This window comes from Phocaeicola fibrisolvens, assembly GCF_025567125.1.
In the GTDB taxonomy this organism is placed as follows: domain Bacteria; phylum Bacteroidota; class Bacteroidia; order Bacteroidales; family Bacteroidaceae; genus Phocaeicola; species Phocaeicola fibrisolvens.
The window spans coordinates 1-57,671 of record NZ_JAOQJI010000008.1; the positions used below are offsets into that span (position 1 = coordinate 1).

Consider the following 57,671-nt stretch of genomic DNA (forward strand, 5'->3'; position numbering starts at 1 on the left):
AGACGTGTACGTACGGTTCGGAGGCAGGCTGTCGGAAACCTACCACCGTAAGGTGGCATGGCGCCGACAGCCGAGCCTACGCGTTCTTCATGAAATATTTATCCTGGATGAAGACCTGATAAAATTTAGGTTTTCATTCAGGATATTTTGTATCATAATTTCCCTATCCTTTTTGTTTTTCCGCTATAAATTTTATCTTTGCCCCGTTAAATAAATATTGAATCCGAGCAAAATGGGGGATATAATATTAAGGGGGTGGAACTGGTGCCGCCGCTTCCGGCATCGTCATGGATATGGAGTACATTCTCCTTCCGATTTCTTTTTTATCACGTTCGTAGTGTACGAACGCTTGCCGTTCTATGCTTATGGACCATTGCATCACTTGCGCAGGGTGGTGGCTTTTTTGCCTCATTACCGGGAAAAGGTAGATAAGTTCCTGTTTCGGCTGGTCAACTATCTGCGGCCGTCCGTAATGTGGGAAATCGGTACAGGAAGCGGCATGAGTACCCGTTATATGGCCGAAGCCCATGCTGACATGCAGGTCTATACGTTTTCAGCAGAGCCGGAAGATGCCGTAAAACGAATTCTTTCAGGGAAATCTTCCATCGATTACCGGACTGGCGACTGCCGTACGGAGATGAAGAAGCTGGTTGCGGAAGGGGTGAAACCGGAAATTGTGCATATCGCCCATACCACTGCTTACAAAGAAGTGTATGAGCAACTGCTTCCACTGGTTGATAAGCATACGTGCTTCGTGATTGGTACACCCTATGCCACGCCGGACAAGAAAAAATGGTGGAAAGAAGTGATTGCAGATCCTCGTACGGGAGTGACATTCGATCTTTACGACGTAGGACTGGTGTTTTTCGATAAGGAACGTGTGAAAGAACACCGCATCGTAAATTTCCTTTGAATTTGCTAAAACCTTTGAATTTGAAGATATGAAACTGACCAAGATTTATACGAAGACGGGAGATAAAGGTACTACTTCCCTGGTGGGAGGAGTACGGGTGTCCAAATCAGACGTACGTCTGGAAGCGTATGGCACGGTGGATGAATTGAACTCTACCATCGGATTGCTGGTTTCCGTGATGGATGATCCAGAAAATGAGGAACTGCTTCGTCATGTGCAGCACAAGCTTTTTTCATTAGGGTCTTATCTGGCTACGGACATCGAAAAGATGGACCGTCCAGTAGAAAGTCATATCTCCGAGGAAAACGTGCATCGGTTGGAACAGGCCATCGACCGGATAAACAGCTCGCTGCCTTCCTTATCCGGTTTCATTCTGCCGGGGGGAAGTTATCCAGCTTCCGTCTGCCATGTCTGCCGCACGGTTTGTCGTCGTGCGGAGCGGCGGATTCAGGCACTGGAAGACACGCTTTCCTATGAATTGGATGAGCAGGTGAAGTGTTTTATCAATAGATTATCTGATTATTTGTTCGTTTTGTCAAGAAAGTTAAATAATTTAACAGAAGAAAGCGAAATTTATTGGGATAAGCGTTGCGAGTGAAAGAATTTGTTATACATTTGTGTTTCAATATAACGGAAGTAAAACTGTTTAAAATTATATACTATGTATTGGACATTGGAATTGGCCTCAAAGCTGGAAGATGCTCCTTGGCCAGCAACTAAAGACGAGTTAATTGACTATGCAATGCGTTCGGGGGCTCCTTTGGAAGTTATCGAAAACTTGCAGGAAATGGAAGATGAAGGTGAAATTTATGAAAGTATAGAAGATATCTGGCCTGATTATCCTAGCAAGGAAGATTTTTTCTTCAACGAGGAAGAATATTAAATAAAAGATAGCCAGAAAGAACTTTCTGTAAATCCAGACAATATCAGAGACACGTGGGAAGTCGGATATTGTCTGGATTTTTTTGTCTCAATAAACGTTATAAATGGATATCCTTCCTTATTTGTTTCATTCAAAATTTGTTCTTATTACAGAAGATGCTATTTTTGCACAGTGAGAACAGTATGTAACCAATAACCCTCATTATTTGTGTGATTTATGAAAAGAATATTGTTGATGCTTCTGACAGCTGCCTTGCTGACTCCGGCTTGTGGAAGTAATGCGGCGAAAGATAGTCAGGCAAAGGCGCAGAAGAGTACAGCGGAGCAGAGCAACGTGATGCACCTGACTAAAGCCGAGTTCCTGACCAAGGTGTATAATTACGAGAAAAATCCCAAGGAATGGAAATACGAAGGCAAGCTGCCGGCTATTGTGGATTTCTATGCCACTTGGTGCGGCCCTTGCAAAATGGTGGCTCCGATACTGGAGGAGTTGGCAGGAGAATACAAAGGCAAGATTGTGGTGTATAAGATAGACACAGACAAGGAGCCGGAGCTTTCGGCAGCCTTTGGAATCCGCAGTATTCCGACATTGCTGTTTATTCCGGCAGAAGGCACGCCGCAGGTATCTCAGGGTGCCATGCCGAAGGATGCCTTGAAGAAGGCCATCGACGAGTTCCTGTTGGGAAACAAGAAATAAATTCTCGGTGTGGGAAAAACGAAGTGTCCCCGAAGTCTGCATAAAGGCTTCGGGGACACTTCGTTTATAGATAGGGCTGTTATTCTCTGTCACTCTCTTCAATCAGTTCGCGGATGGTCTGGTTGAGTTCCTTTTCTTTGAGCAGTTCCTCCAGGGTGAGATGCATGCGCCAGCGCCAGTAATGCCGTGGATGGGCCGGAATGTTGATACGTTCGGCTTCCACATCCGGGTTGCGCAGGCGTTCGTCAATGCTCATCCAATCCTGCCAGGCTAGTATGCAAAGCAGGGACGGACTTTTCAGGTGATTGAATACGATGTCTTTGCAAAGCCATCCGGGAGCAGGTGACGGAATGGCTCCCATGTGATGCATTTCGTTGTGATAGAAGCGTTCGGTACGTGCCGGATTTTCTTCCCACCAGCCACGCAGGGTAGACATGTCGTGGGTGCCGATGGTGCATACCGACAGGAAGGGATAGTTTTCCGTGTGTCCGAATTCCTCGTTCATCTTTTTAGGCATGCGCTGTATTTCGAGCGAAAGAATCTGCAGCTGTTTCATGACCCAAGGCACACATCCGGGCACCATGCCGAGGTCTTCGCCGCAGACCAGCATCGGAGTGGACTGCGTGAGAACCGGCAGTTTCTTCATGGCTTCCTGATACCAGAATTCGTTGTGCCGTTGATAATAGTAGTGGTTGTACAGGTGATTGAAGGCCTCCTGTTCCTTGGAACTCAGCTGCTGGAACACGAAGTCAGGCTGCACGGCGATACGCGGATGGTATTTCTCCGGGTCGTGGTGGTCGGGGAGGAAGAGCACGTCACTGATGAGGGTGTAGAGACCTTCCTTCAGCTTCAGACTTTCTTCGTCGTGCTTGTCGCCGAACCAAGCTTCCACTTTCCGTTGGGTGTCAAATTCCGGACGCATGGCATAGCGCCCTTCTGCCACAGGCTCCAGGAAGGTGTTCCGCACCATGTCGCTTTGTGTGCCGAAGAGTTTCTCCAATACGCTATCATCAATGAACGGACGGGTCATGAAGTCGGGGTCGAAGTGGAGGCCGAAACTCTTGATTTCGTCTACACTGAGCGGAAGAGACGGCGAGAACTGGCCGAGCAGTCCGTGTACGGAATGGTCGGGAATCTCCCAGATGCGGAAGAAGCCCAGAATGTGGTCGATGCGGTAGGCCGTGAAATACTCGGCCATCTTGGAGAAGCGGCGGCGCCACCAGCGGTAGTTGTCCTTTTCCATGAGCTCCCAGTTGTAGGTGGGGAATCCCCAGTTCTGTCCGTTGACCGAGAAATCGTCGGGGGGAGCGCCGGCCTGTCCGTTGAGGTGGAAATAATGAGGTTCTACCCATGCTTCCACGCTGGTGCGGCTGATGCCGATGGGGATGTCCCCTTTCAGCAGGATGCCCTTCTGGCGCGCGTAGGTGCTCACTGCCAGCAGTTGAACGTGAAGCAGGTATTGCAGGTAGTAGTAGAAAGCTATCTGCGGATAAGCTTTGTGTCCGGAGGTACACAATTGCGCTATTTCGTCTGACTGATAGGTACGGTAGGCCGGCCACTGGTTGAAGTCGGGGGTGCCGTACAAGTCGCGCAGGTAACAGAAGGCAGCGTACGGACGCAGCCATTCTTCATTGCGGCGGAAGAAGTCCAGGAAATCTTCTGAGGCAAGAGTCTTCTTTCCTTCTTGTTTGTATATCTGGTGCAGGTAATTCAGTTTCAGCTGAGTAGACTGTTCATAATCCATCATGGAGAAAGAATTTACCTTGAGGCGTTCCTTTTCAAAGGCTTCGGCTGCTTTCTTGTTGTGGAGCGGTGGAAGCTGGCGAAGGTCGATGTACATCGGGTGGAACGCATAGATGGAGATGCTGTTGTAGGGATAAGAATCCGTCCCCTTCCCCGTCAGCGTGGTATCGTTGATGGGAAGAATCTGGATGGCTTTCTGCTTGGTTTCGTACGCCCAGTCCATCAGCATCTTCAGGTCGCCGAAGTCGCCCATGCCGCAGCTTCCTTCCGAGCGGAGGGAGAATACGGGGATGGCGCAGCCGGCAATCCGGTGGGGAGTGTCGTCAAAGAATACTTCCGTCTCCATGGGCAGATAAGTCTCTCCGCGCTGCAACGGCTGGAGAGGGAAAGTGCGGTTGGGACGTGTTTCCCATCGTTCCACGGCACCAGTCTCTTTCTGGATAGCCACGAATTTGTATTCAAAAGGAAACTGCAGGGTGGAGGCATCCAGTGTCAGGTGCCACACATTGGGCTGCACTTCCTTCATCCGCAGCGGGCGGCAATATTCCCAGTTGCCCAGGGCGGCACAGCTTCCGATGACTCCCAGTTGTTGTTTCCGGTTCCGCAGTCCCGGACAGAGCGCCCGGAAAGTGATGCAGCGCCCGGCATTGTCGGACAGTTTGGACGGCTGTTGCGGTATATATGCGTGGTTGAAGGCCGAAGTGTAGAGATACGCGTGCTGCGGCAGGTCTCTCCAGCAGTCTTCAATGAGATAATGCTGCTGTTGTACGTTGCCCGGGTAGAAAGAGTGGGGGATGGCTCCGAACTCTTTCCGCACCACCTTCCCGTGCAGACTGACGGCATAGCGGTAGGTGATGGGGGCAGAGGAAAGAAAGTCGAAGTTTGCTTCGCCCGTCCATTCTTCCCCGTTGCGGGTGGTCATCTCCACGGTATGTTGTATCTGTTGCTGATTGAGGAAGATGCAAAGGCTTTCTCCCCAGACCGTGCGGTATTGTATGCGAAAAGTAATTTTCATATCTTATGTATTAGTTGTGGCTTATTGTTCTGCTCAAAAATAATGAATCTCATGGAGTTGTGCAAATAAAAAACTCCGGATGTCCTTTCGGAATCCGGAGTTTCCCTCTGTAAGATGTGAGGATGGATTTAAAATAATGAATTAAGAAAAAATGGAATCATGCGTCGATATTTGCATACGTCGCATTCTTCTCAATAAATTCACGGCGCGGGCCTACATCGTCGCCCATCAGCATGGAGAAGATGTAGTCGGCTTCGGCCGCATTTTCAATGTTCACTTGTTTCAGAATACGGGTTTCCGGATTCATGGTGGTTTCCCACAGCTGTTCCGGGTTCATTTCACCCAAACCTTTGTAGCGCTGGGTATGGATGCCTTGTTCGCTTCCGTCTCCGTATTTCTGGATGAAGGCCTGACGGGCTTCGTCCGTATAGCAGTATTCACTGATTTTTCCTTTGCTGCATTTGTACAACGGTGGAGTGGCGATGTACAAGTGTCCGCCTTGGATGACTTCGGGCATGTAGCGGTAGAACAGTGTCATGATAAGGGTGTCGATGTGAGAACCATCGACATCGGCATCGGTCATGATGATGACCTTGTGGTAGCGCAGCTTGTCGATATTGGCTTTCTTGCTGTCTTCTTCTCCGTCCACTCCGAAGCGTACCCCCAGTGCCTGGATGATGTTGTTCACCTCGTCGCTTTCAAATGCCTTGTGCCACATGGCTTTTTCTACGTTCAGAATCTTACCGCGCAGCGGCAGGATGGCCTGGAACTGACGGCTTCGTCCCTGCTTGGCAGAACCGCCGGCCGAATCACCCTCGACGAGGAACAGCTCACATTCTTCTGCCACACGGCTGGAGCAGTCGGCCAGCTTGCCCGGCAGTCCGCCGCCGCCCATCGGGCTCTTGCGTTGAACCGATTCGCGGGCCTTGCGGGCAGCCACACGTGCGGTAGCAGCCAGCACCACTTTATCGACAATGATTTTGGCTTCTTTCGGATGTTCTTCCAGGTAGTTGGTCAGGGCTTCACCCACCGCCTGGTTCACGGCACCGCTCACTTCGTTGTTGCCAAGCTTCGTCTTGGTCTGACCTTCGAACTGCGGTTCGGCCACCTTGACCGAAATCACGGCAATCAGTCCTTCGCGGAAGTCTTCTCCGGAAATTTCCACTTTGGCTTTTTCGAGCGCCTTGCTCTCTTCGGCATATTTCTTCAGCACACGGGTCAGAGCCATGCGGAATCCGGCCTCGTGTGTACCTCCTTCGATGGTGTTGATGTTGTTCACATACGAATGCAGGTTTTCGCGGAATCCCGTGTTGTACATGATGGCACATTCGATGGGAATTCCCTGTTTTTCCGTGTTCAGGTAGATGACGTCGTCAATTAGCGGCGTATTGTTGGAGTTCAGGAAACGCACGAACTCTTTCACTCCTTCTTCAGAGTGGAACACTTCCTGCTTGTAGGAACCGTCTTCTTCCTTCACGCGCTTGTCGGTCAGCGTGATGGTGATACCCTTGTTCAGGTAGGCCAGTTCGCGCATGCGGGCCTGCAGGATGCTGTATTTATATTCGGTGACGGTGAAGATGCTGGTATCGGGCCAGAATGTCTGGCGGGTACCGGTGATGTCGGTTGTGCCGACTTCCTTCACGGGATACAGCGGCTTTCCACAGGCATATTCCTGCTGGTACACTTTCCCGTTGCGGAATACGCTGGTCGTCATGTGAGTGGACAGGGCGTTCACACACGAAACGCCGACTCCGTGCAAACCTCCGGATACCTTGTAAGAACCCTTGTCGAACTTACCTCCGGCATGGAGGACCGTCATTACGACTTCGAGGGCTGATTTTTTTTCTTTCTGGTGGAAATCGACCGGAATACCGCGACCGTTGTCCTGTACGGTAATCGAGTTGTCTTCGTTGATGGTTACTTCTATATGTGTACAATAACCGGCAAGGGCTTCGTCAATGGAGTTGTCCACTACCTCGTAGACCAGGTGATGCAAGCCTTTTTCGCTGATATCGCCGATATACATGGCGGGGCGTTTACGAACGGCCTCCAGTCCTTCCAGCACCTGGATACTGCTGGCCGAGTAGTTGCTTCCGCTGTTCTGTGTCAGTTCTTCACTCATGTTTTTTTCTTCGTTTTTTTGAGTTTTCAAAGATACTAAAAAAACTGTTACGAACCGATTTTCAGCACTCTAAAAATCGTGAAAAAGGCATGAGGAGGGTAGATACGACAAAAGGCTAGATGATGACATCCAGCCTTAATATCTTTCTTACGTCAAGTGTAAACTTAAGCCAGTTTGCTGATATGAGCAGCCAGTTTAGACTTCAAGTTAGCAGCCTTGTTCGCGTGGATAATGTTGCGCTTAGCCAGCTTATCCAACATTTTCTGTACACTAGGATACAATGCAACAGCTTCAGCTTTGTCTGTAGTTGCACGAAGTTTCTTCACTGCGTTACGCATTGTCTTCGCATAATATCTGTTGTGAAGTCTTCTTTTTTCTTCCTGTCTGATTCTCTTAATAGATGATTTGTGATTTGCCATCTCGACTAATCTTTAATATTGTTCGTGATTTCTGTTTATTATGTAGCCCGTGGGGGAATCGAACCCCCCTTTCAAGAATGAAAATCTTGCGTCCTAACCGATAGACGAACGGGCCATCCTTTCTCTCAGGAAGACCTCCTGATATTCAACGAGGATACTTATCTCTCGTTTGCGGATGCAAAGGTAGGAAGAATTTCGGAAACTCCAAAACATTCCTGCTTTTTTTTACGTTTTGGATGTGATTTTCCTTTCGGAACGAGGATATTCCTGTTCTGAAGTGCTTTGTAGAAGGGGTGAGGATGGGATGTAGGTACATTCTTTTGTGCTTCAAGGCCTATTTTTCTAGTTGAATCTGTATATTCTCTGTACGACTGTTTGGGATTTGTATTTCACAGTGTGGGATATATATTTCACACTGTGGTTTTTGTATCCCACACTGTGGTACAGAGAAATCTTTACTGATTTTGTTTGTTTAGTATAAGGACTTTTTCTATCTTTCGTCCCTAAAACTGATGTTATATTAAGGTAGATTGAGAAATGAAAGGCTATAAGTTGAAGTCTGTAGGCGTATATGACGGCAAAGTTTGTATGGCGGCCCTGGACGACAAAAGTGGGAAACCTGTTTCCATACAGGAACTTTCGACTTGCAAAGAATTGGTTTATATGCGTTTGCGTACATTGGAGGCAGTGGCCTCCTTCCGTTTTCTGGAGCATGCATTAGGAGTATTGTCGCGGTATGACATGCCGGTTTATGCCATGGCTTCTTCGGCCGGGAGTTTTTCCGTAGTGACAGGGGAAGGAAATGGCGGTTTGGAGAAGGTGTGCAGGGAACTTTCCTCGTTTGCCGAAGTCGTTCTGGAGCATGAAGTAGAGGTAATCTGTGTGCAGGAAGGTCCGGAAACGGACGAACGGGAAGCCGATAAGAACCTGGTGGCATTGTTGAAGGATATTCCTGTGTTGATGGTTTCTTCTGAGGAAGAGGCAGGAAACGTGGCACTGACCGTGCGTCGGAAAGACCGGGAAAAAGTGATTCGTTTGTTCCAGTCGATGGGCGGTCAATAACCGGGGCTTAATTCGGAGAAGATATGTTGCAAAGATTGGAAGGCGTCGTATTGCATGTGGTGAAATACAGTGACAAATCGAATATCGTGCATATTTATACTTGTCAGAACGGAAGCATGTCGTTTCTGATACCTGCGGTACGTTCACGTAAATCATTGGTCAATGGAGTCTTGTTTCGTCCGTTTTCTTTGGTAGAGGTGGAGGCCGATGTGCGTTCGAAAGCTGCACTTCCGTCTATCAAAGAAGCACGGTTGTCTTATCCGTTGGAGTCTCTGCCCTATAATCCCTATAAGTTGGGCATTGTAATGTTTTTGGCAGAATTCTTGTCGCATGCCTTGCGCGAGGAAGGAAAGAATGAGCCGCTCTTTGCTTACCTTTCTTCTTCAATCCGCTGGCTGGATGCTTGTGGAGAGGATTTTGCTAATTTTCATCTGGTATTTTTGATTCGTCTGTCACGTTTTCTTGGATTTTATCCCAATTTGGAAAACTATCGGGAAGGGGACTGGTTTGATATGCTGAATGCATGTTTTGTGGAAACCAAGCCTTTGCACGGTATGTCGCTTTCACCGGAAGAGGCATCGCACATTCGTCAGCTGGCAAGGATGAACTATGAAACCATGTTTCTCTTCGGCATGAATCGGCTGGAGCGTCAGCGTTGTCTGACGGTCATGATGGAATATTACCGTTTGCATCTTCCGGATTTTCCGGAACTGAAATCACTCGATGTGCTGAAGGAATTGTTTGGTTGAGGCTGGGGAAGGCTGCACAAAAAAACGGGATGCATTCTCTTTACTTGAAAATACATCCCGTAGAAAATCTTATGGGGAGGATTTTATCCCAGCAATTCTTTTACTTTGGCAGAAATGGCACGCCCTTCAGCCAGTCCGGCCAGTTCTTTGGAGGCTACGCCCATTACTTTTCCCATGTCTTTACCACTGGTAGCACCTACGCGGGCAATGATGTCCTTCAATTTGGCTTCCAGTTCTTCCGGAGAAAGCTGCTTCGGCAGATAAGTTTCGATGACACGAACCTGAGCCATTTCTTCTTCTGCCAGGTCGGCACGCCCTTGTCCCTCATATACGGCAGCCGAGTCTTTTCCTTGTTTCACCAGTTTCTGCATGATTTTCAAGGCTGCATCGTCTGTCAGGGTATCATTGGCTCCCGGAGCGGTCTTTGCTTCCAGGAAACATTTCTTGATGTTACGCAAGGTTTCCAGTCTTACTTTGTCTTTGGCCTTCATGGCCTCTTTGATATCGTTGCTGATTTGTTCGAATAAATCCATAGTCCTAAATGTTTAAATATTGTTTCTTTGTCGATTCTGTTAGAAAGTAATCGTCATGGAGCCGGTATTGCTGGTTGTTTCAGGTTCCGGTGCGATTTTCTCTTCCGTAGTAGCCTTGGAACGGATATTTTCCAGTTCCATCTTTGTACGTTTGTAGGTAGGAGTGGTTTCTACCATACTGATGATGTCATCGTTGGCCAAGTCTTCCTGACTGAAGATGTAGATGTTCGGGCGTTTTTTCCGGATGCTGCTTTTCAGGATGCTTTTCCCGTAGTAGTCGCTTCGGCGCTCGTCTTTTTTCTGCTCTTCTTCTTCCAAGTCATCCAGCCTTTTCTGTTCCTCGAGTGTACGCTGCTTGAGTACGTTGTCCATGCCTGGTACGTCCTTGATGCCGAATCCTGTAGCCAGGATAGTGAATTTCACTTTGTTTTCCAGTGTTTCATCGGTGTAAAGACCCCATTTGGTTTCTACGTCTTTCCCAAACTTGCTCATGAATTCGTGAATCTCATCCATTTCACCCATCATCAGTTCGCTGTTGGGGCTGTAAGTAATGACAAACAATACTTTCTTGGAATTGAAAATATCGTTGTTGTTCAGCAGCGGAGAGTGAAGTGCATCGGTGATGGCTTGTGTCACTCTTCCTTCTCCCTCGCCGTATCCGGTACTCATGATGGCTACTCCACCGTCTTTCAACACGGTTTTCACATCGTTGAAGTCCAAGTTGATGATACCTCGCAGAGTAATGATTTCGGCAATGCTCTTTGCGGCGATAGACAGTGTGTCGTCTGCTTTTCCGAAGGCATTCATGACGCTGATGTCGGAATACACGTCACGCAGACGTTCGTTGTTGATGACCAGCAAGGCATCTACGTGTTTGCTCATCTCTTCCACTCCGTCGAGTGCCTGGTCAATTTTCTTGTTGCCTTCGAACAAGAACGGAATGGTGACGATACCTACCGTCAGGATTTCCATGTCCTTGGCCGTTTTGGCAATGATAGGAGCGGCGCCGGTTCCGGTTCCTCCTCCCATACCTGCTGTGATGAATGCCATGCGGCATCCGTCGTTCAGCATATCTTTGATGTCTTCGATGCTTTCTTCCGCAGCGGCCCGAGCCTTTGCCGGGCGGTTGCCTGCTCCGAGTCCCTCGCTACCCAGCTGTAATTTCCGCAGGACAGGTGACTCTTCCAGTGCCTGGTTATCCGTGTTGCAGACCACAAATGTCACATCATGGATACCTTCTTTGTACATGTGGTTGACGGCATTTCCACCGCCACCTCCCACACCAATTACTTTTATTATATGTGGAGAATCTTTCGGAAAATCGAAAGGTACCATTGTTTCGTCTGACATAATTCTAATATATTTATGTGAATAATCAGTTATCTTTTAAAATCTCATCAGAGAGGTTTGTCACCTTCTTGGCGAAAATGTCGAACCAACTGTTCTCTTTCTTTTCTTTGTTGATTTTATGCTCCAGTTCATTCAGTTCTTCTTCCTTCTCTGCAAGATGCATCCGTCGTGCATTGTCTATTTCTTTCAGAGCTGCCTTGTACTTTTTCTTACTCAGCAACAGCCGGGCTTCTTCTACGTACGTGGTATATTCTTCTTGTCTTTTCCGGTTGCGTTCTTCCTCCTGCCGTTTTTTCTCTTCATTGATTCTACGAATCCGCTCAGCTTCTTCTTCGGCTTTCCGTTTGGCTTCTTCAGCTTGAATCCGTTCGGCTTCTTTGCGTTTGGCTTCAGCTTCTTTTTCCTTCAAATCATCTATGAAGTCGAATTGGTGGCCTTTGCGGGGGTCTACTTTGAGGCAGTTTTCCTTGCCTTCTGCCAGCAGCCCGATCAGTGTATTCTGTGTACCGTCTTTCGGAATTTGAATAGTACCTGTCAGTGCGATGTTACCGCCTTTTGCAATGCGGATTTTTTCGATTTTAGTGATTTGCTTGAAAGCTCCGTCAATGTTAGGCATGTTGCATGCACCTCCGGTAAGAATGAGTCCGGCGAGCAATTTGTCTCCATAATCGGACACCATGATTTGGTTCCACACATTGGAAATAATTTCATTGACACGGGCTTCAACGATGTATTCCAGTTTGTGGGCTGGTATCGTACATTTCCCTTCAATGCTGTATTCTTGTTCGTCCGTCTGTTCTTCCTCTTCGGCCGGTGGGGTGAGAGCGCATCCGTAGCGTAGTTTCAACTGTTCGGCATCCTCTTCTTCAATTTGCAGACTACAGATGTCTTTTGTGATGTTGTTGCTACCCAGTGGGATGACTGCCAGATGGCGTAATATGTTGTTTTTATATACGGATACGGTGGTTGTATCGGCTCCCAGGTCGACGAGAGCACATCCTGAACGTTTTTCACTGTCGGTCAGTACCACATTGGCCGTGGCCATCGGCGACAGGAAATAATCGGCAATTTCATATTTGGTCTGTTTGAAACACTGTTCAATCCGGGCTTTCAGGGTATGGTGTGCAATGATGTTCAGGTAACGTCCTTCAATGCGGTCGGCTGAAATACCCACCGGTTCCGTCAGAAGGTTATTCCCCACTTTGTATTCTTGCGGTTCCACATCCAGAATTTCCTGGTCAACCAGTGAGATTTCCCGGTTGTTTTCCATGAGTGATTCAATGAGTGCCTGTGATATCTTTGTTTCTTCCCCTAGTTGTTTGGTTACGTGGTTGCGCATGCTTCGTATGGACTGTCCGCCTATTCCTACATAGACTTTTTTGATGGAAGCCTGCAAGTCTTCTTCCAGTTTCTGGATGACAGAAACTAGAATTTGTGTAGTTTTATCCAGGTTAAAGATTGCGCCTTTCTTGATGCAATCTGACGAAGGGGCATTGGCATAGGCAAGAATCTGGATACTACCATCAGCATTCTTTTTGCCGGCAATCCCTGTGATGTTGGTCGAACCCAGTTCGATAGCTGCTATAAAATCTGTTACTGCCATATCTTACTCCTCTTTTTTTGTTCCGATAATTTGGTTGTTAAATTCGATGCTAATCCGTTCATATTTGTTCCATCCGATGCGGTTTAGCACTTTACTGTAAAACGTTTGCAATTTACTGAATTTTTCTTCAAAATCAGTCGCTTTTCCTAAAAAAAGAATATGGTCTCCCACGCGTGGAACGATTTCCAATTCTTTTCTGGGAGTTACGTTTATCTGCTCTACTTGCGCTTTCCAGAAAGGGTTTTGCTGGAGGTAAAGTCCGAGCTGATACAATTCGTTCTGTGCAAATTTCCGGTCGATGAATCCTGTAGCGACAGCTACATGTACTGATTTTCCGGCAGCAGACATGATTTTCCCCGATTGGTCAATGTAATAATTGTCTCCGTTACTGCTCATGATTCGGAGAATCGGAATGCGCTGATAGACCTCGATCCCGACTTTGCCTCCGGATGTAAGGTAGCATTCTGCCTTACTGATAAAGGGATGTCGGGAAAGAGTTTCTTCCAACAGGCGGACATTGATTGTGCCGATACGTTTTTTTTCCGGGTATAAGTTTTTCTGCTTCAGCAGGTTTTTTACCTCAGTTTCGGTGATAAAACCGTAATCAATACTGTCTTTGACAACCAATTCCATACCCTTGCAGACCTGATTTTCGGGCTTGCGATTAAATACGGTTACAGCCACTATCAAGTAGGCTGTAACAGCTAATAAAATGCAGAGTATGAGAATCCGTTTAATCATCTATCTTTCAGTAATTCATAAATTTGTGGAACGAAGTTGTCTATATCGCCGGCCCCGAGGGTTATCAGTACATCCAGTTTTTTGTTTTTCAGTACTTCCAGGAGCTGTTCCTTTGTACACATACTTTTTTCAATTCCCTGGCGCAGGTTGTCATAAATAAGCTGACTGGTGACTCCTGGTATCGGAGCTTCGCGGGCCGGATAGATGTCCAACAGAATCACCTCATCCAGCAGAGACAAACTGCGGGCAAAATCTTGGTAGAAGTCGCGGGTACGCGTGTAAAGATGCGGCTGGAATACGGCTGTGATTTTCCGGTTAGGATATAGTCTGCGGATGGAAGTCACACTTTGTCTGATTTCTTCCGGATGATGTGCATAATCACTCAGAAAGACGATGTGCGAATTCTTTATCTTGAAATCAAACCGACGGTCTACTCCTTTGAACTGAGGCATGGCTGCCTTGATTTCTTCCGGAGTTGCTCCTCCAATTTGTGCCAGTGCCATGGCTGCGATACCGTTCTCGATGTTGACATACACGGGTACACCCAACTGGATGTCGGTGATATTTCCGAGTGGTGAGACATAATCGAAATAGATTTCACCATCGCCTATGCGGATATTTTCCGCATGAAAATCACCTTTTTCAGCGGAGTAAGTATAAATGGTGACACCTGGTTGGACGTTTGGTTGCAATTCCAGACCTTCCTTCACAATCAAGTATCCGTCCGGACGGATAAGCGAAGTATATTTCCGGAAACTTTCAAGGTAAGCTTCATGAGTGCCGTAAATGTCCAGATGGTCGGAATCAGTTGCCGTAATGACAGTGGCATACGGTGTCAGCCAGTGGAAAGAACGGTCGAATTCATCGGCTTCAATCACCACGTAGTCGCTTTTGTCTGATAGCAATAAATTGGTCTGGTAGTTCTTTGAGATACCTCCCAGGAATGCATTGCATCCTACGTGTGAGTGGTCCAGCAAGAAAGCCGCCATGGTAGACGTGGTGGTTTTTCCATGAGTCCCTGCGACGCATAAGCCTTTTTCTGTCTGGGTCAACATACCCAGCACTTGGGCGCGTTTATGTATTTCGAAATGATGTTCCTGAAAATACATCAATTCTTTGTGGGTAGCTGGTATGGCAGGAGTATACACTATCAGAGTGGTTTCCGGATGCAGAAATGTTTCTGGAATCAGGGATACGTTTTCTTCGTAGTGAATGAGAGCACCTTCTTTGACCAGTTTTTCTGTCAGTTCGCTTGGAGTGCGGTCGTAACCACCCACTTTCTTTCCTTTGGACAGGAAATAGCGTACCAAGGCACTCATTCCGATGCCTCCGGCTCCGATGAAATAGACGGCTTGTATTGTATTAATGTTCATGACTTTCTTTGTATTTTAGGGCCAGCTTGCAGACCTCTTTTGCAATGATGTTTGCAGAGTCCTGAATGGCCAGCTTCTTGATGTTTTTGCTTAAACTATCCAATAAATCCGGCTGGCAGACCGTTTGGATGGCGGTGTCAACCAGTTTTTGCGTCGCTTCACTGTCTTTGACGTAAAGGGCTGCATTTTTGTTCACGAGAGCCAGTGCATTTTTGGTCTGGTGGTCTTCTGCCACATTGGGCGAAGGTACCAGGATAACTGGTTTCCCTAGCAGGCAAAACTCCGAAATAGATCCCGCTCCCGCACGACTGATGACCAGGTCGGCGGCACTATATGCAGCAGCCATATCTGAAATGAAATCAGAGGTATATAGCATGGGCAACTTTCCGTAAGCCTGTACGGCTTTGCGGGCTTCATCGATGTAGATTTTTCCTGTCTGCCAGATGAATTGTACTCCTGAATTCTTGATTTTATCAAATCCTTGCATGACGCAGTTGTTGATAGTGCGCGCTCCCAGACTACCTCCAATAATCAGAATGGTCTTTTTATGCGGATCCAGGCCGAAAGACCGGATGGCTTCCTCGCGTGAAATCTTTTCCTTTAGCAGTCCTTGTCTGACAGGGTTTCCGGTAAGGATGATTTTGTTTTTATCAAAGAAGCGCTCCATGCCTTCGTATGCTACACATATTTTCTCGGCTTTCTGGGCCAGCAATTTGTTGGTGACACCTGCGTAAGAATTCTGTTCTTGTATCAGTGTCGGAATGCCCATCATGCCGGCCACTTTTAGCGTCGGTCCGCTGGCATAGCCTCCTACACCTACGGCAGCATGAGGTTTGAAGTCTTTTATGATTTTTCGGGCCATCCACTGACTTCTGAACAGTTTGATGAGTACACCGATGTTTTTTAGTAAATGCTTCCGGTCGAATCCGGCTACCGGGAGTCCGATAATCTTGTATCCTGCGGCCGGTACGCGTTGCATTTCCATACGTCCTTCAGCTCCGATAAATAAGATTTCAGCTTCCGGATGCAATTCTTTAATGGCGTTGGCAATGGAAATGGCCGGGAAGATATGTCCTCCTGTACCGCCTCCACTCACTATGATGCGTAAATGTTCTTCCATATCTTTGTATTATTTGCCTGCAAAGTTAAAAATAAACTTTTAAACGGACTCTTCCTGCGATGTGATATTGGTCTCAGGGATAAACTCTTGTTTTTGTTCGGTTTGCTGTTCCAATGTCTGGGCTTCCTGTCGGCGCTTCAAATCGTTTACATACCGACTGATACTGAGAATCATGCCAATATAGACACAGTTGACCAGTGTAGAGGTTCCTCCTTTGCTGATAAGGGGAAGAGGCTGTCCGGTGACGGGCATGATGCCTACGGCTACCAGCATGTTGAATGTAGCCTGCAGGGCAAAAAGAATGCCGATTCCCGTAATGAGAAATACATAGTAGGATTTGTCACAGTTTCTGGCTATTTTACCTATTCTCATCAGTAAGAGGATGTAAAGAAGTGCCACAAAGGCTCCTCCTACCAGTCCGAGCTCTTCAATGATGATGGCATAGATAAAGTCGGAGAATGCCTGTGAAAGGAAATCCCGTTGTACGCTGTTGCCAGGTCCTTTGCCTAAAATGTTGCTGCTTGCAATGGCAATGTTGGCATGGGCAATCTGGGCATCGTTGTCGATGTCAAATTTAGCAGCCGGCACTTCAGCTTCATCAAAGTGATTGTTCAGACGACTTTGCCATGTGACCATACGATGGAGTCCGATATGGTCCCATGCTTCACTGGGAATATATTTGATGGTGGCTACTCCTAGAAGAATGCACGCAAAGCCGATACCTGCAAGCATTCCAAGCTGTTTGAATGGAATTCGTCCGACGAACATGAGCAGAAAGACACTTCCTGCCAGCAGAACTGCTGTGGAAAGATTCTCACTGACAATCAGTCCACAGGTGCAGGCGGTGATTCCACATATAAACTTGAAAGCTCTTTTGCTGGCTCCGTCTTCTTCCTGCATACGCGATAAAATGAAGGCCACTGTAATGATTGTAGCCATTTTTGCCACTTCAGACGGCTGAAACTGGATGAAACCTAAGTCAATCCATCGTTTGGCACCGTTGGTCAGTGCTCCAATGACATAAACGGCAATCAATAATGCCCAGGAGATAGGCAACAAGGCTATGAATGTCTTGAACCAGCGGCAGGGAATATTGTGTACAATCCAGACCGCAATGGTACCTACCATCAACAGTGTCAGATGATTGGTGATAGGTCCCCAATGATCTCCACTTTTGTAGGTCAGTGTACTGGATGCACTGAATACTTCTACGATGGATATCAGACAAAGGAAAAGGTAGATAATCCAAATCGCCTTGTCCCCCTTGAAAAAGTTTTTTAGCAAATCCATATTCTTGTTGTTTCTAACTCCTTGGTTGTATTATAAGTTTCTTACACATTCCTTGAACTGGTCACCACGGTCTTCGTAACTCTTGAACAAGTCAAAGCTGGCGCAGCAGGGACTGAGCAGGACTGTTTCTCCTTTTTTTGCCATTTTATAGGCCGCATCTACGGCGTCCTTCATGCTTTGCACGTCTGCAATCGGCAGGCCGAAGCCGTCGAAGAAAGCGTGCAGTTTCTCGTTGTGAAGTCCTAGGAAAATCAGGCCGCTGCATTTCTCTCTGACAAGATCTGCAATCTCGTTGTAGTCGTTGCCTTTATCCTTTCCACCCAAGATCAATACGGTTTTGGTTTTCATGCTTTGAAGGGCATACCAGCAGGAGTTTACATTGGTGGCTTTGGAGTCGTTGATGTAGTCTACTCCTTTCACTCGAGTTACTTTCTCCAGACGATGTTCTACACCCTTGAAGTCGCTCAAAGCTTCCCGGATACATTCTTTGCGGATGCCCGCAATGTTGGCAGATATGCCGGCAGCCATGGAATTGAACAGGTTGTGCGTACCTGTCAGAGCCAGTTCCTCTTGTTCCATATTGAATGCGATGGGTCGAGTGAAATAAACCTTGTTGGCTTCGGCGAATGCAGCCACTCCTTCTTCGTTCTTTCCGGCAAACGGGAAATAACGTCCGTGGATACCATATTTGTGAAGTTCTCTTTGTATAATCGGGTCGTCGTTCCAGAAAATGAATGCATCGTCATCTGTCTGGTTCTGGATAATCCGGAACTTGGCATCTACGTAATTCTGCATTTCGTATCCATAGCGGTCCAGGTGGTCGGGGGTGATGTTCATCAGCACGGCAATGTTTGCATGGAATTTATACATGTTGTCGAGCTGGAAACTGCTGAGTTCGATGACGTAATAGTCAAAGTTGCATTCCGCAACCTGATAAGCCAGGCTTTGACCAATGTTGCCTGCCAGTCCGACATTCAGTCCGGCTTTCTTGAATATGTGATAAATCAAGGACGTGGTAGTCGTTTTTCCGTTGCTTCCCGTAATGCAGATCATTTTCGCATTCGTATATCGGCCAGCGAACTCGATCTCAGAAATGATAGGAGTTCCCTGCGCTTTCAGTTTCAGAATGATAGGAGCATCGTTGGGAATTCCCGGGCTCTTTATCACTTCATCGGCATTCAGTATCAGTTCCTCGGTATGTCTGCCTTCCTCCCACTGGATGCCTCTTTCGTTCAACATTGTCTTATACTTGTCTTTGATGGTTGACATGTCTGAAACAAACGTGTCAAACCCTTTTTTCTGTGCCAGAACTGCGGCACCTGCTCCGCTTTCTCCGGCTCCTAAGATGACAATTCTTGCCATTGCTTTATCTGATTTTAAGTGTGATTATCGTAATTGCTGCTAATACAATGGTTACAATCCAAAATCGGACCGTAATCTTAGACTCATGGAATACGCTGTGAGGGCGTGTGATCAAATAGGTACAATTCGGGTCAAGCTGTGCCAGGGTTGTACGGAAATGATCGTGGATAGGCGAACGCTTGAAGATGCGTTGCTTGACTCCTCTTTTCTTTCCACGCTGGAAATACTTGACTTGCAAAATGACTGACAGATTTTCTATCAGGAATACACCGCATAAAATCGGTATCAGTAATTCTTTGTGTATGATAATGGCAAATACGGCTATAATACCTCCGATGGTGAGGCTGCCTGTATCGCCCATGAATACTTGTGCCGGAAACGCATTGTACCAAAGGAAACCAATCAAGGCTCCGATGAAGGCGCAGATAAAGATTACCAGTTCTTCGCTTCCGGGAATATACATGATGTTCAGGTATTCGGCATATTCTATGTGGCTGGATACATAAGCCAATATGCCGAGGGTTACCCCTATGATGGCTGAGTTACCTGCGGCCATACCGTCCATACCGTCGTTCAGGTTGGCTCCGTTTGAGACCGCTGTGACGACGAAGATGGTGACCAGTACGAATACAATCCATCCGGCTTCCTGTGCATGATCTCCCAGGAATCCTACAAAGTCGGCATAATCCAGGTTGTTGTTCTTGAAGAAGGGGATGGTGGTCTTGGTTGATTTTTCATTTACTGGTTTGTGAATTACATCAACCACTCGTCCGTCCTGCTGGATTTCTACGTTTTCGCGTATCACTACATCCGGACTCAAATAGAGAGCGACTCCCACAATAAAACCCAGACCTACCTGGCCGATAATTTTAAATTTCCCGTGAAGGCCTTCCTTGTCTTTCCGGAACACCTTGATATAGTCGTCCAGAAAGCCTAGTGTTCCTAGCCATAGCGTTGTGACAAGCATGAGTATCATATAGATATTATGCAGTTTGCCCAGCAGCAGACAAGGAATCAGAATCGCTACGATGATGATAATTCCTCCCATCGTAGGAACACCTACCTTCTTTACATTAAAGGGGTCGATGGAAGCATCACGTTGTGTTTCTGTAATCTGTTTCCTTTTGAGCAGGTTGATGAAGTACTCTCCGAAGATGGCTGAAATCAGCAATGATAGAATCACGGCCATCAGTGATCGGAATGACACGTAGCCAAACATACGTGCCCCCGGAAAGTTAAACTGCTCCAGGTATTGAAATAGATAATATAACATTGTCTTTTGTCAGTTTTTATTGTTCTCCTTTGAATATTTCGTCCAAAACTTCTTTGTCGTCAAAATGAGACTTGACTCCTTTGACATCTTGGTAAGTCTCATGTCCTTTTCCTGCAATCAGAATGACATCTTGAGGTTGTGCCAGCATGCAGGCCGTACGGATAGCTTCTTTCCGGTCTACGATACTGATGACTTTCTTCATGTCTTCCTTGCTAAGTCCGCTCAGCATGTCATTGATGATATCCTGTGGTTCCTCAAAGCGGGGATTATCGGAAGTAATGATTACTTTGTCACTGCGTTTCACGGACTCCTGTGCCATCAACGGACGTTTGCCTTTGTCCCGGTTTCCACCGGCACCTACTACTGTTATTACATGTCCTCTGCCTCTCAAGACCTCATGGATGGTTTCCAAGACGTTCACCAGTGCATCTGGGGTATGGGCATAATCTACGATGGCAGTATATCCTTTCGGAGAGCGTTTGGCATCGAAGCGTCCACAAACAGGGCGCAGCATGCTGAGTTTCAGTAATACCTCTTCCGGTTTCTTGCCTAGCAGACAAGCTGCACCGTAAACAGCCAGCAAGTTGGAGGCATTGAAACGTCCGATAAACTGCACGTTTACTTCGCGGTTATTGATGTCCAGCAGCATACCGTCAAAACTGTCTTCCAGCACTTTTCCCTTGAAATCGCACAATGAATGCAAAGAGTAGGTTGAAACTCGGGCTTTGGTGTTTTGTGTCATGACCAGTCCATTCTTGTCATCCGCATTGGTCAGCGCAAAAGCCTGTTTCGGGAGTCCGTCGAAGAATGCCTTTTTAGCTTTCAGGTAATTTTCAAATGTCTTGTGATAATCCAGGTGGTCACGGGTAATGTTGGTAAAAATACCTCCGGCAAAAGTCAATCCACTGATGCGTTTCTGCACTACAGAGTGTGAGCTGACTTCCATGAATGCATATTTGCATCCTTCGTCGGCCATGCGTCCCAGTAGCTGGTTCAGCGTGATGGGATCAGGAGTCGTATGTTCAGTTGGAATGGCTTCTCCGTCAATATAGTTGCATACGGTGGAAATCAGTCCGGCCTTGTATCCGAATGCGCGGAACATATTATATAATAAGGTAGCAATGGTTGTTTTCCCATTGGTACCGGTCACTCCAATCAAATCCAGTTTAGAAGTAGGATCTCCGTAGAATGTGGTAGCCAGTTTGCCTACAGCTTCTTCCGTGTCGTGTAGCTGAATATAGGTGACGTGTTCGTCTAGCTTTTCGGGCAACTGTTCACAGACCACTGCGGTAGCTCCATTTTCAATTGCTTTTGAAATATAATTGTGTCCGTCGGCTTGAGTTCCTTTTACAGCTACGAACATAAACCCTTTTTTCACCATGCGTGAATCCATGTGGATTCCTTCGATTTCTAAATCTGCATTACCTTTCAGATTAAGAACGTTGACAACTTTCAGAATATTTTCAAGTTTCATTTTATTCTAATCGTTTAGCGTTAATGTAATTGTTTGTCCTTTATGTAAATAAGAGCCTGCGTTGAGGCTTTGTTTGCTTACTTTTCCTACTCCCGACAAGCGGACATGCAGCCCTTTGCTTTCCAGCAGGTAGACCGCATCCTTGGCTCCCATTCCTTTTACGTTGGGAATGAGATTCTTATCGGTGTGTATCTTTTTCAGTTCCGCATAAGTAGGAGAGCAGTTGGCTTTTCCCCATAGCGGCTTGTTTCCGTAGGGAATCGTGGAACTGTTGCTGCGTATGTGGAGATTGTTCAATACATACGATGCTTCTCGTATATCTCCGTTCTTGACATGCGGCACCAGTATCGAAGTGGAGTCTTTGGCTGTAGCCAGGTCCTGATACAGATGCTTTGCATAAATGCGTTCTGCAATGCGGCTGAATACGCTACCTGCCTGCAAACCTCCTGAGGCAGGTCCGTGAGGTATCTGGATGGAAACCAGACAACTGTATTTAGGTGCTTCAGAAGGGAAATAGCCACAGAAGCTGACCAAATAACTGACACCTCCTGCTTTGTATCCGGCTTTTCCTTGGGATATCTGGGCGGTACCAGTCTTGCCGGATACGCTGAATTGTTTGCTGCCTGCCGGTTTGGCCAATCCTTCCGATACCACTTTTCGCAAAATTCCACGAATCATCGTCAGGGTAGTGTCCGAACAGATTTTAGGATTGACGATTTCTGTCGGAAACTCCTTTAAAATTTCTCCATCTTTAGCTATGGCTTTTACAAACTTAGGTTTGACCATGGTACCATTGTTGGCTATGGCATTGTAAAAGTTGAGGATATAAATAGGAGGAATCATGGTTTCGTAACCGATGCTCATCCATGGGAGAGTTGTTTTGGCAAAATAACGTTCTTTGGGTCCTAAAATGCGTGGGCTTGCTTCTCCTACAAATCCCAGGTTCAGCGGTTTGTCGATGCTCATGCGGCGTAGCCCATCTACAAACTTCTGCGGGTCTTTTCCGTAGAATTTGTCGATGATGGTAGATACTCCCACATTGGAGGAAACCTCCAGAATCTTGGTCACGTCAATTTTTCCATATCCGCCCTTATACCAGTTCCAGTCTTTCATGAAACTTCCGTGCATATTGACAATACCGTTGCCTGTATCCACTACATAGTCGGGAGTGATGTACTTGTCTTCCAAGGCCACCATGATGGAGGCAGTCTTGAAGGTAGAGCCTGGTTCCATCAGGTTGCTTACGGCATTATTCTTCATTTCATAGTAGTTGCCATCGCCGGCTCTTGTCATATTGACGCTGGCTTTTACCTCTCCGGTGGCAACATCCATGACGATAGCTACTCCGAATACGGCTTCCAGGTTCTTCAACTGGTCTACAAGTGCTTTTTCCGCGATATCCTGCATGTCGACATCGATGGTAGTGATGATGTCACAGCCATCTACGGCTGGTTTGTCGATGATGTTCAAGTATTTGTTCATCACTTTCTGGCGATGGGTGATGCCATCTTGTCCGCGCAGAATGGAATCGTATGTCAATTCAATACCATTTTTTGCTCCCATGGTGGTATCCGGATACATGTCGCCCAGCGTACGTGCAGCAAGCGAACCGAAAGGTTTTTTGCGCTGGTTGAAGGCCAGTTCATGGAATCCTCCTTTATATTTTGTGAGGTTGAACACCGGAAGTTGTTTGGCTTCCTTGTATTCAATATAGGAGATACGTCTGGGATAAAGCAGGTAGTTCCGGCTTTTTTTGCGTCTGCCTTTTAAGATATGCTGGCGGAACTCTTTGGCGCTTTTATCTGGGAATATCTGATGAAGCCCTTCACAAATTTCTGTGAGGTGGTTCATCAGCATGGTATCTTTCTTTTCTCCTCCTGCCAGAAAGTCCATATAGATTTTGTATTCCGGCAGACTGCTGGCCATCAGTTTCCCATCCGAGGAGATGATGTTTCCTCGTGTAGGATGGATGATGACGTTTTCCTTTACAAAACGGTCGGCTACATCCTTCCAATATTGCCGTTCGGCGAACATGATAATGGCAGCTTTCACGATGACCGCAATAGCTAGCAATGCCATGATGAATACGACGAACGTATATCGCAGCATAATGTTTTTTTGTCCCGGTATCATTTCTCAGAATCCTCCTTCTTTATTAAATAGGGTGGAGTAGACGCTGTTTTCAGGGGCGTACCTTCAGCCGAAATATATTCTTCAATACGTGACTGGCGGCTTCGTTCTGTCAGTTCGGAAGAAATGGTCAGGGCATCGTATTTTGTATCAATCAGTTCCTTTTTCAGGCGGTCTATCTCAATCATTTCCTGCTGGCTGGAATACCGGTTGTCTATGTACAAGATAACCAGAATCATGATCAGGATAATCAGATTGGACTGTCGTTTCATCAGGTGAACCAGTACCTCTCCTCCCAATATACTTCTCCACGTAATATGTGGAGTGTCTTGCGTGGTTGTTTCTTGTGGTTCCATGAGTTATTTATTTCTTTTCTGCGATTCTTAATTTAGCACTGCGAGAGCGAGGGTTACGTTGTATCTCGTCTTCGCAGGGGGTAATTACCTTGTTGTTTATCAATTTAAATGGTGTTTGTACATTGCCGAAGAAATCTTGTTCTGCTTTTCCTTCCACATTCCCTGTTTTCATCATATTCTTTACCATACGGTCTTCCAGTGAATGATAGGTAATGACCACCAGTCTACCTCCAGGCTTCAGTGCTTCTGTGGCTGCATAAAGCATTTCTTTCAAGGCTTCCATTTCCTGATTTACTTCAATGCGCAGGGCTTGAAAGACTTTGGCCAGTTCCTTTTTTTCTCTTTCTTTGCCGTATAGTGGTTTGATGATTTCAATGAATTCTCCGATGGTTTCAATTGGCTTTAAGGAGCGGGCTTTCACCAGCACGGAAGCCAGTTTACGGCTGTTCTTCAGTTCGCCATACAGGTAAAATACGTTGGCCAGCCGTTCTTCTTCGTAAATATTGACAATTTCGGCCGCGGTAATTCCGGCACGCTTGTTCATACGCATGTCCAGTTTTCCGTCGAACCGGAATGAAAATCCTCTTTCCGAGTCATCAAAATGATGTGAGGAGACTCCCAGGTCGGCCAAGATGGCATCTACTTGTTCTACTCCATAATACCGGAGAAAATTGTGCAGATAGCGGAAATTACTTCGCACAAAGGTGAATCGGTCATCATTGACGATGTTTTTTTCCGCATCAGGGTCTTGGTCAAAGCTGAACAGTCTGCTTCCCTTGTCCATCTGACGTAAGATTTCCTTGGAATGTCCTCCTCCTCCAAAGGTGACGTCTACGTAAATTCCCTTGGGTTGGATGTGCATGCCTTCAATGCTTTCATGCAGTAATACAGGTACGTGGTATGTCTGTTCAGTCTTGTTCATGCAATGTTGATTAAATTCACCTTATTATTATATATTCAAGCTGTAAAATTAGATATTTCCCCAGAATCGAGCACTATGTTTCTTATAGAAAATTTAAAGAAGTTATCAACAGGTTGTTTACTGCCCTACGATTCGGCAGAGGTGTTACCAGAATGTTGAAGAATCGGGGGGAAAGAAATTTTTTTTGAGCGTACAAGTGTATTTTTTGTCATAAAATGAATGTCGTTTCAAAAGATACGTTACTTTTGCAGGGTAAACTTTTGTAGAATGGGTGAGAGTTCAATATTTTTAATTGACATCGACAAAGTATTGAGGGATAAGGCTGGTAAGAAGGCCGAGCGGATACCGCGTTTTTTAGTGTCATATTTGAAACGTATCGTGCATCAGGAGGAGATTAATCCTTTTTTGAGAAGTGTATCCGATAAAACAGGAGTAGATTTTCTGGAAGCCTGCATGGAATTTCTGGATATTAAGCTGGAAGTAAGCGGGATGGAAAATCTTCCATCTGACCGTTTATGTACGTTTGTCTCCAATCATCCGCTGGGAGGGCAGGATGGCATAGCATTAGGCTATATTTTGGGGAAACACTATGACGGACACATTAAATATTTGGTGAACGATTTACTGATGAATCTTCATGGTCTGGCTCCTTTGTGCATTCCCATCAATAAAACCGGTGCGCAGTCTCGGGATTTTCCTAGAATGGTGGAAGCTGGTTTCCATTCAGATTCTCACATTATTATGTTTCCGGCAGGTATTTGTTCCAGAAGGCAGAAGGGAATTATAAAGGATTTGCCCTGGAAAAAAACATTTATCACCAAAAGTGTGGAAACACACCGGGATGTAGTGCCGGTGCACTTTGAAGGACGTAATTCCAATTTTTTCTACAACCTGGCTAATGTATGCAAGTTCCTGGGAGTTAAGTTTAATATTGCCATGTTGTATCTGGCAGATGAAATGTTCAAGAATCGTCACAAGACATTTAAGGTGACGATTGGAAAGCCTATTCCGTGGCAGACGTTTGACAAGTCTATGTCTGCGGCAGAGTGGGCCGATTATGTAAGAGAGTTAGTTTATAAACTGTGAAAATACGATTTAATCATAGAGATTATGGAAGATATTATTGCTCCGATTGACAAAGAAGTTCTTAAATCGGAACTGACGGAAGATAAGCGCTTGAGATTTACGAATAAGAGCAACAACGAGATTTATATTATTACATGGAAAAATGCTCCGAATGTGCTGAAGGAAATCGGTCGTTTGCGTGAAATCGCTTTCCGTGCAGCAGGAGGAGGTACAGGAAAGTCGATGGACCTCGATGAATATGATTTGATGGAGAAGCCTTATCAGCAGTTGATTGTCTGGAATCCGGAAGCAGAAGAGATTTTGGGAGGATACCGTTATCTGCTGGGTGATGAAGTGGAATTTGATGCCGAAGGAAAGCCGGTGCTCGCCACTGCCCACATGTTTAATTTCTCGGAAAAGTTCCTGAAAGATTATTTGCCTACGACGATTGAGCTGGGACGTTCTTTTGTAACATTGGAGTACCAGTCAACCCGGGCGGGTTCCAAGGGGTTGTTTGCCTTGGATAACTTATGGGATGGCCTGGGAGCTTTGACTGTGGTAATGCCGCAAGTGAAATACTTCTTCGGTAAGATGACCATGTATCCCAGTTACAACCGTCTGGGACGTGACATGATTCTGTATTTCCTGAAGAAGCATTTCAATGATAAAGACCAGTTGATAACTCCCATGCAGCCGTTGCAGATTGAGACAGATCCGAAAGTGCTTGAAAAAATATTCTGTTACGATACATTCAAAGAAGACTACAAAGTGTTGAATACGGAAGTACGTAAGTTGGGATACAATATTCCGCCGTTGGTGAATGCTTATATGAGTCTGTCACCTACCATGCGTATGTTTGGAACGGCCATCAATGACGGATTCGGTGACGTGGAAGAAACTGGCATTCTGATTGCAGTAGATGAGATTTTGGAGGAGAAGCGTGTGCGCCATATCGAATCTTATCTGCGTGAGCATCCGGAAGCCCTGCAGATTACATCTGGGGCCAATCCGGTAGTCAATAAGATTCATAAATAGTTCTTTATAAAGCAGGCAGGCTGTTCCCGTTTATTTTCCGGTAGAGGTCGAGGGCATATACGTCGGTCATCCCGGAAATATAATCGAGTACAGCCTGTATTTTTTCATATAAGGTCGGGGCCTGAATATAGTACTGGCTGGATACTCGGTTTATCAGGAGTTGCGAGTAGGCTTTCTGGGGGTAGCGCACTGCCTCAATCATCAGGTCGATAAGTGTGGTAATCACTTGGTAACCGGCCAGTTCGATGTCGACCACGTCTTTGGAACAGTAGATTTTTTCGAAAGCTGTATGTGAACAGTTCTGGTAGGCCTCTCTCACCCGTTGGCTTAGTTGTTGAATCAGTGTTCCCTGGAAGGTTCCGTCGAGCAAGGGCTTTTCATTTTCAATAAATGCGTGTACACATTCATTAATCAGTATACCGATGGCCGATGAACGCAGGTAAGCTATTTGTTCGTTGGTGTCGTCTACCATTTTGCATATCGCGTGGATATGGTCCATCTTTTCGGGAGCAAAGAAACGGAGATACAAGTCCTTGGTTTCCTGTGTAGTAAGAATTTTCAGCTTGTGGGCATCTTCGATATCCATCATCTGGTAACAAATGTCATCGGCCGCTTCTACGAGATACACCAGCGGGTGCCGGCAGAACCTCAGGGGCTCTCCTTCTTTGCTTTTCTGCTGGATGCCAAGTTCCTGGGCTATTTTTTGGAAAGCAGCTTCTTCACTGGTAAAGAAACCGAACTTCTGCTTGCTCCCTGCCAGTTGGGAAGAGAAGGGATATTTTACAATGGAAGCCAGTGTGGAGTAAGTCAGTACAAAGCCTCCCGGACGTCTCCCCTGAAACTGGTGTGTCAGCAGACGGAAGGCGTTGGCATTTCCTTCAAAATGAGTAAAATCGTCCCATTCCTTGGGGGAAAGCTGTGATTGAAGAATCCGTCCTTTTCCTTCAGAGAAATATGTACCGATTGCCTTTTCACCGGAATGTCCGAATGGAGGATTTCCCAGGTCGTGAGCCAGGCAGGCTGCGGCCACAATGGAACCTATTTCCGAGATATGTGAATCGTGAAGTTCCGGGTGAAGCTGTAGCAGTTCAGAGGAAACCTTGTTGCCCAGCGAACGGCCTACGCAGGAAACCTCCAAGCTGTGTGTCAGTCGGTTATGTACAAAGATACTTCCCGGAAGAGGGAATACCTGTGTCTTGTTCTGCAGGCGGCGGAAAGGGGCTGAGAATATCAGACGGTCGTAGTCGCGCTGAAACTCCGTCCGATCTTCTTTTCTACGTTCGTGAAGATTCTCCAACCCGAATCTCTTATTTGAAATCAATTGTTTCCAGTTCATGGCGTAACTCCTTTGTGATGTGGGTTTTAAATTTAAAGAAGCTCTAAAAGTTAAGTGCAAAAATATAAAAAAATGGTAAACGTAACTATTAATTCTGTGGATTGTGTAACTTCGCAACTTCATAAAGGGTAAAATAAGATGAAAATACAGATTATAAATACTTCCCGGCATCCGTTGCCGCAATATGCCACCGCACAGTCGGCGGGGGTAGACCTTCGTGCCAATCTTGCTGAATCCATTGTGTTGAAGCCTCTACAGCGCTGCCTGGTGCCGACAGGCTTGTTTCTTGCCTTGCCGAAAGGGTATGAAGCACAGGTACGTCCACGCAGTGGCCTGGCCATTAAGAAGGGGATTACCGTGTTGAATTCTCCAGGTACGATTGATGCCGATTATCGGGGAGAAATCAATGTGATACTGGTCAACCTGTCGTCCGAGGAATTTGTGATTGAAGACGGGGAACGCATAGCCCAGATGGTCATTGCCCGCCACGAACAGGCCGAATGGGAAGAAGTGGAAGTGTTGGACGAAACAGAACGGGGGGCAGGAGGTTTCGGTCACACAGGAACGGTATAAACTTTGTGAGTATGAAAAAATTGCTAGGAATTATCGGGCTTGTCTTGTTGCTGGTAGCCTGCGGTACAACGGGGCGGCAATCTGCATCCAGACGCGGCTTGGTCAGTGAGGACAAAGATACATTGTCGTATGAACAGCGCCGGAAGTATGACTATTTCTTCCTGGAAGCGGTGCGCATGAAGCAAAAAGGAGAATATGATGCAGCTTTCGAACTGTATAAGCATTGCTTGGATATCTACCCGAACTCGGCTCCGGCTTTGTACGAGATTTCCCGGTTCTATATGGTGCTGGGACTGGAGAAGAAGGGAGAAGAGGCCTTGAAAAAAGCAGTCCGTTCGGATGAATCGAATTTCTGGTACAAGCAGACGTTGGCGGCTTATTATCAGCAGAAACGGGATTGGCCGAAAGCCATTGCCGTATATGATGACATGGCACATCAGTTTCCTTCTCGTTTAGAGCCTTTGATGGCTTTGGTCGATTTGTATAATCAGACGAAGAGTTATGCACAGGTGGTTTCCGTGTTGAACCGTCTGGAAGAACTTGATGGAAAGTCGGAACAGATTAGCATGGAAAAGTTCAGGATGTATCTGCTGATGGACAATCAGGAACAGGCTTTCCAGGAAATCGAGAACTTGTCGAAAGAGTATCCTTACGATATGCGTTATCAAACCATTCTGGGAGATGTGTATTTGAATAATAACAAACCGGATGAGGCGTATGCGGTGTATCAGAAGATCCTGAAGGAGGAGCCAGGATATGCACCGGCCTTGTTGTCAATGGCTTCTTATTATAAACAGATTGGAAAGGATAGTTTGTATCAGCAGCAGTTGGATACTATTTTGCTGAACGACAATGTGGAGTCGGATACGAAGATGAGCATCATGCGGCAGCTGATTCTGCAATCTGAACAGACCACGAAGGACAGCACGCAGATTGTGGCATTGTTCAAGAATATCCTGGCTCGTCCGCAACAGAATGCCGATTTGTCGATGCTTTGTGCGCAGTATATGATTACCAAGCATATGGAAAAGGAGTCTGTGCCGGTGCTGAATCAGGTGCTGTCGCTCGACCCGGAAAACAAGCCGGCTCGTCTGCAACTGTTGAGCTATGCCATCCGTGACAATGACCTGGATGAAGTGATTCGTGTGGCGACCCCAGCCCTGCAGTATAATCCGGATGCGATGGAGTTCTATTATTATCTCGGTCTGGCCCATTATCAGAAAGAGGAGACGGACAAGGCAATGGAGATTTTTCAGAAAGGATTGAAGCAGGTCAACGAAAAGAGTGACAAGAATATCGTATCCGATTTCTATGCCATCTTGGGCGATTTGTATCATTCCAAGGAGATGAAGGCGGAAGCGTATGCGGCTTACGATTCTTCGTTGGTCTACAATCCGAACAACATCGGTACGCTCAACAATTATGCCTATTACCTGTCTGTGGAGCGGACGCACCTGGACAAGGCGGAGGAAATGAGTTACAAGACGGTGAAGGCGGAACCGGAAAATTCCACTTACCTGGATACGTACGCATGGATTTTGTTTGAGAAGAAACGTTACACCGAGGCGCGGATTTATATTGATCAGGCCATGAAGAGCGGAGGAGACAGCAGCCAGGTCATTGTGGAGCATTGCGGTGACATTTACTATATGTTGGGCGAGAAAGATAAGGCATTGGAATACTGGAAGAAGGCCGACAGTATGGAGAACAAGGAAGAAGATGGAGCCACTCCTCGTACGGAAGCCGAGTTGAAACGCTTGAAACGTAAAATCGCATTGAAAAAATACATTGCAGAATGAAACAGTTGATTCATTGGTTATATATTGTGTGCCTCGTGGCAGTGGTTTCTTCTTGTAGTTCCCTGCGTCATGTGGAACGTACTCCGATGATTGGCGGACTGAAAGGGGAAGATTATCAAGAGAAGGTAATAGCTGGTTTTCCTCGCTGGAATTGTGTGACGGGAAAAGTGGCACTCAACCTGAACGTGGAAAATCGGAAGAATATGAAATTGTCGGCCACGCTTCGGATGAAAAAAGGAGAGGTAATACAATTGTCGGTGGCGCCTTTTCTGGGCATTGAAGTTGCTCGGTTGGAAATTTCACCCGACCGAATTCTGGTAGTCGACCGTCTGCATAAACAGTATGTGGAAGTGTCTTTTGGAGAACTGAACCGCATGACAAATCTGAACCTGAGTTTCAATATGGTGCAGTCGTTGTTTCTCAACGAAATTTTCTTGCCCGGAAAGGAAACGCTGGAGGTGTCTGATTTGCATCGCTTCCGTATGGACCTGGAAGGTGACAGGGCATTATGGGAAGTGAAGGACAGTAAGAAACTGGCTTATCGGTTCTGGACTACAGCCGATAAAGGGTGGCTGGAAAATACTTCTGTATCTTTGTCGGGCACGGCGTATGCTTTGGACTGGACGTATGGCGACTTTGGAAAATTGGGGACTGGCTATTTTCCGCAGCATATTTTGGCCGAATTGCAAGGAGTCGGGAAACAATATAGTCTGGACATGAAACTCTCACGGATGTCTGTCAGTGAGGACTGGGAGACGCGTACGGAATTATCTTCTAAATATCAGAAGATGGAACTGGCAACTTTATTGAAAATGTGGTTAGGAAAATGAAACGTGGAGTGTGCATATTATGGGCATGTCTTTGCATGTGTACACTTTCTGCACAGACCACCCGCAAGATTCGGCAGCTGGAGAAGCAGCGGAATGAGTTGAAGCAGCAGATTGCTGAATCGGAAACGTTGTTGCAGTCAACCAAGAAGGATGTAAAAAGTCAGTTGGGCAATCTGGCCTTGATTTCAGGACAGATAGAGGAACGCCAAAAGTATATTCAAACGATAGAAAGCGACGTGCAGACGATTCAGAAAGAGATAGATCGCTTGGGGAGAGACCTGCAACGTCTGCAGAAAGAACTGAGCGAGAAGAAAAAAAAGTATGAGCAGTCTGTGCAGTATATTTATCGCAATAAATCCATTCAGGATAAGTTGATGTTTATCTTTTCGGCAGAAAACTTCGGACAGATGTACCGCCGTTTACGTTATGTGCGTGAGTATGCCGATTATCAACGCCTGCAAGGAGTGCAGGTGCAGCGGAAGCAGCAGCAAGTGACTGATAAGGCGGCCTCGTTGAAAAGCAGCCGGCAGGCAAAGGAGGATTTGCTGAAGCAGGGAGAAGCCGAAAAGGCCAAACTGGTTGCACAGGAGCAGGAACGGAAGCAGATTCTGTCGAATTTGCAGAAGAAACAGCGCAGTATCCAGTCGGAACTGACTAAACAGCGTCGTTCTGCCGATAAACTGAATGCGCAGATTGACCGCTTGATTGAAATAGAAATAGAAAAAGCTCGTAAACGTGCCGAAGAAGAGGCCCGCCGGAAAGCGGAAGAAGCCCGTAAGAAGGCCGAGGCAGAGAAGAAGACGGCTGTCGTTTCTTCTGCGGAAACTAAAAAGGCGGAACCTTCTGTCGGAAAGCTGGAAGCATACAAGGTAGATTCGGAAGACCGTCGTTTGTCTAGCAGCTTTGAAAAGAACAAGGGAATCCTTCCGGTACCGATTACCGGCCCCTACGTGGTGGTAGGACACTATGGACAATATCAGGTGAAAGGACTCCGGAACGTGAAATTGGATAACAAAGGCATGGATATCAAGGGGAAGGCAGGCGCCAATGCGCGGGCCATTTTTGATGGTGAGGTGTCGGCTGTTTTCCAGTACAATGGACTGACCAATGTGCTGGTACGCCATGGAAGTTATATTTCGGTGTATTGCAATTTGTCGATGGTGCGTGTGAAGAAAGGGAGTCTGGTACGTGCTCGCGATGTGCTGGGCGAAGTGCATACCAATGCTGAAGGAGAAACCATTCTGCACTTCCAGCTCCGCAAGGAAACGGTGAAACTGAATCCGGAACTCTGGATACATCGCTAAAGAACTCTTTATTATACTATACAAAAGCTTCAGGTGGCTGTGCTACCTGGGGCTTTTTTTGTGGAAGGTATTGCAATAAAGTTTTCAGGGCAAGTACGAATTCTTTTCTTTTGCCTGACAATTTCTCTGTTTCACACTTTGGTATTTATATCCCACACTGTGGTTTATATATTTCACGGTGTGGTTTATGTATCCCACACTGTGGGACAGAGAAAATGCCTTAATATAATAAATTATATTTAGTTCTGTTTGGAAGAAAATAATAAAATAAAAAATGTTTAACTGGTTTTCTTTTTTACTTCAATAATTAGTTATACATTCGTACGCTTTTCACACGAAGTCTTTTCATGGAGACTGTTGAAGAACGGAGAATTATTAATAATATTTATACTATGAAACTAAAGCACTATTCTGTTTTGTCTTTCTGCATGCTCAGCAGCTTGTTTGCTACGCCTTTTCCCATGTGGGCAGTTCCGCAAACTGGGGTGACCATTCGCAGTGCCAGTGTGTTGAATCCGACAGCTGTAGAGGTTGTTTTTTCCAATCAGCAGCGTATGACGTTGGATTTTTATGGAGAAAATATTTTTCGCATGTTTCAGGACAATAAAGGTGGCATTGTCCGCAATCCGGAAGCGATTCCTGAAGCCTAGATTTTGGTGAATAATCCGCGTCAGGAGGTGGGAAAACTTTCCTTGACAGATAAGGATGGAGTCATTACGGTGGCTACCGACCGGATTGAGGTGAAGATGGACAAGCGCACCATGCTGTTCAAGATTACGGATAAAGCACGCCAGAAAGTGGTGGCGGAGGCTGTTCGTCCGGCGGATTTCGCAGAGAAACAAGTCAGTCTTTTCTTGAAAGCGCAGGAGGGAGAGTATTTTTACGGCGGAGGGGTACAGAATGGACGCTTTTCCCATAAAGGTAAGAAAATCAATATATTGAATACGAATCAGTGGACAGACGGCGGGGTGGCTTCTCCCACACCTTTTTACTGGTCGACGGAAGGTTATGGAGTGATGTGGCATACATTCTCTCCCGGAGTATATGATTTCGGGGCAGCCGACAAAGGAGTGGTGGCGTTAAGTCACGAGAGAAACTATCTGGACGTGTTTTTCATGGTGGATGAAACCCCGGTTGCTCTGCTGAATGATTTTTATCAGCTGACGGGTAATCCGGTGCTCCTGCCTAAGTTTGGATTTTATGAAGGACATTTGAATGCCTACAACCGTGACTATTGGAAAGAAGACGAAAAAGGAATTCTTTTCGAAGATGGCAAGAAATATAAGGAAAGCCAGAAAGACAATGGCGGCATCAAGGAATCGCTGAATGGCGAGAAGAATAACTATCAGTTCTCTGCACGTGCGGTCATCGACCGTTATGAGGCAGCCGACATGCCGTTGGGATGGATTCTGCCGAATGATGGCTATGGGGCCGGCTACGGACAGGCTTCCACACTGGACGGAAATATCCAGAACCTGAAAGAACTGGGTGATTATGCCCGTGCGAAGGGAGTGGAAATCGGTTTGTGGACCCAGTCGGATTTGCATCCCAAGGAAGGAGTGGAACCGCTGTTGCAGCGCGACATTGTCAAGGAAGTGCGTGACGCTGGCGTGCGGGTGTTGAAGACCGATGTGGCATGGGTCGGTGCCGGCTATTCGTTCGGCTTGAACGGGGTGGCCGATGTGGCTCGTATCATGCCTTATTATGGCAACAATGCACGTCCGTTCATTATCTCACTCGACGGATGGGCCGGTACACAGCGTTATGCTGGTATCTGGTCGGGCGACCAGACCGGAGGAGAATGGGAATACATCCGTTTCCATATCCCGACTTATATCGGTTCGGGGCTGTCGGGACAACCGAACATCACTTCCGATATGGATGGTATTTTCGGCGGGAAGAACATTCCGGTCAACGTGCGTGATTTCGAGTGGAAAACGTTTACGCCGATGCAGTTGAACATGGACGGATGGGGAGCGAACCCCAAATATCCGCAGGCTTTGGGTGAACCGGCCACTTCCATTAACCGCTGGTATCTTAAACTGAAATCGGAGTTCATGCCTATACCTATAGTATTGCACACGAGGCGGTGGATGGCAAGCCGATGATTCGGGCGATGTTCCTGGATTATCCGAATGACTATACGCTGGGAACAGCCACTCGTTATCAGTTCCTTTACGGACCTTCTATTCTGGTGGCTCCTGTGTACTAGAAGACACAGGCCGACGAGAAGGGGAACGATGTGCGTCACGGCATTTATCTTCCCGAAGGCAACTGGATTGATTTTTTCACCGGCGATTTGTATGCAGGCGGACGGGTCATCAATTGTTTTGACGCACCCTTGTGGAAACTCCCGTTGTTCGTGAAGCAGGGAGCCATTCTGCCCATGACGGCCGCACACAATCAGGTAACCCAGATGGCGAAAAACATCCGTACGTATGAATTGTATCCGGCAGGAAACACGGAATTTACGGAATACGACGACGACGGTATCTCCGAAGCCTATCGCAACGGGCAGTATGCGACGACTCTTATCCGTTCGATGCGGGAAGGGGAAGACCTGAAAGTCAGTGTGGCACCTTCGCAAGGTCGTTTTGAAGGAATGGTGACGGAAAAGGCTACTTATTTCCGCCTCAATGTGACGGCACAGCCGAAGAAACTGACGGCACATATCGGAGGGAAGAAAGTGAAACTGACTCCGGTGTCTTCTTTGGAGGCATTGCAGAAGGGAGAAAATATATATTATTATGAAGCCGCTCCGGAATTGAACCGTTTTGCCACTCCGGGCAGTGAGATGGCCCGTGTGCAGGTGGTGAAGAATCCGGTGATGCACGTCAAGCTGGCAGCAGTGGATGTGACACGGAATGAAGTGACGCTGGAAGTGAAAGGTTATGTGTTTGCTCCAGCAGAAAAACTGCGGGTCAGCCAGGGGGCATTGGCCACTCCGGAACCGCAGGTCACGGAAGAGAATACCGGGGCTTATACGCTGACTCCTTCCTGGAAGAAGGTGGACCATGCCGATTATTATGAGATTGAGTACAACGGTATGCTGTATAGTACCATCCGGGATACCCGACTGTTGTTTGAAGACCTCCGTCCGGAAACGACCTGTACATTTAAGGTGCGTGCGGTGAATGCTTCGGGTGTATCCGACTGGGCAACTGTCACTGCCACCACGAAGCCCGATCCGCTGGAATTTGCCATCCGGGGTATTACGGGCGAAACGACTTGTCCGAACCAGGGAGGTCAGGAAGTGAGCAAACTCTTTAATTTTGATGAAGGGGATGCATGGCATACGCAATGGAGTGCCCAGGCCGTTCCATTCGATTTGATTGTGGATTTGAACAGTGTGAACCAGCTCGACAGGTTTGAATACCTGCCTCGGCTGGATGCCGGAAACGGTACGCTGGGTAAGGGTACGGTATATTATAGTATGGACAAATCCAACTGGCACGAAGCCGGCACGTTCGACTGGAAGGGTAGTGATGTGAAGACCTTTGCCTTTACCGAACATCCGACCGCACGCTATCTCAAGCTGTCGGTAACCTCGGCCGTAGGTAATTATGGCTCCGGTCGTGAATTGTATGTCTTCAAGGTGCCGGGTTCGGAAAGCTATATTCCGGGCGACATCAACCTGGATAAACTGGTGGACGAGAATGACCTGACTTCTTATATGAACTATACAGGCCTGCGTCGGGGAGATTCTGATTTTGAGGGATATATCAGCAAGGGCGACTTGAACGGTAACGGCCTGATTGATGCGCATGACATTTCTGCTGTAGCCGTACGGCTGGAGACGGGTGTCAGCAGCCGTCAGGTACCAGCAGTGGCCGGAGAGATTCAGATAGTTCCTTCAAAGAAAGTGTACAATGAAGGGGAAACGGTGGAAATCCGGGTATCCGGTAAAGGATTGCGTTCTGTCAATGCCCTCAGTTTCGCACTGCCTTATGACCCGCAGTTGTTGGAGTATGTAGGGATAGAGGGCACAGGCATGAAGGAAATGCGGAACCTGACCAACGACCGCTTGCACACTAACGGGACAAAGGCTTTGTATCCCACGTTCGTAAATACGGGAGAAAAGCCTTACCTGGAAGGGGATGCGGAACTGATGACCATCCAATTCAAGGCTAAGCAGAAACAAAAACTGAATTTGAAGGTACTGGATGGCATGTTGGTAGACAAGTACATGAATACCGTAAAATTCTGATGGAATGCAGGTCACGCGGCTGGAATGGGCCGTGTGACCTGTTACCATAAAAAAGTGATTCTTCCTATTAAATGGAAAGAATCACTTTTTTATGGAGGTAATGGAACTTAAATTTTCAGTCCATCCAGAATTTGTGCATAAATGGAAATGGCCTCTTCAATTTCGCTGACCAGCACATATTCATCTGCCGTATGTGAGCGGGAAGATTTTCCCGGGCCAATCTTGACAGACGGGAAAGGCATCAGCGCTTGGTCGGACAGAGTTGGAGAGCCAAACGGAGTCTTTCCGAGTTCTATTGCCCGTTTTACAAACGGATGGTCTGCCGGAATGCTTGATGAGTTGAGGCGGAACGAGCGAGCTTTTGCTTCACTTTGTATGTGCTTTCCGATTTCGGTAAACAGTTCTTCGTTGGAATAGCATTCGTTGCTTCGGATGTCTACCACGATGCTGCACACATCTGGAATGACATTGTGTTGCGTACCGGCATTGATTTGAGTCACGCTCATTTTGACCGGGCCCAGCAGCGGTGATTCCTTGGGGAACTGGTAGGTACGGAACCATTCAATGTCCGGCAAGATTTTATAGATGGCATTTTCTCCTTCGTTTCGGGCAGCATGTCCGGATTTTCCTCGTGCGGTAACATCGAGTACCATCAACCCTTTTTCTGCAATGGCCGGGTGCATTTCCGTGGGTTCTCCTACTACTCCTAAAGCAATAGGAGGCAGCTGGTGAAGTACGCTTTCAATGCCGTTCTTTCCAGAGACTTCTTCTTCGCACGATGCCAGGTAAATCAGGTTGTAGCTCTGGGTTGTCATGCTGAGATAGCGGTACACTTGGAAAAGAGCCACCACACTGGCTCCCGCATCGTTGCTTCCCAGTCCATATAGTTTCCCATTCTCGTTTTTAGGAGTAAATGGCTGCTTCCTCCATCCACTCACCGGTTTGACTGTATCGATATGTGAGTTCAGCAGGATGGTCGGTTTCTGCATATCAAACATAGGGCTGATACACCAGACATTGTTGCCGGAACGTCCAGTCATAATACCGGTTTCTTCTATGTAATTTTGCAGGAAGTCGGCTGCTGCATCTTCTTCCCGGCTGATAGAGGGAATTCCAATCAGTGAATGCAGCAGAGTCAGCGCTTCAGATGTGTAGTAACCTGTATCTATCATAAATATAATCTGTTTTAGATTCCCTGCAAAGATACTCTTTTTTGTGAGAAAAGTTTTAGGTGGACAAGACATTCCAAATAAAATCTTATATTTGCAAAAGAAATAATAAAATGAAGAAAAGATAGATGACTAATTCATATTTGTCCCGGCTTGTGCGGCGACAAGCAGAAAAATATGGGGAAAAAGTTGCCTTAAAATACCGTGATTACACCACAGCTACTTGGATTCCTGTTTCCTGGAACAGATTTGCGGATCTTGTGGATGATGTAGCAAGAGCTTTTGTGGCGGCAGGAGTGTCCATTCAAGAAAATGTAGGAGTTTTTTCACAGAATAAGCCGGAGTGTTTTTATGTAGATTTCGGAGCTTTCAGAAGCCGGATTGTGACGGTACCTTTGTACGCCACAAGTTCTGAGGCACAGGTGCATTACATCGTAGAGGATGCCGGTATTCGGTTTTTGTTTGTCGGCGAACAATACCAGTATGATGTGGCCTATCGGGTGCAGAGTTTGTGTCGTTCCTTGAAAAAAATTATTATTTTTGACCCGGAAGTGAAACGGGTAGAGGGAGACTGCAATTCAATTTATTTTTCTGATTTCCTGAAAGTAGGAGAGGAAGAAAAATGGCAGAGTGAGGTGGAGGAACGTACCGCTACGTCTTCGCCGGAAGATTTGGCCAATATCTTGTATACGTCGGGAACTACGGGTGACTCCAAAGGAGTGATGCTGCATCATTTCAATTACGAAGCTGCTTTTAAAGGGCATAATGCCCGTCTTACAGAGCTCGGAGAGAATGATGTGGTCATGAATTTCTTGCCTTTTACGCATATCTTTGAGCGGGGATGGGCTTTCTATTGTCTGCATAGAGGATGTATGCTGTGCATTAATCTGAAACCGCAGGATATCCAGAAAACCATCAAAGAAATTCGTCCGACCGCCATGTGCAGTGTACCACGCTTTTGGGAAAAGGTATATGCCGGTGTACAGGAAAAAATCAATGAGACTGCCGGATTGAAGAAAGCCCTGATGCTGGACGCGCTGCGAGTTGGAAAGGAACATAATATCACGTATCTGATGAACGGGAAAACACCTCCCACCGTGTTGCACATGAAATATAAATTCTATGAACGGACTATTTACAGTCTTTTAAAGAAAACCATCGGCATTGAAAATGGGAATTTCTTTCCTACTGCAGGAGCTGCCATACCGGAAAAGGTGGAGGAGTTTGTGCATTCTGTGGGAATTAATATGATTGCCGGATACGGCTTGACGGAAAGTACGGCCACGGTTTCCTGTGAATGGAAGGGAGATTTCCGGATTGGAAGTGTCGGACGGGTATTGCCGGGAGTAGAGGTCCGTATTGGGGAGAATAATGAGATACAGCTTCATGGAGGAACCATTACCAAAGGGTATTACAAGAAGGAGGCGATTACCAAGCAGGCTTTTACGGAAGACGGCTGGTTCCGGACGGGAGATGCTGGCTACATGAAAGATGGATTTCTGTATCTGACCGACCGTATCAAGGATCTCTTCAAGACTTCCAACGGAAAATACATTGCTCCACAAGCCATTGAAACCAAGTTGGTGGTAGACCGTTACATTGACCAGGTAACCATCATCGCCGACCAGCGTAAGTTTGTGTCTGCCTTGATTGTGCCGGAATATGCACAGGTGGAGAAATTCGCTCGTGAACATCACATTGCTTTTACCAACCGGAAGGACTTGCTGGAAAATCCGCAGATTGTGGAACTTTTCAGACTTCGTATCGATACCCTTCAGCAGGAATTTGCCCACTATGAGCAGGTGAAGCGCTTTACGCTATTGCCGGAACCGTTCAGTATGGAGCGGGGAGAATTGACCAATACTTTGAAGTTGAAACGTGCGGTGGTGGCCCGGAACTACAAAGATATCATCGATAAAATGTATGAAGAAAATGTCGGTTAAATAGCTGGCTTTTATATACAGGCACTCTTTCAAGGGTGCCTGTTTTTTATCTTTAAAGAAGATAGGATGCGCCTTGGCATAGTCAAATTTAGAAAACTGCGTTTTCTATTTGCCTCTGCGCTCGGCTTTCACTATCTTTAGAGAAGATAGGATGCGCCTCGGCATAGCCAAATTTAGAAAACTATGTTTTCTATTTGTCTCTGCGCTCGGCTTTCACTATCTTTGCAGCGAGAAAAAATAAACGGACTAATTTATCGTATTTTATGATTACCATAGAGCAACTGAAAGACATTAAGGAGCGTACGGAGGCTCTGCACCGTTATTTGGATATTGACGGGAAGAAGATACAAGTAGAAGAGGAACAGCTTCGTACGCAGGCACCCGGTTTTTGGGACGACCAGAAGGCTGCCGAAGCGCAGATGAAGAAAGTAAAAGCTTTGCAACAGTGGATTACCGGTTATCAGGAGGTAAAGACGCTGGCAGATGAATTGCAGTTGTCTTTCGATTTCTACAAAGACGAACTGGTGACGGAAGAGGAAGTGGATGAGGCTTATGCAAAGGCGCTCTCGGCTGTGGAAGCACTGGAGCTGAAGAATATGCTTCGCTCGGAGGCCGACCAGATGGACTGTGTGCTGAAAATTAATTCAGGTGCCGGAGGTACGGAAAGTCAGGACTGGGCTTCCATGTTGATGCGTATGTACATGCGCTGGGCAGAAAGCAACGGATATAAATTGTCGGTGGCCAACCTTCAGGAAGGCGATGAAGCCGGCATCAAGACGGTGACGATGAACATTGAAGGGGCCTATGCGTATGGTTACCTGAAAGGGGAGAACGGTGTACACCGTCTGGTTCGTGTGTCGCCTTATAATGCACAAGGTAAACGAATGACTTCGTTTGCTTCCGTCTTTGTCACTCCGCTGGTGGATGATTCTATCGAAGTAACAGTTGAACCCGCTCGTTTGTCATGGGATACCTTCCGAAGCGGAGGTGCCGGTGGACAGAACGTAAATAAGGTAGAATCAGGTGTACGTTTGCGTTATCAGTATAAAGACCCTTATACCGGTGAAGAAGAAGAAATCTTGATTGAAAATACGGAAACTCGTGACCAGCCGAAGAATAAGGAGAATGCCATGCGTCAGTTGCGCTCTATCCTTTATGACAAGGAATTGAAGCACCGTATGGAAGAACAGGCCAAGGTGGAAGCCGGAAAGAAGAAAATCGAGTGGGGCTCACAGATACGAAGTTATGTATTTGATGACCGTCGTGTGAAAGACCATCGTACCAACTATCAGACTTCCGATGTGAATGGGGTGATGGATGGAAAAATAGACGGTTTCATCAAAGCCTATCTGATGGAATTTTCAGACAGCGAAATGTGATAAACTTAGCGGAAAATCCGCATCTTTTGTTTGTCTTTTTGCAGAGAAGTTGTAATTTTAGGGTTGTAAATCTAAAAATAAGAACTTATGGGACGCAACAGAACTGTGAAAAGACAAAATTTTGAGAAACGTGAAGAAGAGAAAGCCAATAGACTGTTCAAGATGATTTGTATTGTCTTGATTCTATTGGCTATTTTAATGATTGTAGGCTATACATTGGCTTCTTGAAATTGTTGATGGAATATGCCGCAGGAAATAGAACGTAAATTCTTGGTGCGCGATGATTCTTATAAGTCGATGGCTTATGGGAAAAAGCGCATCAAGCAAGGATACATCTGTAGTGAAAGAGGACGTACGGTGCGGGTGCGCATTCAAGATGGAGAAGGATATCTGACCATCAAGGGACCTTCGGATGCTGCAGGTATGAGCCGGTATGAATGGGAGCATTTGTTGCCTTTGCAGGAAGCAGAGGAATTGATGAGACTTTGTGAGCCGGGCATGATTGACAAGACGCGTTACCTGGTACGAGCGGGTGACCATGTGTTTGAAGTGGATGAGTTTTATGGGGAGAACGCGGGGTTGGTTGTGGCCGAGGTGGAACTGACCGGCGAGAACGAATCTTTTGTTCATCCTCCTTTCTTAGGGAAGGAAGTGACGGGGCAGGTGAAATACTATAATTCGTTTCTGATGAAGTTTCCCTATCGAAAATGGGCTGAAAACCTTCCTGAAAACTGTCAGAGGAAGGGGTAAAAACTCTCAATTGACAGTTTTTACCCGTTTGAATGCCAGATTTTGTGAAGGCTTCTCTTCTTTTTTCAGTTAGTTTTGCAATGTCAAAAAACAAAACAGACAAAATACAGACATTGTTTCAATTAAAAAAAGAAAAGAAAAAAATTATGAAAACGGCAACTTTTGCTCAGAATCTGTTGAGCATGCAGACAGAACTACTTCATTTCGCTTATAAGCTGACGGCTGACCGTGAGGAAGCGAATGACCTTCTCCAGGAGACTTCCCTGAAGGCGCTGGATAATGAGGAAAAGTATGTAGCGGAAACGAACTTCAAGGGATGGATTTATACCATCATGCGTAATATATTCATTAATAATTATCGCAAGACATTGCGCGACCAGACGTATGTAGACAATACCGACAACCAGTTTTTCTTAAACTTGGGAGTGGATATTGAAGATGATTCTATGCAGGGGTCTTACGATTTAAAGGAAATGCGCCGTATTGTGAATGCATTGCCCAAGGAATATCGTGTACCTTTTGCCATGTATGTGTCTGGTTTCAAATATCGTGAAATCGCAGATAAATTGAATCTTCCTCTGGGTACGGTGAAGAGTCGTATTTACTTCACTCGTCAGAGATTGCAGGAAGACTTGAAAGATTTCCGATAACAGATGATGATAACTCTCTATCTTTAAAAATAATAATATATTTTGTAGACGCCGGTAACTGTGAAAGTCCCCGGCGTTTATTTTTATATGAGATATCAGTTTATTTCTTCGAGTGGAATTTTTTTCGGATAAACGGACGGTATAGGTAGTAACCGGCTAGTGAGGCGAGGAGTACTCCGATGCAATTGGCTGCGAAATCCATCCAGTCGCCACTTCGGTTTTCTGTGCAACAAGATTGCAGAATCTCAATGGTTCCGCTCATCAGGATGGGCAGCAAGATGCTACCCACAATTAAATGGCTTTTTTGGATGTGGGAATGGCGTATCAAATATTCTATCCACAATAGCGAACTGAGTCCTCCGTACATACAGATGTGAACCACCTTGTCAAAATTGTTGATTTCGTCCAGTTGAGTTTGGGGAGGAGTGAAGAAGGAAAGAAACCAAATCACAAGGATAACCAAAATAGAAAATGGATAATGTCTGAGTATATGCATTTTGAGTAATACTTTAATTTTTTCTGCAAAAATACGATATTTTTTGTACTTTTGTTTCCTGTTTGAAGTCTAATTATAATAAAAAAGACGTATGCAGCATAAAAATGAAAGAGTTAGTTTCGGTAGTAAACTAGGAGCGATACTGGCAGCCGCAGGTTCAGCGGTAGGTTTGGGTAATATCTGGCGTTTCCCGTATGAGACAGGGAACCACGGTGGGGCTGCATTTATTTTGATTTATCTGGGTTGTGTCGTAATTTTCGGACTTCCCATTATGATTGCGGAATTCACCATCGGACGCCGTTCTAAAGCTTGTACAGGGGGGGCTTATGAGACGTTGGCTCCGGGAACAGCTTGGAAATGGGTAGGGTATGCCGGTGTACTGACCGGATTCCTGATTCTGGGTTATTATTCGGTGGTAGCCGGGTGGACATTGGAATATGTCTGGCAGGCGGTTACCGGCGGTTTATCCGGTAAAACATCTGACGAATATGTGACCATGTTTCAGGATTTTTCTCAACAACCATTCCGACCTCTTCTTTGGTTGTTTGTGTTTATGTTTGCGACACACTTTGTGATTGTAAAAGGGGTGAAGGACGGAATTGAGAAATCTTCTAAAATCATGATGCCTCTGTTGTTTATCTTGGTAATTCTGTTGGCCGGATGTTCGGTAATGTTGCCAGGGGCAGAAAAAGGTGTCAAATTCTTGTTGCATCCTGATTTCAGCAAAGTGACTCCGGATGTTTTCTTGGGGGCTATGGGACAAGCCTTCTTTTCCTTGAGTCTGGGGATGGGATGTCTGTCTACGTATGCTTCTTATTTTGGAAAGGAAACTCGTTTGGGACATACGGCTTTGAGTGTGGGGCTGATAGATACCTGTGTAGCAGTATTGGCGGGACTGATTATTTTTCCGGCTGCCTTTTCTGTGGGAATTCAGCCAGATGCCGGCCCTTCATTGATTTTCATCACTTTACCCAATGTATTTCAGCAGGCTTTTTCGGGTGTGCCTCTGTTGGCATACATCTGTTCCATCGCCTTTTATGTATTATTGGCGCTGGCAGCCCTGACTTCAACAATCTCTCTTCATGAAGTATCTACTGCTTTTCTGCACGAAAAATTTCATTTTACGAGAGGGCGTTCGGCTTGTATCGTAACAGGAGGCTGTCTGATTATTGGCATTGTTTCATCGCTTGCCTTGGGTGAGTGGAACAATGTAAAAATTGCCGGATTGAATATGTTTGATGCTTTGGATTATTTGACGGCTAAGATTATGCTCCCTGTATGCGGTATGTTTGCCGCTATTTTTGTGGGCTGGATACTCGATAAGCATATTGTAAAGGGAGAAGTGACTAATTATGGCAAGTTGAAAGCTCCTTATTACCCCGTGTATCTGTTGATTCTTCGCTTTGTGGCTCCGATTGGGATTTTGGCCATATTTATGAATGAATTAGGTTTGCTGCGGGGGTGATGTGGAAAGACTTCTTTTACTATTCGAAATCTGAGCGCAGGGTAATTCTGTTTCTTCTGGCTCTGCTGGTGGTGACCGGAGGTGGATTGTGGGTATGGAGGTATGCCTATCCTCCGGTACAAGTACGCTCTGAAAGCTGCGTGGAAATAGATTCTTTCCTTGCAGGCGTGAAAAAACGAGAAGCGGCGTATGCAGTTCGTAGTAAAAGAAAATCGGAGAGTCGGCCCGTCGTCCTTTTTGACTTTGACCCTAATACGGCCGATTCAGTGGAACTTCGAAGCTTGGGTCTGCCGGCTTTTGTCGTTCGCAATATCCTTCATTACCGGGAAAAGGGTGGGGTGTTTCGTACTTCCGACGCCTTTGCCAAGATTTACGGATTGAAGAAAGAACAGTTTCTTCAATTGAAACCTTATATTCAGATTGCCCCTCGTGAGACAGCGAAACAAGATTCTGTCCGTTTAAACACGTCGGTTCAGAAAAATGCCGGATGGGTAGAAAAATATGCATCGGGAACAGTGGTGTCGTTGAATGAGGCAGATACCAGTCAGTTGAAGCGGGTTCCTGGCATTGGCAGCGGACTCGCTAAGATGATTGTGGCTTACCGTGATAAACTGGGAGGATTTACCCATCTGGAGCAACTACAGGAAATTCCGCATGTAGATACGTGTTTGAACAAGTGGTTTGTGGTGAAAGGCGTTCCGTTCCGTATGATCAGGGTGAATAAAGACGGGCTGGAGAAGCTTCGGAATCACCCTTATATGGATTTTTACAAGGCTCGGGCTATATTGGAATATCGTCGTAAGCGTGGGAAAATAAAAGGTCTTTCCCGGCTTTCTTTGTTTGAAGAGTTTACCGAGAAAGACCTTCGTCGTCTGACTCCTTATTTATCGTTTGAATAAAAAAGATTATTTACGGGTATATCCAGCGGCTTCTGCAATCTTTACCGGAATCTCAGTATTGTCAATGCGGTTTTGGAACTTTTCGGCTCCTGCTCCAATCGCAAAAACGGGTACATAACCTGCGGAATGTCCTCCGCTGGTCCATCCTGTCAGGGCAATTTCGTCGATGATACGTTTGGCTTCGGCTGCAAGGGGTTCATCTTGTGCATATTCGCTCTTTTCCATTTTCGCCTGCTGGTTCTTCAGACTCTGTTCGTAAACCGTTCGGAGGCGGGCCTCTTGTGCATCGGTCAGTTTGATTTTATCCCAAAATCCGAAATTGTCCTTCAATGCTTGTTGCACGGCTTCCCAGCTTACCTGATTATGAGTCTTGATACGGAGTTGGTTAATCATCCGCGTGAATCCATTTTCGCTTACTTTCTGATTTTTGAGAACTTGTAAGTTCAGTTGATACGGACCTTTTCCCAGTACAAAACCACCGGTTTCGTGATCGGCTGTAATGACGATTAAGGTTTCGTCCGGGTGCTGTGAATAGAATTCATAAGCTACTTTAATGGCATTATCAAAATCCATGATTTCATGGAATACGGTGGCTGCATCGTTGCTGTGACATGCCCAGTCTATTTTACCTCCTTCTACCATCAGGAAGAAGCCTTTTGATAAATCCTTGGAAAGGAAATTAATGGCAGAGCGGGTGATTTCCTGTAGCGTCATGTCACCTTTCTTTCGGTCAATAGCATAAGGAATGGCCGTACGGTCGGTTTTGGAAGAGGCTTCCGGTTGCAGTAGAATCATCTTCTCAGCTTTCTTGCTTTTTTTAAGGTAATCTTTGTAACCCCGTGCTATGGTATATCCGTATTGGTCAGCCATTTGGTAAAGATTTTCGGCCTGTGGATTGTTTTTATCTTCTGGCTGCAGAAAATCGGAACCGGCATAAAAATCGAATCCTGTTTTATATAGGTCGGTTCCAATGGCATAATAACTGCTTCTTCCGGCTGCATGGGCATAAAAAGCGGCTGGGGTAGCATGGTCGACACTTACACTAGTGGCCACACCGACCCGACATCCTTTGTCTTTTGCCCATGTGGCAATGCTGTATACGGGAGTCTGCAAGTCTTTCAAGACTCCGATGGCTCCGTTTTTTGTCTTGTTTCCTGTAGCCAAAGCCGTTCCAGCTGCAGCAGAGTCTGTAACCCCATTGGTTGCAGAGAAAGTTGTGGCCATAGTGGCATAGGGGAATTGTGTAAATTGCAGCGGGGTGATACCGATTTTTTCTTCCAGTTCCCCAAGGTAAAGTTCTGTTCCTTGTACTTGGTTAACTCCCATTCCATCTCCGATGAAATAGAATACATACTTGGCTTGCTGTGCATCTAGCTGACAGAAGGACAGTAGGATGAACATAAAAGCGATAGATAGTTTTTTCATGATGCTATAAGTTGAGTTTTCTCCGCGAAAATAAAGAAAAAAGCGGTTTCTTGCTTCTTTTTAAAGAAAAGATGAAAAAAAAGGGAAACGTTTTTGCCTTCTTTCATTTTTCATAAGTGAAGATATTACATTCTTCTAAATTTTATATTATGGAAAAAAGAATTTTAACTGGGGCATGTATGGTTTTGTCCTTGTTGGCTGCTTGCCAGCAGAAAGAGTCTTTACAGGAAATGAACAATCATCCTGTTGTCAATTTGGAAGCATCGGTCTATACTCTGGGAAATACGTCCAGGACAGTGACGGATGAGTCTGGTAGTACCACTTTCTCAGAAGGAGATGAACTGGGCTTTTTTATGCCTGGGGAAACAGAGTCTGTGAAATGGACATTAACAGGGAGTAAATGGGTCTCCGAGTCTTCGTTAGCATGGAAAGATAAGGTCAGCAGTTTTACGTTTTGTGCTTTCTATCCTTATGGGGAGGGAACAGCTACTTGTGACAATATTCCTATGCCGGATTTAAGCAAACAGCAAGGTACGTTGGCCGGTTTGGGAACTTTTGATTTCCTTTCAGCACGTTGTCAGACCAGTTATAAAGAAACAGACAATGGCACAGTCTCTTTTACGGGAGCTTCTTCTTTTCAGCATGTGTACAGTTTGGTGTCCATTACCATTAAAAAAGATTTGCCTACAGAGAATGTGTTGCTAAATAAAGCTACTTTTCAAGGACACAATTTGTTTAGTCGCAGTACTTATCATTTTGGAAAGTCGGCTGGAGAGGATGGGCTTTCTTTCATTGAATCGTCTTTAGTACATGCGTTGACCTTTCAGTATGAAGAACCTGTCAGCATTTCCGAGGAATCGGGATATACTTTGCACCTCTTGTGCAATCCTGCAGAACTGACAGAAGATTCAGAATTTTCCATTGCTTATCAGCGTGACGGTATAGCTCATACGGCTTCGACAAAGAAATTGGGAAAACAATTTAATGCGGGTAAATATTATCGGTTCGTGTTAAGATTGACAAAAGAAGAACTGAAGCTGGAAGGCAGTGAGATTTCCGACTGGGTTTCTGAAGAACTTCCAGAAATAGCTGTGGATGAAATACCGGCATAAGCTAACCCACCTTGTTCCTTAATGTGATTTCCGGGAAGGTGAATCCTTCCCGGATTTTTCGTCAGATTGTTTATCTCTTGAAATGGATTTGTCATGATTCTCAGAAAAAACATGTAACTTTGCGCCCTTAAATAGGACAACAATCAATTTCAAGTTCGTTAATAAAATGAAAGCACTCAAGGAACGCATCATTCGTGATGGAAAATGCTTTGAAGGAGGAATCCTCAAAGTCGATAATTTTATTAATCATCAGATGGATCCTATCCTGATGAAGTCGATGGCGGTAGAGTTTGTACGTAGATTTGCCAGTACGAAAATCAACAAAATTCTGACCATAGAGGCCAGTGGTATTGCACCTGCTATCATGGTGGGCTACTTGTTGGAGCTTCCGGTGGTATTTGCAAAAAAGAAACAACCTAGCACCATGGAGAATATGTTGACGACTACAGTGTATTCTTTTACGAAAGGCCGTACGTATGATGTGTGTGTCAGCAAGGATTACTTGTGCCCTGGCGACAAAGTGTTGTTTATTGATGATTTCCTGGCAAACGGAAATGCAGCCAAAGGCATTATTGATTTGGTTGCAAAAGCCAATGCAGAACTGGTAGGTATGGGATTTTTAATTGAAAAGTCTTTCCAGCATGGAGGAGATTATCTGAGAGAACAGGGAATTCATGTGGAATCATTGGCCATTATTGAAAGTTTGGACAATTGTCAAATCAAAATAAAAGATTGATTTTTGGATGGAACAAGAACAACAGAATGGAGCCCAGAGTGCCGGGCTTATTTACGGGCTGAATGATCGTCCGCCTTTGAAAGATGCTATTTTTGCGGCTCTGCAGCATCTGCTTGCTATTTTTGTAGCGATTATAACCCCTCCGTTGATTATTGCAGGAGCATTGAAACTGGATTTGGAAACTACCGGTTTTTTGGTTTCCATGGCACTTTTTGCGTCTGGAATATCTACTTTTATTCAATGTCGGCGAGTTGGTCCAATTGGTTGTGGATTGCTGTGTATACAAGGAACCAGTTTCTCTTTCATCGGTCCGATTATTTCTGCCGGGCTGACAGGAGGGCTCAGTGCCATATTCGGAGCTTGTATCGTCGCTTCATCGGTAGAGATGCTGATTAGCCGGATTCTGAAATATACACGTCGGGTAATTACTCCATTGGTTTCGGGTATTGTGGTGACATTGATTGGCATGAGTCTGATAAAAGTCGGTATATCGGCGTGTGGGGGTGGAGCAGCTGCTCAGGCAGATGGAACGTTTGGAGCTTTCCATCATATAGGACTGGCCGCTTTGGTACTGGTTTTGATTATTTTCTTTAACCGCAGTTCCAATCGTTATTTACGAATGAGTTCGATTGTTATCGGACTGGTTGTGGGATATGTACTGGCCTGGGCTTTGGGAATGGTCGATTTTTCGGCAGTACAAAGTTATGGGGGGGTTAATATTCCCATTCCCTTCCGATACGGTATATCGTTTGATATTTCAGCTATTATCGGGTTGGCTTTGGTCTATCTGATTACAGCCATTGAGGCTTATGGAGATATTACTGCAAACTCTTTGATTTCTGGAGAACCTGTGGAAGGGGAGACTTTCGTCAAGCGTGCGTCGGGTGGTATTCTGGCTGATGGATTTAATTCCATGCTGGCAGGCTTTTTCAATTCTTTTCCAAATTCCATTTTTGCTCAGAATAACGGTATGATTCAATTGACTGGAGTGGCCAGCCGTTATGTGGGATATTTTATTGCAGGTTTCCTTATTTTACTGGGATTGTTTCCCGCAGTCGGGTTGGTATTTTCATTAATGCCTGAGCCGGTATTAGGAGGGGCTACCTTGTTAATGTTTGGTACGGTAGCTGCTGCGGGTATCCGAATTATTTCTTCACAGAAAATTGACCGTAAGGCTACATTGGTCATGGCACTGAGTTTCTCGTTTGGTTTGAGTGTGGAACTTGTACCGGATATATTATGTCAGCTTCCGGATACATTGCGTAACATATTTTCTTCAGGAATAACGACGGGAGGTTTGACCGCGATTCTAGCAAATCTGTTGATTCAGATAAAGGAGTGATATAAATGATATATAAAAAAACTCCGCTTCTCCTTAAAAGGAGCGGAGTTTTTTATTAGAAGGTCTTATGTTTATTTGACTTCGATAACCTTACTAGCTTGTGCTTTTTCTTCGTTCATCTTCTTGGGCAGATCAATAGTCAATACACCGTCGTTTACGGAAGCATTGATTTTTTCTTTTTCTACGTCATCAGGGATAATCATAGATTGTTCGAATTTGCTATAAGAGAATTCGCGGCGCAAGTATTTCTTGTTCTCGTCTTTGTTCTCATTTTTCTTTTCCATTGAGATGGTAAGTGTGTTGTCGTCAGCCAGCTGTACATGGAAGTCATTTTTTGTCATGCCGGGAGCTGCCAATTCAACTTTGTACTCTTTCTCGCTTTCAATTACGTTGATTGCAGGAGCAGTACTGTTGGCCTTTACCATCCAGTCGTTATCAAAGAAATCATTAAAGATACTTGGTAACCAGTTCTGATTGTAATTTTTTCTAGTCGGCATCATAGTTGTAATCTCCTATCATTAAGTTCTTTATTTATCATTTTTTTCTTGTGGAGGGTTTCTGCTTTCGCTTCCGCGATCCACTTAGGAGAGTGCAAAACCTGTACCTGTTTTGTGTAGGTGTACCCAAAAGGATTCGGATTTTAATTTCTGTTTAACTAAGAGGCTTGTTTTTAAACTAAGGAAAACATTATTCGGTGACAAGAAGACAGAATGTGGACAATCTGACACAAATCAAGCTGTCATAGTTGCGTTGGGGAGGGAAAGCCTATCACATTATAGCATAAAAAAGGCCGTACAAATCAGTTACGGCCTCTTTTGTTGTATGATGAATAAATGTTAGCGTGTAGCAAATGCAGACTGGCTGTTCGCCTGACGTGCAGCAATCATGCCTTGCAGGTCGGGAGATACAGTTGTAGAAGTTCCGTCCTGCTGCTTAAATGTGATGGTCCCGTCTTCGTTCATGGTGATCAGCTCAAAAGTTTGTCCTTCTGCAGAAGCATTCCATGTATTCTTTTCTTTGTTGTAAATCAGGTTGAGCGGTTTGTCTTCTTCTCCTTTTTTGAGGATGGTATAACCGTCTTCATTGATGCGTACGAGATATTCTCCGTTTTCACCTTTTACGCTTTTTACGGAACCAACATTGTCGGCTAATGGGTTTGCTCCAGACCAGAACTCAATGGAGTTCAGTACGATGATATCTGCCAGATAAGCAACTTCATAAACAGGTACTATATGGAAAGCAAGGAACACGATTTCATTGACAAACTTGTTACCGATGCTGTTGTTCCAGTCTTTCAGACTGCTCCATAATCCGAAGGAACCTATACATGAAGAACATATAATGCTGCTGCTCAGAATCAGGCATGCAACAGAAATTTTGAATTTTCTCATATCTGCTTCAGTTTTGGGTTAATATTTAATCTGTATTGTCTTTTTAGTTATTACAATTTGTTACAAAGTTAGAAGTTATTTTGGATTATGAAAGAAAAGTGTAAAAAAATCGTATCTTTGCGTCGTTTTTTGTGAGAAATTAATGATTAAATAAACAATAGGATGAAAGAAAAGATTCAGAAGAGGTTGAGCGATTCGAAAGCAGCGCGTTGGACGGCGTTATTCATCGTCTCATTTACAATGATGTGTGGTTATTTCTTGACAGATGTGATGTCGCCTTTGGAAAATCTGTTGACAACAAAAGGAAGAGTGGTGTATTTTACAGATGATACTTCTATGCCGGCAGATAGTTTGATTGCGAAGGTACGACTGTTTTCGGCAGCAGAGATGCTTTCTGAGCCTGATCTTACAGTAGAAAAACTGGAAACGGGTGCGAAGCTGCAGTATTGCGAGGCGATAGGCGGAAAACAGGTCCCGGTAGAGAAGACCATTAGTTCGGTTGCTCGTGGAGAAGGCTGGTCAAGTACGGAATATGGATTCTTTTCTGGAGCTTATGGTTTGATTAATGTCTTTTTGCTGATGTTGTTCTTTGGGGGAGTGATTCTGGATAAGATGGGAATTCGTTTCACCGGTATCATGTCTTCAGGGTTGATGTTCGCAGGAGCTCTTATAAAATGGTATGCCCTTGCTACGGATTTTGGAGGAGCACAGTTGTTTGGTATGAATATGCAGGTAGTATTGGCTTCAGCTGGATTTGCGATATTTGGTATGGGTGCAGAAATTACCGGAATTACTGTTTCAAAGGTGATTGTCAAGTGGTTTGCAGGTAAGGAACTGGCATTGGCTATGGGGCTTCAGGTAGCCATGGCACGTATTGGTACGGCATTGGCATTGGCTGTCAGTTTGCCGGTGGCCCGTATGATGGGAAATGTATCTTATCCGGTGTTGTTTGGCGCCATTCTGTTGTGTGTGGGATTTGGTTCGTATTTGGTTTATTGCATGATGGACCGCAAAGAAGATGCGTCGGCTGAAGCAATTCGTATGGAAAGTGGCAAGAAAAAAGAGGATGGATTTAAAATGTCTGATTTGAAGCAGATTTTTTGCAGCAGAGGCTTTTGGTTGATTAATTTGCTTTGCCTGATGTTTTATGCAGGAGTATTTCCTTTCTTGAAGTTTGCGACTAAACTGATGATTTTTAAATATGATGTGCCGGAGTCTTTTGCAGGACTGATTCCTGCCTTGTTGCCTTTTGGTACGATTCTGCTTACGCCTGTATTCGGATCATTGTACGACCGTATTGGCCGTGGAGCTACGCTGATGATTATCGGATCAGTTATGCTGACAGCAGTGCATGTGCTTTTTGCACTTCCTATCATGAATTATTGGTGGTTTGCCGTAGTGGTGATGATTGTGCTAGGGATTGCATTTTCTCTGGTTCCTAGTGCCATGTGGCCTTCTGTGCCTAAAATCATTCCGATGAAACAACTTGGTTCTGCTTATGCTATTATTTTTTATATTCAGAACATTGGTTTAACGATGGTTCCTTGGCTGATTGGCTGGGTAATTGAACATTGGGCTACGCTTCGTAATGAGGCTGGCGTCATTACAGGTTATGATTATACAGCTCCGATGGTAATTTTTGCTATCTTTGGAGTTTGTGCGATAGTAATATCTTTGTTGCTGCGTGCTGAAGATGCAAAGAAACATTATGGCTTGCAGGAAGCTAATATGAAAAAATCATAATACAGGACAAAATAAAAGTAAGGGCCGGTTTTGCATAGATAAGAATCGGCTCTTTGCTTTATAAAATTTTAAAAAGAATCAGACAAAGGAACATACTGAGATATTCTAATCGTTTTCTCAAAAATTTTAAAGCCTTGTACATGTGAGCTTCTACTGTTCGTAAAGAAACTCCCATGATGTCTGCTATTTCTTTATTTTTCAGTTCATGCAGATAGCTTAGTTTGAAGATTTTTTGGCATTTGTCAGGAAGTTCACTGATTGCTGTGTGGATTTCTGCATGCAACTCTTTGTTTTCAATCATTTTTATCACCTCAGAATTGTCTGGCTGATAGAACTCCAAGCGGTGGCTGTGCAGTTCTTCTTCCATTGTGCAGTAATGGTCTACAACAGACCTGTGCTTCAACAGATTTAAGGCCTTTGTATATACTGAACGATATAGTAAAGCATGGATTTGTTCACCAACTTCAATGCTTTCTTTTCGTTTCCATAGTTCAGCAAACACATCTTGGACAATATCTTCGGCTTCTTCTTCCCCAACGAGACGTGTGGCGTAAAAAAGTAAGCTTGGATAATATTTGCGAAATAAAGAAATGTAGATGTCTTTAAAATTCTCTTCCATTAATTGCCGAACATAAAATGATGCCTTACAAAAGTAGTATATTAATTAATAATTCTCTAAATAGTTCTATAAATTTAAAACTATTATTGTTTTTTCGTTTTTTTATAGTATATTTTGAGAAATTTCTAATTTGATGCTAAGTGTTTTTGTTTTCATGACTGTTTTCCCTTAAATAGGACGGTTTATATTTTAAAATTATGAGAACGCTAAATTTGGGCATATTGTTTTTTATAATGGCTTTGGCTGCCTGTACTTCATCTGAACAAAGAAAAGAGGTAGATTATTCCTGTCTTGTAAATCCTTTTATTGGTACGGATTTTACGGGGAATACCTATCCTGGTGCACAGTTCCCATTTGGCATGGTGCAACTAAGTCCGGACAATGGACTTCCAGGTTGGGACCGGATTGCCGGATATTATTATCCAGACAGTACTATTGCCGGTTTTAGTCATACGCATTTATCTGGTACAGGCGCCGGAGATTTGTATGACATATCTTTCATGCCGGTCACTGTTCCGTATAAAGAAGCAGATGCGCCTTTGGGGATATATTCTAAGTTTTCTCATAAGAACGAAAAGGCATTTGCAGGCTACTATCAGGTTTGGCTGGAGGATTATAATATCAATGTAGAGCTTACGGCTACTCCTCGTTGTGGCATTCAGCGGTATACATTTCCTGCTGCTGAATCTGCTATATTTTTGAATCTGAGTAAGGCTATGAATTGGGATGAAACGTTGGATTCTTATGTAGAGGTTGTTGATTCCATGACATTGAGAGGATATCGTTATTCCAATGGTTGGGCTAGAAATCAGAAGATTTATTTTTATACTACAATTTCGAAGCCTTTTAAAAGTATTCAAATGGATACAGTTGCAATAAGTAAAGAAGGTCATCGGATTGGTACGGGTTATGTCGTCAGGTTGGATTATACCACTACGAAAGGAGAGCAGTTGTTGTTAAAAACTGCGATTTCAGGAGTCAGTATGGAAGGTGCTGAGAAAAATTGGAGAAAGGAGGCCCGGATGGATGATTTTGAGACGTATTTGAAAAAAGCGAAGGAATCATGGAACGAGGAATTAGGGAAAGTGGAGGTCCCTGAAGGAGATGAGAATGACAGAACGGTCTTTTATACGGCGCTTTACCATAGTATGTTGGCACCTACAATATATGATGATGTAGATGGACGTTATTATGGGCCTGATGGAAAAATACATACGAAAGAAGGATGGGTGAATTATAGCACATTTTCCTTATGGGATACTTATCGGGCACAGCATCCTTTATTTACTTTAATTCAGCCAGCCCGAGTGAATGATATGGTGAAATCATTCATTGCATTTTATGAACAAAATGGTCGGCTTCCAGTATGGAACTTTTATGGCAGTGAAACAGATATGATGATTGGGTATCATGCGGTATCGGTAATTGCAGAAGCTTACTTGAAGGGGATCGGAGATTTTGATCCTCAAAAAGCGTTGGAAGCATGTGTGCATACCGCCAATATGGACAATTATAGAGGGATTGGAGTCTATAAGGAAAAAGGATATATTCCTTATGACCTGACAGATGCATACAACAGTGAAAACTGGTCTTTATCTAAAACACTGGAATATGCCTATGATGATTATTGTATTGCACGAATGGCAGAAAAGATGGGTGAGAAAAAGCTTGCGGAAACATTTTATGCCCGTTCGCAGAATTATCGGAATGTATATAACCCGACTACATCGTTCATGCAGCCGAGGGCTTCAGACGGAAGTTTCTTGAAAGATTTTAATGCGGAAGACTATATTCCTTCTATAACTGAAAGTAATGGATGGCAGTACTTTTGGTCGGTGCAGCATGATATGAAAGGGCTGATTGAATTGTGTGGAGGAAAAAGCAGATTTGAAGAAAAATTAGACAGCATGTTTACCTTGCATGCAGCGAAAGACAAATTGCCTATTTTTAGTACAGGAATGATAGGTCAATATGCCCATGGTAATGAACCCAGTCATCATGTAGCTTATTTGTATAATCTTGTAGATAAGCCATATAAAACACAGAAATATATCACTGAAATTGTGCATGATTTATATCGGAATGCTCCTGACGGTTTGTGTGGAAATGAGGACTGTGGCCAAATGTCTGCCTGGTATGTATTTTCTGCCATGGGTTTTTATCCGGTAAATCCGGTATCCTGTGAATACGAGCTGGGAACTCCTTTGTTTCCGGAAGTAAAGGTGAATCTACCTGGAGGAAAAACTTTTAAGATTCTGGCAAAGGACGTTACGCGAGAAAAATGTTACGTGAAATCCGTTAAGTTGAATGGGAAACAGCTTCATCGGAGTTATATTACGCATGCAGAGATAATGGCTGGAGGAGTGTTGGAGTTTGAAATGACCGATTTGGCTTACTGATCTTTGTCGTGCAAGTAAGTGTTTTGTTTTGTTGAATTGTTTCTATATATGAGAAACATAGTAAGGTAAAAAGGTATGGACCAAGTGACTTATAATAAAATAAAAGATTTTTTGGATGGAAACTGTTCGGATGACGAGCGGCAAGATATTATAAAGTGGATTACTCGTTCGAAAGAGAATGAAAAAGTTTTTTTTCGTTGGGAAGAACTTTATTTTCTAGGAAAATTCAAGCAACCGAATATGAGAACGGCGGAAGAGAAACTGCTGAAACGCCTTGAAAGAGAAAGTGACAAACACAAGAAGGTGTTGAAAATGCGGTATGTTTTCCGTTATGCGGCAATGATTGTGGCTTTACTGGCTATTTCGTCTTTTGCGTTTTGGTACTTTATAGCCCCTCATGAAGAATGGAAGTTTGTGCAGACGGCGTCTGGGGAAACCAAAAATATTGTGCTGGAGGATGGTACAAAAGTATGGCTGAACGAGAATACAGCATTAAAGTATCCCAAACGTTTTTTAGGGAAAAAAAGAATGCTTGAACTTGACGGAGAAGCTTACTTTGAAGTTTCCAAGAATAAGCAGATGCCTTTTATTGTGGAAGGTCGGACAATGCAGATTGAGGTATTGGGGACTAAGTTTAATTTTAAAAACCGTACGGGGTGTCGTGTAGCAGAGGCTTCTTTGCTCGAAGGTGAGATAAGGGCTCGTGGAAATAAGGGGGAAGGCATGATACTGTTGTCGCCAGGACAAAGGGTGGAATTGAATGCAGCTACCAGACAAATGAAGGTTTTTGCAACGGATGCAGGAATCGATGCTGTGTGGCATGATAACCTGATTCCGCTTGACAATGCTAATATCTTCCGTATCACTTCTATTTT

Annotated in this window: 48 protein-coding genes, 1 tRNA gene and 1 pseudogene (1 of these 50 running past the window's edge); 26 read left to right on the plus strand and 24 right to left on the minus strand. The window is 45.2% G+C overall.

What is annotated here, in order from left to right:
• The first annotated feature begins 232 nt into the window (after nucleotides 1-232).
• The 4 genes from OCV81_RS05020 to trxA all read left to right on the plus strand — a co-directional run bounded on the left by OCV81_RS05020 (nucleotide 233) and on the right by trxA (nucleotide 2,492).
• The gene (locus tag OCV81_RS05020) at nucleotides 233-913 is read left to right on the plus strand and encodes an O-methyltransferase (RefSeq protein ID WP_148328948.1); all 681 of its coding nucleotides are present in this window, start codon (nucleotides 233-235) and stop codon (nucleotides 911-913) included.
• Between the two features lie 28 nt (nucleotides 914-941).
• The gene (locus OCV81_RS05025; protein ID WP_148328950.1) at nucleotides 942-1,511 is read left to right on the plus strand and encodes a cob(I)yrinic acid a,c-diamide adenosyltransferase; all 570 of its coding nucleotides are present in this window, start codon (nucleotides 942-944) and stop codon (nucleotides 1,509-1,511) included.
• Between the two features lie 63 nt (nucleotides 1,512-1,574).
• Nucleotides 1,575-1,796, plus strand: a complete 222-nt coding sequence (locus OCV81_RS05030; RefSeq protein ID WP_002558131.1) for a DUF2795 domain-containing protein — start codon at nucleotides 1,575-1,577, stop codon at nucleotides 1,794-1,796.
• Nucleotides 1,797-2,012: 216 nt separating this feature from the next.
• On the plus strand, nucleotides 2,013-2,492 hold the full coding sequence (trxA, locus tag OCV81_RS05035; protein WP_148328952.1) for a thioredoxin: 480 nt from the start codon (nucleotides 2,013-2,015) through the stop codon (nucleotides 2,490-2,492).
• Between the two features lie 79 nt (nucleotides 2,493-2,571).
• Here trxA and OCV81_RS05040 read toward each other — a convergent pair whose 3' ends face one another.
• From OCV81_RS05040 to OCV81_RS05055, 4 genes are all read right to left on the minus strand, one after another.
• Nucleotides 2,572-5,250 (minus strand): 4-alpha-glucanotransferase, encoded by a 2,679-nt coding sequence (locus OCV81_RS05040; protein ID WP_148328954.1) that lies wholly within the window; start codon nucleotides 5,248-5,250, stop codon nucleotides 2,572-2,574.
• Between the two features lie 157 nt (nucleotides 5,251-5,407).
• Complete coding sequence (gene gyrB, locus OCV81_RS05045; protein WP_148328956.1) at nucleotides 5,408-7,372, minus strand: DNA topoisomerase (ATP-hydrolyzing) subunit B; 1,965 nt, start codon at nucleotides 7,370-7,372, stop codon at nucleotides 5,408-5,410.
• 164 nt (nucleotides 7,373-7,536) lie between these two features.
• The gene (gene rpsT / locus OCV81_RS05050) at nucleotides 7,537-7,791 is read right to left on the minus strand and encodes a 30S ribosomal protein S20 (RefSeq protein WP_007559907.1); all 255 of its coding nucleotides are present in this window, start codon (nucleotides 7,789-7,791) and stop codon (nucleotides 7,537-7,539) included.
• A gap of 43 nt (nucleotides 7,792-7,834) precedes the next feature.
• Nucleotides 7,835-7,906, minus strand: a tRNA-Glu gene (locus tag OCV81_RS05055).
• Between the two features lie 422 nt (nucleotides 7,907-8,328).
• Here OCV81_RS05055 and OCV81_RS05060 point away from each other — a divergent pair.
• Together OCV81_RS05060 and recO are read left to right on the plus strand one after the other, a co-directional pair.
• The gene (locus OCV81_RS05060) at nucleotides 8,329-8,853 is read left to right on the plus strand and encodes a hypothetical protein (RefSeq protein WP_148328958.1); all 525 of its coding nucleotides are present in this window, start codon (nucleotides 8,329-8,331) and stop codon (nucleotides 8,851-8,853) included.
• 23 nt (nucleotides 8,854-8,876) lie between these two features.
• Nucleotides 8,877-9,602, plus strand: coding sequence for a DNA repair protein RecO (gene recO, locus OCV81_RS05065; protein ID WP_148328960.1), 726 nt, complete (start codon nucleotides 8,877-8,879; stop codon nucleotides 9,600-9,602).
• A gap of 83 nt (nucleotides 9,603-9,685) precedes the next feature.
• On the opposite strand, the gene OCV81_RS05070 is transcribed toward recO, so the two are convergent.
• Genes OCV81_RS05070 through rsmH form a run of 13 tightly spaced genes read right to left on the minus strand, consistent with a single transcriptional unit; the run spans nucleotide 9,686 to nucleotide 25,129 of the window.
• Nucleotides 9,686-10,135 (minus strand): GatB/YqeY domain-containing protein, encoded by a 450-nt coding sequence (locus OCV81_RS05070; protein ID WP_022354670.1) that lies wholly within the window; start codon nucleotides 10,133-10,135, stop codon nucleotides 9,686-9,688.
• 39 nt (nucleotides 10,136-10,174) lie between these two features.
• Complete coding sequence (ftsZ, locus tag OCV81_RS05075; RefSeq protein ID WP_148328962.1) at nucleotides 10,175-11,485, minus strand: cell division protein FtsZ; 1,311 nt, start codon at nucleotides 11,483-11,485, stop codon at nucleotides 10,175-10,177.
• Nucleotides 11,486-11,510: 25 nt separating this feature from the next.
• Nucleotides 11,511-13,088 carry a cell division protein FtsA gene (gene ftsA, locus OCV81_RS05080; protein WP_148328964.1) on the minus strand — a complete coding sequence of 526 codons (1,578 nt, stop codon included), beginning with the start codon at nucleotides 13,086-13,088 and terminating at the stop codon, nucleotides 11,511-11,513.
• 3 nt (nucleotides 13,089-13,091) lie between these two features.
• Nucleotides 13,092-13,829, minus strand: coding sequence for a cell division protein FtsQ/DivIB (locus tag OCV81_RS05085; RefSeq protein WP_148328966.1), 738 nt, complete (start codon nucleotides 13,827-13,829; stop codon nucleotides 13,092-13,094).
• The gene (gene murC / locus OCV81_RS05090; RefSeq protein WP_148328968.1) at nucleotides 13,826-15,202 is read right to left on the minus strand and encodes a UDP-N-acetylmuramate--L-alanine ligase; all 1,377 of its coding nucleotides are present in this window, start codon (nucleotides 15,200-15,202) and stop codon (nucleotides 13,826-13,828) included. Before murC ends, OCV81_RS05085 begins: the two co-directional genes overlap by 4 nt.
• Complete coding sequence (gene murG / locus OCV81_RS05095; RefSeq protein ID WP_148328970.1) at nucleotides 15,192-16,322, minus strand: undecaprenyldiphospho-muramoylpentapeptide beta-N-acetylglucosaminyltransferase; 1,131 nt, start codon at nucleotides 16,320-16,322, stop codon at nucleotides 15,192-15,194. The genes murC and murG overlap by 11 nt, the downstream gene beginning before the upstream one ends.
• Before the next feature lie 39 nt (nucleotides 16,323-16,361).
• Nucleotides 16,362-17,612: an FtsW/RodA/SpoVE family cell cycle protein gene (locus OCV81_RS05100; protein ID WP_148328972.1), complete on the minus strand. Its 1,251-nt coding sequence runs from the start codon at nucleotides 17,610-17,612 to the stop codon at nucleotides 16,362-16,364.
• 30 nt (nucleotides 17,613-17,642) lie between these two features.
• The gene (gene murD, locus OCV81_RS05105) at nucleotides 17,643-18,974 is read right to left on the minus strand and encodes a UDP-N-acetylmuramoyl-L-alanine--D-glutamate ligase (RefSeq protein ID WP_022354663.1); all 1,332 of its coding nucleotides are present in this window, start codon (nucleotides 18,972-18,974) and stop codon (nucleotides 17,643-17,645) included.
• A 4-nt stretch (nucleotides 18,975-18,978) separates the two neighbouring features.
• The gene (gene mraY, locus OCV81_RS05110; RefSeq protein WP_148328974.1) at nucleotides 18,979-20,247 is read right to left on the minus strand and encodes a phospho-N-acetylmuramoyl-pentapeptide-transferase; all 1,269 of its coding nucleotides are present in this window, start codon (nucleotides 20,245-20,247) and stop codon (nucleotides 18,979-18,981) included.
• A gap of 16 nt (nucleotides 20,248-20,263) precedes the next feature.
• On the minus strand, nucleotides 20,264-21,721 hold the full coding sequence (locus OCV81_RS05115) for a UDP-N-acetylmuramoyl-L-alanyl-D-glutamate--2,6-diaminopimelate ligase (RefSeq protein ID WP_148328976.1): 1,458 nt from the start codon (nucleotides 21,719-21,721) through the stop codon (nucleotides 20,264-20,266).
• Nucleotides 21,722-21,727: 6 nt separating this feature from the next.
• Nucleotides 21,728-23,854: a penicillin-binding protein gene (locus OCV81_RS05120; protein WP_148328978.1), complete on the minus strand. Its 2,127-nt coding sequence runs from the start codon at nucleotides 23,852-23,854 to the stop codon at nucleotides 21,728-21,730.
• Nucleotides 23,851-24,207, minus strand: a complete 357-nt coding sequence (locus OCV81_RS05125) for an FtsL-like putative cell division protein (RefSeq protein WP_022354659.1) — start codon at nucleotides 24,205-24,207, stop codon at nucleotides 23,851-23,853. The genes OCV81_RS05120 and OCV81_RS05125 overlap by 4 nt, the downstream gene beginning before the upstream one ends.
• Nucleotides 24,208-24,214: 7 nt before the next feature.
• Nucleotides 24,215-25,129 (minus strand): 16S rRNA (cytosine(1402)-N(4))-methyltransferase RsmH, encoded by a 915-nt coding sequence (gene rsmH / locus OCV81_RS05130; RefSeq protein ID WP_148328980.1) that lies wholly within the window; start codon nucleotides 25,127-25,129, stop codon nucleotides 24,215-24,217.
• A 267-nt stretch (nucleotides 25,130-25,396) separates the two neighbouring features.
• Here rsmH and OCV81_RS05135 point away from each other — a divergent pair, with 267 nt between their 5' ends.
• Complete coding sequence (locus OCV81_RS05135; protein ID WP_148328982.1) at nucleotides 25,397-26,215, plus strand: 1-acyl-sn-glycerol-3-phosphate acyltransferase; 819 nt, start codon at nucleotides 25,397-25,399, stop codon at nucleotides 26,213-26,215.
• A gap of 24 nt (nucleotides 26,216-26,239) precedes the next feature.
• Nucleotides 26,240-27,229: a GNAT family N-acetyltransferase gene (locus tag OCV81_RS05140; protein ID WP_022354656.1), complete on the plus strand. Its 990-nt coding sequence runs from the start codon at nucleotides 26,240-26,242 to the stop codon at nucleotides 27,227-27,229.
• Between the two features lie 4 nt (nucleotides 27,230-27,233).
• Here the strand turns inward: OCV81_RS05140 and OCV81_RS05145 are convergent, their stop codons facing one another.
• Entirely contained in the window at nucleotides 27,234-28,565 is a 1,332-nt protein-coding gene (locus OCV81_RS05145; protein ID WP_148328984.1) for a deoxyguanosinetriphosphate triphosphohydrolase, read from the minus strand.
• Nucleotides 28,566-28,703: 138 nt separating this feature from the next.
• On the opposite strand from OCV81_RS05145, the gene dut reads away from it, so the two are divergent.
• The 5 genes and pseudogenes from dut (at nucleotide 28,704) to OCV81_RS05170 (ending at nucleotide 37,278) form a co-directional block, all read left to right on the plus strand.
• Entirely contained in the window at nucleotides 28,704-29,138 is a 435-nt protein-coding gene (gene dut / locus OCV81_RS05150) for a dUTP diphosphatase (protein WP_022354654.1), read from the plus strand.
• Nucleotides 29,139-29,149: 11 nt separating this feature from the next.
• A complete protein-coding gene (locus OCV81_RS05155) occupies nucleotides 29,150-30,937 on the plus strand; it encodes a tetratricopeptide repeat protein (protein WP_148328986.1) in 1,788 nt (595 codons plus the stop codon).
• Nucleotides 30,934-31,767 carry a DUF4292 domain-containing protein gene (locus tag OCV81_RS05160; protein WP_262640146.1) on the plus strand — a complete coding sequence of 278 codons (834 nt, stop codon included), beginning with the start codon at nucleotides 30,934-30,936 and terminating at the stop codon, nucleotides 31,765-31,767. Before OCV81_RS05155 ends, OCV81_RS05160 begins: the two co-directional genes overlap by 4 nt.
• Nucleotides 31,764-33,071: a murein hydrolase activator EnvC family protein gene (locus OCV81_RS05165; protein WP_148328988.1), complete on the plus strand. Its 1,308-nt coding sequence runs from the start codon at nucleotides 31,764-31,766 to the stop codon at nucleotides 33,069-33,071. The genes OCV81_RS05160 and OCV81_RS05165 overlap by 4 nt, the downstream gene beginning before the upstream one ends.
• Nucleotides 33,072-33,499: 428 nt before the next feature.
• Nucleotides 33,500-37,278 (plus strand): annotated as a pseudogene (locus OCV81_RS05170) (TIM-barrel domain-containing protein).
• A gap of 107 nt (nucleotides 37,279-37,385) precedes the next feature.
• Here the strand turns inward: OCV81_RS05170 and OCV81_RS05175 are convergent.
• Complete coding sequence (locus OCV81_RS05175; RefSeq protein ID WP_148328990.1) at nucleotides 37,386-38,450, minus strand: M20 family metallo-hydrolase; 1,065 nt, start codon at nucleotides 38,448-38,450, stop codon at nucleotides 37,386-37,388.
• 125 nt (nucleotides 38,451-38,575) lie between these two features.
• Between OCV81_RS05175 and OCV81_RS05180 the strand changes: the two genes are divergently transcribed.
• The 5 genes from OCV81_RS05180 (at nucleotide 38,576) to OCV81_RS05200 (ending at nucleotide 43,169) form a co-directional block, all read left to right on the plus strand.
• Nucleotides 38,576-40,390, plus strand: coding sequence for an AMP-dependent synthetase/ligase (locus OCV81_RS05180; protein WP_148328992.1), 1,815 nt, complete (start codon nucleotides 38,576-38,578; stop codon nucleotides 40,388-40,390).
• A 263-nt stretch (nucleotides 40,391-40,653) separates the two neighbouring features.
• On the plus strand, nucleotides 40,654-41,769 hold the full coding sequence (gene prfB, locus OCV81_RS05185; RefSeq protein WP_022354646.1) for a peptide chain release factor 2: 1,116 nt from the start codon (nucleotides 40,654-40,656) through the stop codon (nucleotides 41,767-41,769).
• Nucleotides 41,770-41,856: 87 nt separating this feature from the next.
• On the plus strand, nucleotides 41,857-41,997 hold the full coding sequence (locus OCV81_RS05190; RefSeq protein WP_022354645.1) for a hypothetical protein: 141 nt from the start codon (nucleotides 41,857-41,859) through the stop codon (nucleotides 41,995-41,997).
• A gap of 15 nt (nucleotides 41,998-42,012) precedes the next feature.
• On the plus strand, nucleotides 42,013-42,519 hold the full coding sequence (locus tag OCV81_RS05195) for a CYTH domain-containing protein (protein WP_148328994.1): 507 nt from the start codon (nucleotides 42,013-42,015) through the stop codon (nucleotides 42,517-42,519).
• A gap of 146 nt (nucleotides 42,520-42,665) precedes the next feature.
• Complete coding sequence (locus tag OCV81_RS05200) at nucleotides 42,666-43,169, plus strand: RNA polymerase sigma factor (protein ID WP_022354643.1); 504 nt, start codon at nucleotides 42,666-42,668, stop codon at nucleotides 43,167-43,169.
• Nucleotides 43,170-43,269: 100 nt separating this feature from the next.
• On the opposite strand, the gene OCV81_RS05205 is transcribed toward OCV81_RS05200, so the two are convergent.
• Complete coding sequence (locus OCV81_RS05205) at nucleotides 43,270-43,665, minus strand: VanZ family protein (RefSeq protein ID WP_148328996.1); 396 nt, start codon at nucleotides 43,663-43,665, stop codon at nucleotides 43,270-43,272.
• Nucleotides 43,666-43,756: 91 nt separating this feature from the next.
• Here OCV81_RS05205 and OCV81_RS05210 point away from each other — a divergent pair, with 91 nt between their 5' ends.
• Together OCV81_RS05210 and OCV81_RS05215 are read left to right on the plus strand one after the other, a co-directional pair.
• A complete protein-coding gene (locus OCV81_RS05210; protein ID WP_148328998.1) occupies nucleotides 43,757-45,130 on the plus strand; it encodes a sodium-dependent transporter in 1,374 nt (457 codons plus the stop codon).
• Entirely contained in the window at nucleotides 45,130-46,029 is a 900-nt protein-coding gene (locus OCV81_RS05215; protein WP_148329000.1) for a helix-hairpin-helix domain-containing protein, read from the plus strand. The genes OCV81_RS05210 and OCV81_RS05215 overlap by 1 nt, the downstream gene beginning before the upstream one ends.
• A 6-nt stretch (nucleotides 46,030-46,035) precedes the next feature.
• Here OCV81_RS05215 and OCV81_RS05220 read toward each other — a convergent pair whose 3' ends face one another.
• A complete protein-coding gene (locus OCV81_RS05220) occupies nucleotides 46,036-47,454 on the minus strand; it encodes an alkaline phosphatase (RefSeq protein WP_148329002.1) in 1,419 nt (472 codons plus the stop codon).
• Between the two features lie 149 nt (nucleotides 47,455-47,603).
• On the opposite strand from OCV81_RS05220, the gene OCV81_RS05225 reads away from it, so the two are divergent.
• The 3 genes from OCV81_RS05225 (at nucleotide 47,604) to OCV81_RS05235 (ending at nucleotide 50,644) form a co-directional block, all read left to right on the plus strand.
• The gene (locus OCV81_RS05225; RefSeq protein ID WP_148329004.1) at nucleotides 47,604-48,566 is read left to right on the plus strand and encodes a fimbrillin family protein; all 963 of its coding nucleotides are present in this window, start codon (nucleotides 47,604-47,606) and stop codon (nucleotides 48,564-48,566) included.
• Nucleotides 48,567-48,732: 166 nt separating this feature from the next.
• The gene (gene xpt / locus OCV81_RS05230; RefSeq protein ID WP_022354636.1) at nucleotides 48,733-49,302 is read left to right on the plus strand and encodes a xanthine phosphoribosyltransferase; all 570 of its coding nucleotides are present in this window, start codon (nucleotides 48,733-48,735) and stop codon (nucleotides 49,300-49,302) included.
• 7 nt (nucleotides 49,303-49,309) lie between these two features.
• A complete protein-coding gene (locus tag OCV81_RS05235) occupies nucleotides 49,310-50,644 on the plus strand; it encodes a nucleobase:cation symporter-2 family protein (RefSeq protein WP_148329006.1) in 1,335 nt (444 codons plus the stop codon).
• Between the two features lie 71 nt (nucleotides 50,645-50,715).
• Here OCV81_RS05235 and OCV81_RS05240 read toward each other — a convergent pair whose 3' ends face one another.
• Both OCV81_RS05240 and OCV81_RS05245 read right to left on the minus strand, forming a co-directional pair.
• The gene (locus tag OCV81_RS05240) at nucleotides 50,716-51,144 is read right to left on the minus strand and encodes an Hsp20/alpha crystallin family protein (RefSeq protein WP_022354634.1); all 429 of its coding nucleotides are present in this window, start codon (nucleotides 51,142-51,144) and stop codon (nucleotides 50,716-50,718) included.
• A gap of 336 nt (nucleotides 51,145-51,480) precedes the next feature.
• The gene (locus tag OCV81_RS05245) at nucleotides 51,481-52,035 is read right to left on the minus strand and encodes a DUF3332 domain-containing protein (protein WP_148329008.1); all 555 of its coding nucleotides are present in this window, start codon (nucleotides 52,033-52,035) and stop codon (nucleotides 51,481-51,483) included.
• Between the two features lie 162 nt (nucleotides 52,036-52,197).
• On the opposite strand from OCV81_RS05245, the gene OCV81_RS05250 reads away from it, so the two are divergent.
• Nucleotides 52,198-53,778, plus strand: coding sequence for an MFS transporter (locus OCV81_RS05250; protein ID WP_262640150.1), 1,581 nt, complete (start codon nucleotides 52,198-52,200; stop codon nucleotides 53,776-53,778).
• A 58-nt stretch (nucleotides 53,779-53,836) separates the two neighbouring features.
• On the opposite strand, the gene OCV81_RS05255 is transcribed toward OCV81_RS05250, so the two are convergent.
• Nucleotides 53,837-54,397, minus strand: a complete 561-nt coding sequence (locus OCV81_RS05255; RefSeq protein ID WP_148329010.1) for an RNA polymerase sigma-70 factor — start codon at nucleotides 54,395-54,397, stop codon at nucleotides 53,837-53,839.
• A 197-nt stretch (nucleotides 54,398-54,594) separates the two neighbouring features.
• Between OCV81_RS05255 and OCV81_RS05260 the strand changes: the two genes are divergently transcribed.
• A complete protein-coding gene (locus OCV81_RS05260) occupies nucleotides 54,595-56,796 on the plus strand; it encodes a GH92 family glycosyl hydrolase (protein WP_148329012.1) in 2,202 nt (733 codons plus the stop codon).
• A gap of 240 nt (nucleotides 56,797-57,036) precedes the next feature.
• Nucleotides 57,037-57,671: the 5' portion of a FecR family protein gene (locus tag OCV81_RS05265; protein ID WP_239464745.1), read on the plus strand. It continues 175 nt past the right edge of the window; 635 of the gene's 810 nt are visible here — the first part of the coding sequence; it begins with the start codon at nucleotides 57,037-57,039; the stop codon falls past the right edge of the window.

Bases quoted from the DNA above. Each gene is read 5' to 3' on its own strand.
- OCV81_RS05195 (WP_148328994.1), top strand. From the start codon at position 42,013: ATGCCGCAGGAAATAGAACGTAAATTCTTGGTGCGCGATGATTCTTAT.
- prfB (WP_022354646.1), top strand. From the start codon at position 40,654: ATGATTACCATAGAGCAACTGAAAGACATTAAGGAGCGTACGGAGGCT.
- OCV81_RS05085 (WP_148328966.1), bottom strand. From the start codon at position 13,829: ATGATTAAACGGATTCTCATACTCTGCATTTTATTAGCTGTTACAGCC.
- OCV81_RS05190 (WP_022354645.1), top strand. From the start codon at position 41,857: ATGGGACGCAACAGAACTGTGAAAAGACAAAATTTTGAGAAACGTGAA.
- OCV81_RS05145 (WP_148328984.1), bottom strand. From the start codon at position 28,565: ATGAACTGGAAACAATTGATTTCAAATAAGAGATTCGGGTTGGAGAAT.
- rpsT (WP_007559907.1), bottom strand. From the start codon at position 7,791: ATGGCAAATCACAAATCATCTATTAAGAGAATCAGACAGGAAGAAAAA.
- OCV81_RS05060 (WP_148328958.1), top strand. From the start codon at position 8,329: ATGAAAGGCTATAAGTTGAAGTCTGTAGGCGTATATGACGGCAAAGTT.
- OCV81_RS05020 (WP_148328948.1), top strand. From the start codon at position 233: ATGGGGGATATAATATTAAGGGGGTGGAACTGGTGCCGCCGCTTCCGG.
- OCV81_RS05135 (WP_148328982.1), top strand. From the start codon at position 25,397: ATGGGTGAGAGTTCAATATTTTTAATTGACATCGACAAAGTATTGAGG.
- gyrB (WP_148328956.1), bottom strand. From the start codon at position 7,372: ATGAGTGAAGAACTGACACAGAACAGCGGAAGCAACTACTCGGCCAGC.
- ftsZ (WP_148328962.1), bottom strand. From the start codon at position 11,485: ATGTCAGACGAAACAATGGTACCTTTCGATTTTCCGAAAGATTCTCCA.
- OCV81_RS05225 (WP_148329004.1), top strand. From the start codon at position 47,604: ATGGAAAAAAGAATTTTAACTGGGGCATGTATGGTTTTGTCCTTGTTG.
- ftsA (WP_148328964.1), bottom strand. From the start codon at position 13,088: ATGGCAGTAACAGATTTTATAGCAGCTATCGAACTGGGTTCGACCAAC.
- OCV81_RS05025 (WP_148328950.1), top strand. From the start codon at position 942: ATGAAACTGACCAAGATTTATACGAAGACGGGAGATAAAGGTACTACT.
- OCV81_RS05030 (WP_002558131.1), top strand. From the start codon at position 1,575: ATGTATTGGACATTGGAATTGGCCTCAAAGCTGGAAGATGCTCCTTGG.
- murC (WP_148328968.1), bottom strand. From the start codon at position 15,202: ATGAACATTAATACAATACAAGCCGTCTATTTCATCGGAGCCGGAGGC.
- OCV81_RS05210 (WP_148328998.1), top strand. From the start codon at position 43,757: ATGCAGCATAAAAATGAAAGAGTTAGTTTCGGTAGTAAACTAGGAGCG.
- OCV81_RS05175 (WP_148328990.1), bottom strand. From the start codon at position 38,450: ATGATAGATACAGGTTACTACACATCTGAAGCGCTGACTCTGCTGCAT.
- OCV81_RS05180 (WP_148328992.1), top strand. From the start codon at position 38,576: ATGACTAATTCATATTTGTCCCGGCTTGTGCGGCGACAAGCAGAAAAA.
- OCV81_RS05205 (WP_148328996.1), bottom strand. From the start codon at position 43,665: ATGCATATACTCAGACATTATCCATTTTCTATTTTGGTTATCCTTGTG.
- OCV81_RS05240 (WP_022354634.1), bottom strand. From the start codon at position 51,144: ATGATGCCGACTAGAAAAAATTACAATCAGAACTGGTTACCAAGTATC.
- OCV81_RS05220 (WP_148329002.1), bottom strand. From the start codon at position 47,454: ATGAAAAAACTATCTATCGCTTTTATGTTCATCCTACTGTCCTTCTGT.
- OCV81_RS05245 (WP_148329008.1), bottom strand. From the start codon at position 52,035: ATGAGAAAATTCAAAATTTCTGTTGCATGCCTGATTCTGAGCAGCAGC.
- OCV81_RS05120 (WP_148328978.1), bottom strand. From the start codon at position 23,854: ATGATACCGGGACAAAAAAACATTATGCTGCGATATACGTTCGTCGTA.
- OCV81_RS05125 (WP_022354659.1), bottom strand. From the start codon at position 24,207: ATGGAACCACAAGAAACAACCACGCAAGACACTCCACATATTACGTGG.
- OCV81_RS05235 (WP_148329006.1), top strand. From the start codon at position 49,310: ATGGAACAAGAACAACAGAATGGAGCCCAGAGTGCCGGGCTTATTTAC.
- xpt (WP_022354636.1), top strand. From the start codon at position 48,733: ATGAAAGCACTCAAGGAACGCATCATTCGTGATGGAAAATGCTTTGAA.
- OCV81_RS05160 (WP_262640146.1), top strand. From the start codon at position 30,934: ATGAAACAGTTGATTCATTGGTTATATATTGTGTGCCTCGTGGCAGTG.
- OCV81_RS05070 (WP_022354670.1), bottom strand. From the start codon at position 10,135: ATGGATTTATTCGAACAAATCAGCAACGATATCAAAGAGGCCATGAAG.
- recO (WP_148328960.1), top strand. From the start codon at position 8,877: ATGTTGCAAAGATTGGAAGGCGTCGTATTGCATGTGGTGAAATACAGT.
- trxA (WP_148328952.1), top strand. From the start codon at position 2,013: ATGAAAAGAATATTGTTGATGCTTCTGACAGCTGCCTTGCTGACTCCG.
- OCV81_RS05255 (WP_148329010.1), bottom strand. From the start codon at position 54,397: ATGGAAGAGAATTTTAAAGACATCTACATTTCTTTATTTCGCAAATAT.
- murG (WP_148328970.1), bottom strand. From the start codon at position 16,322: ATGGAAGAACATTTACGCATCATAGTGAGTGGAGGCGGTACAGGAGGA.
- OCV81_RS05200 (WP_022354643.1), top strand. From the start codon at position 42,666: ATGAAAACGGCAACTTTTGCTCAGAATCTGTTGAGCATGCAGACAGAA.
- mraY (WP_148328974.1), bottom strand. From the start codon at position 20,247: ATGTTATATTATCTATTTCAATACCTGGAGCAGTTTAACTTTCCGGGG.
- murD (WP_022354663.1), bottom strand. From the start codon at position 18,974: ATGGCAAGAATTGTCATCTTAGGAGCCGGAGAAAGCGGAGCAGGTGCC.
- OCV81_RS05155 (WP_148328986.1), top strand. From the start codon at position 29,150: ATGAAAAAATTGCTAGGAATTATCGGGCTTGTCTTGTTGCTGGTAGCC.
- OCV81_RS05100 (WP_148328972.1), bottom strand. From the start codon at position 17,612: ATGGATTTGCTAAAAAACTTTTTCAAGGGGGACAAGGCGATTTGGATT.
- rsmH (WP_148328980.1), bottom strand. From the start codon at position 25,129: ATGAACAAGACTGAACAGACATACCACGTACCTGTATTACTGCATGAA.
- OCV81_RS05250 (WP_262640150.1), top strand. From the start codon at position 52,198: ATGAAAGAAAAGATTCAGAAGAGGTTGAGCGATTCGAAAGCAGCGCGT.
- OCV81_RS05140 (WP_022354656.1), top strand. From the start codon at position 26,240: ATGGAAGATATTATTGCTCCGATTGACAAAGAAGTTCTTAAATCGGAA.
- OCV81_RS05115 (WP_148328976.1), bottom strand. From the start codon at position 21,721: ATGAAACTTGAAAATATTCTGAAAGTTGTCAACGTTCTTAATCTGAAA.
- OCV81_RS05165 (WP_148328988.1), top strand. From the start codon at position 31,764: ATGAAACGTGGAGTGTGCATATTATGGGCATGTCTTTGCATGTGTACA.
- dut (WP_022354654.1), top strand. From the start codon at position 28,704: ATGAAAATACAGATTATAAATACTTCCCGGCATCCGTTGCCGCAATAT.
- OCV81_RS05040 (WP_148328954.1), bottom strand. From the start codon at position 5,250: ATGAAAATTACTTTTCGCATACAATACCGCACGGTCTGGGGAGAAAGC.
- OCV81_RS05260 (WP_148329012.1), top strand. From the start codon at position 54,595: ATGAGAACGCTAAATTTGGGCATATTGTTTTTTATAATGGCTTTGGCT.
- OCV81_RS05215 (WP_148329000.1), top strand. From the start codon at position 45,130: ATGTGGAAAGACTTCTTTTACTATTCGAAATCTGAGCGCAGGGTAATT.